Origin of the sequence: Amycolatopsis sulphurea (assembly GCF_002564045.1) — a bacterium.
GTDB lineage: Bacteria > Actinomycetota > Actinomycetes > Mycobacteriales > Pseudonocardiaceae > Amycolatopsis > Amycolatopsis sulphurea.
Window position 1 is genome coordinate 2,755,234 of the sequence record NZ_PDJK01000002.1, and the last position, 56,812, is coordinate 2,812,045.

General features: G+C 69.5%; 51 protein-coding genes, 1 tRNA gene and 1 other RNA gene (2 of these 53 running past the window's edge). 31 read left to right on the top strand and 22 right to left on the bottom strand.

Features of this window, described 5'->3' with window-relative positions:
• Both ATK36_RS18605 and ATK36_RS18610 read right to left on the bottom strand, forming a co-directional pair.
• On the bottom strand, positions 1-215 hold the 5' portion of the coding sequence (locus tag ATK36_RS18605) for a hypothetical protein (protein WP_098512711.1). Its footprint begins 220 nt before the window's first position; only the first 215 of its 435 coding nucleotides appear in the window; its start codon is at positions 213-215; its stop codon lies off the left edge, out of view.
• A gap of 2 nt (positions 216-217) precedes the next feature.
• Entirely contained in the window at positions 218-586 is a 369-nt protein-coding gene (locus ATK36_RS18610; RefSeq protein ID WP_098512712.1) for a helix-turn-helix domain-containing protein, read from the bottom strand.
• A 183-nt stretch (positions 587-769) separates the two neighbouring features.
• Between ATK36_RS18610 and ATK36_RS18615 the strand changes: the two genes are divergently transcribed.
• The 3 genes from ATK36_RS18615 (at position 770) to ATK36_RS18625 (ending at position 3,034) form a co-directional block, all read left to right on the top strand.
• Positions 770-1,120 carry a GntR family transcriptional regulator gene (locus ATK36_RS18615; protein WP_098512713.1) on the top strand — a complete coding sequence of 117 codons (351 nt, stop codon included), beginning with the start codon at positions 770-772 and terminating at the stop codon, positions 1,118-1,120.
• A gap of 206 nt (positions 1,121-1,326) precedes the next feature.
• Positions 1,327-2,556 (top strand): helix-turn-helix domain-containing protein, encoded by a 1,230-nt coding sequence (locus ATK36_RS18620; protein ID WP_211291900.1) that lies wholly within the window; start codon positions 1,327-1,329, stop codon positions 2,554-2,556.
• Positions 2,557-2,560: 4 nt separating this feature from the next.
• Positions 2,561-3,034 (top strand): NUDIX domain-containing protein, encoded by a 474-nt coding sequence (locus ATK36_RS18625; RefSeq protein ID WP_098512714.1) that lies wholly within the window; start codon positions 2,561-2,563, stop codon positions 3,032-3,034.
• Positions 3,035-3,900: 866 nt separating this feature from the next.
• Here the strand turns inward: ATK36_RS18625 and ATK36_RS18630 are convergent.
• Together ATK36_RS18630 and ATK36_RS18635 are read right to left on the bottom strand one after the other, a co-directional pair.
• A complete protein-coding gene (locus ATK36_RS18630) occupies positions 3,901-4,470 on the bottom strand; it encodes a hypothetical protein (RefSeq protein ID WP_098514991.1) in 570 nt (189 codons plus the stop codon).
• 4 nt (positions 4,471-4,474) lie between these two features.
• Positions 4,475-4,756 (bottom strand): hypothetical protein, encoded by a 282-nt coding sequence (locus ATK36_RS18635; RefSeq protein ID WP_098512715.1) that lies wholly within the window; start codon positions 4,754-4,756, stop codon positions 4,475-4,477.
• Between the two features lie 218 nt (positions 4,757-4,974).
• On the opposite strand from ATK36_RS18635, the gene ATK36_RS18640 reads away from it, so the two are divergent.
• Complete coding sequence (locus ATK36_RS18640) at positions 4,975-5,901, top strand: TauD/TfdA dioxygenase family protein (RefSeq protein ID WP_098512716.1); 927 nt, start codon at positions 4,975-4,977, stop codon at positions 5,899-5,901.
• Between the two features lie 869 nt (positions 5,902-6,770).
• On the opposite strand, the gene ATK36_RS18645 is transcribed toward ATK36_RS18640, so the two are convergent.
• Positions 6,771-7,838 (bottom strand): CapA family protein, encoded by a 1,068-nt coding sequence (locus tag ATK36_RS18645; protein ID WP_098512717.1) that lies wholly within the window; start codon positions 7,836-7,838, stop codon positions 6,771-6,773.
• Between the two features lie 125 nt (positions 7,839-7,963).
• On the opposite strand from ATK36_RS18645, the gene ATK36_RS18650 reads away from it, so the two are divergent.
• Complete coding sequence (locus ATK36_RS18650) at positions 7,964-10,471, top strand: endonuclease/exonuclease/phosphatase family protein (protein ID WP_342752036.1); 2,508 nt, start codon at positions 7,964-7,966, stop codon at positions 10,469-10,471.
• Positions 10,472-10,551: 80 nt separating this feature from the next.
• On the opposite strand, the gene ATK36_RS18655 is transcribed toward ATK36_RS18650, so the two are convergent.
• The 8 genes from ATK36_RS18655 to ATK36_RS18690 all read right to left on the bottom strand — a co-directional run bounded on the left by ATK36_RS18655 (position 10,552) and on the right by ATK36_RS18690 (position 17,305).
• Positions 10,552-10,923 (bottom strand): hypothetical protein, encoded by a 372-nt coding sequence (locus tag ATK36_RS18655; protein ID WP_098512718.1) that lies wholly within the window; start codon positions 10,921-10,923, stop codon positions 10,552-10,554.
• On the bottom strand, positions 10,920-13,670 hold the full coding sequence (locus ATK36_RS18660) for an FtsK/SpoIIIE domain-containing protein (RefSeq protein ID WP_098512719.1): 2,751 nt from the start codon (positions 13,668-13,670) through the stop codon (positions 10,920-10,922). Before ATK36_RS18660 ends, ATK36_RS18655 begins: the two co-directional genes overlap by 4 nt.
• A 15-nt stretch (positions 13,671-13,685) precedes the next feature.
• Complete coding sequence (locus ATK36_RS18665; protein WP_098512720.1) at positions 13,686-13,934, bottom strand: hypothetical protein; 249 nt, start codon at positions 13,932-13,934, stop codon at positions 13,686-13,688.
• A 4-nt stretch (positions 13,935-13,938) separates the two neighbouring features.
• Positions 13,939-14,199: a hypothetical protein gene (locus ATK36_RS18670; protein ID WP_098512721.1), complete on the bottom strand. Its 261-nt coding sequence runs from the start codon at positions 14,197-14,199 to the stop codon at positions 13,939-13,941.
• 499 nt (positions 14,200-14,698) lie between these two features.
• Entirely contained in the window at positions 14,699-15,382 is a 684-nt protein-coding gene (locus ATK36_RS18675; protein WP_141544483.1) for a hypothetical protein, read from the bottom strand.
• 36 nt (positions 15,383-15,418) lie between these two features.
• A complete protein-coding gene (locus ATK36_RS18680; protein ID WP_141544484.1) occupies positions 15,419-15,748 on the bottom strand; it encodes a hypothetical protein in 330 nt (109 codons plus the stop codon).
• Positions 15,741-16,706, bottom strand: coding sequence for a DUF3558 domain-containing protein (locus ATK36_RS18685; RefSeq protein WP_245914885.1), 966 nt, complete (start codon positions 16,704-16,706; stop codon positions 15,741-15,743). Before ATK36_RS18685 ends, ATK36_RS18680 begins: the two co-directional genes overlap by 8 nt.
• Positions 16,707-17,104: 398 nt before the next feature.
• Positions 17,105-17,305: a hypothetical protein gene (locus tag ATK36_RS18690; protein WP_098512724.1), complete on the bottom strand. Its 201-nt coding sequence runs from the start codon at positions 17,303-17,305 to the stop codon at positions 17,105-17,107.
• A gap of 787 nt (positions 17,306-18,092) precedes the next feature.
• Between ATK36_RS18690 and ATK36_RS18695 the strand changes: the two genes are divergently transcribed.
• From ATK36_RS18695 to ATK36_RS31565, 6 genes are all read left to right on the top strand, one after another.
• Complete coding sequence (locus tag ATK36_RS18695) at positions 18,093-18,440, top strand: hypothetical protein (RefSeq protein WP_098512725.1); 348 nt, start codon at positions 18,093-18,095, stop codon at positions 18,438-18,440.
• A 267-nt stretch (positions 18,441-18,707) separates the two neighbouring features.
• Positions 18,708-19,673: a DUF3558 domain-containing protein gene (locus ATK36_RS18700; RefSeq protein ID WP_245914885.1), complete on the top strand. Its 966-nt coding sequence runs from the start codon at positions 18,708-18,710 to the stop codon at positions 19,671-19,673.
• A 67-nt stretch (positions 19,674-19,740) separates the two neighbouring features.
• Positions 19,741-21,072 carry a hypothetical protein gene (locus ATK36_RS18705; RefSeq protein WP_245914887.1) on the top strand — a complete coding sequence of 444 codons (1,332 nt, stop codon included), beginning with the start codon at positions 19,741-19,743 and terminating at the stop codon, positions 21,070-21,072.
• A 9-nt stretch (positions 21,073-21,081) separates the two neighbouring features.
• Positions 21,082-22,002: an ESX secretion-associated protein EspG gene (locus tag ATK36_RS18710; RefSeq protein WP_098512726.1), complete on the top strand. Its 921-nt coding sequence runs from the start codon at positions 21,082-21,084 to the stop codon at positions 22,000-22,002.
• An 11-nt stretch (positions 22,003-22,013) separates the two neighbouring features.
• Complete coding sequence (locus tag ATK36_RS18715) at positions 22,014-22,313, top strand: hypothetical protein (RefSeq protein WP_141544485.1); 300 nt, start codon at positions 22,014-22,016, stop codon at positions 22,311-22,313.
• Positions 22,314-22,403: 90 nt separating this feature from the next.
• Positions 22,404-22,859: a hypothetical protein gene (locus ATK36_RS31565; RefSeq protein ID WP_141544486.1), complete on the top strand. Its 456-nt coding sequence runs from the start codon at positions 22,404-22,406 to the stop codon at positions 22,857-22,859.
• Positions 22,860-22,951: 92 nt separating this feature from the next.
• Here ATK36_RS31565 and ATK36_RS18725 read toward each other — a convergent pair.
• Positions 22,952-23,036, bottom strand: a tRNA-Ser gene (locus ATK36_RS18725).
• Positions 23,037-23,792: 756 nt separating this feature from the next.
• The gene (locus tag ATK36_RS18730) at positions 23,793-24,548 is read right to left on the bottom strand and encodes a PP2C family protein-serine/threonine phosphatase (protein ID WP_098512729.1); all 756 of its coding nucleotides are present in this window, start codon (positions 24,546-24,548) and stop codon (positions 23,793-23,795) included.
• A gap of 78 nt (positions 24,549-24,626) precedes the next feature.
• Between ATK36_RS18730 and ATK36_RS18735 the strand changes: the two genes are divergently transcribed.
• Positions 24,627-26,372: an N-6 DNA methylase gene (locus tag ATK36_RS18735; protein ID WP_098512730.1), complete on the top strand. Its 1,746-nt coding sequence runs from the start codon at positions 24,627-24,629 to the stop codon at positions 26,370-26,372.
• A gap of 30 nt (positions 26,373-26,402) precedes the next feature.
• Entirely contained in the window at positions 26,403-27,293 is an 891-nt protein-coding gene (locus tag ATK36_RS18740; RefSeq protein WP_098512731.1) for a serine/threonine-protein kinase, read from the top strand.
• Here ATK36_RS18740 and ATK36_RS18745 read toward each other — a convergent pair.
• Complete coding sequence (locus tag ATK36_RS18745; RefSeq protein WP_098512732.1) at positions 27,290-27,808, bottom strand: hypothetical protein; 519 nt, start codon at positions 27,806-27,808, stop codon at positions 27,290-27,292. The two genes, ATK36_RS18740 and ATK36_RS18745, sit on opposite strands and share 4 nt — an antisense overlap.
• A 215-nt stretch (positions 27,809-28,023) precedes the next feature.
• Here ATK36_RS18745 and ATK36_RS32330 point away from each other — a divergent pair, with 215 nt between their 5' ends.
• Positions 28,024-28,641, top strand: coding sequence for a L,D-transpeptidase (locus tag ATK36_RS32330; RefSeq protein ID WP_170069800.1), 618 nt, complete (start codon positions 28,024-28,026; stop codon positions 28,639-28,641).
• Positions 28,642-28,731: 90 nt separating this feature from the next.
• A complete protein-coding gene (locus tag ATK36_RS18755; RefSeq protein ID WP_098512733.1) occupies positions 28,732-31,545 on the top strand; it encodes a PQQ-dependent sugar dehydrogenase in 2,814 nt (937 codons plus the stop codon).
• A 164-nt stretch (positions 31,546-31,709) separates the two neighbouring features.
• On the opposite strand, the gene ATK36_RS18760 is transcribed toward ATK36_RS18755, so the two are convergent.
• Positions 31,710-33,227: a 3-hydroxyacyl-CoA dehydrogenase gene (locus ATK36_RS18760; RefSeq protein WP_098512734.1), complete on the bottom strand. Its 1,518-nt coding sequence runs from the start codon at positions 33,225-33,227 to the stop codon at positions 31,710-31,712.
• 351 nt (positions 33,228-33,578) lie between these two features.
• Positions 33,579-34,166: a hypothetical protein gene (locus tag ATK36_RS18765; protein WP_098512735.1), complete on the bottom strand. Its 588-nt coding sequence runs from the start codon at positions 34,164-34,166 to the stop codon at positions 33,579-33,581.
• A 157-nt stretch (positions 34,167-34,323) separates the two neighbouring features.
• Between ATK36_RS18765 and ATK36_RS18770 the strand changes: the two genes are divergently transcribed.
• Positions 34,324-35,073, top strand: coding sequence for a response regulator transcription factor (locus ATK36_RS18770; RefSeq protein ID WP_098512736.1), 750 nt, complete (start codon positions 34,324-34,326; stop codon positions 35,071-35,073).
• Entirely contained in the window at positions 35,051-36,607 is a 1,557-nt protein-coding gene (locus ATK36_RS18775) for a sensor histidine kinase (RefSeq protein ID WP_098512737.1), read from the top strand. Before ATK36_RS18770 ends, ATK36_RS18775 begins: the two co-directional genes overlap by 23 nt.
• Here ATK36_RS18775 and ATK36_RS18780 read toward each other — a convergent pair.
• Positions 36,598-37,503 carry a serine/threonine dehydratase gene (locus ATK36_RS18780; RefSeq protein WP_098514995.1) on the bottom strand — a complete coding sequence of 302 codons (906 nt, stop codon included), beginning with the start codon at positions 37,501-37,503 and terminating at the stop codon, positions 36,598-36,600. The genes ATK36_RS18775 and ATK36_RS18780 overlap by 10 nt on opposite strands.
• A gap of 232 nt (positions 37,504-37,735) precedes the next feature.
• Between ATK36_RS18780 and ATK36_RS18785 the strand changes: the two genes are divergently transcribed.
• From ATK36_RS18785 to ffs, 3 genes are all read left to right on the top strand, one after another.
• The gene (locus tag ATK36_RS18785) at positions 37,736-40,288 is read left to right on the top strand and encodes a sensor histidine kinase (protein ID WP_098512738.1); all 2,553 of its coding nucleotides are present in this window, start codon (positions 37,736-37,738) and stop codon (positions 40,286-40,288) included.
• A complete protein-coding gene (locus ATK36_RS18790; protein ID WP_098512739.1) occupies positions 40,285-40,701 on the top strand; it encodes a roadblock/LC7 domain-containing protein in 417 nt (138 codons plus the stop codon). Before ATK36_RS18785 ends, ATK36_RS18790 begins: the two co-directional genes overlap by 4 nt.
• Before the next feature lie 468 nt (positions 40,702-41,169).
• An RNA gene (ffs, locus tag ATK36_RS18800) (signal recognition particle sRNA small type) lies at positions 41,170-41,266 on the top strand.
• Between the two features lie 10 nt (positions 41,267-41,276).
• Here ffs and ATK36_RS18805 read toward each other — a convergent pair.
• A complete protein-coding gene (locus ATK36_RS18805; protein WP_211291901.1) occupies positions 41,277-42,086 on the bottom strand; it encodes a spermidine synthase in 810 nt (269 codons plus the stop codon).
• A 134-nt stretch (positions 42,087-42,220) separates the two neighbouring features.
• On the opposite strand from ATK36_RS18805, the gene ATK36_RS18810 reads away from it, so the two are divergent.
• Positions 42,221-44,329: a DNA polymerase III subunit gamma and tau gene (locus ATK36_RS18810; protein ID WP_098512741.1), complete on the top strand. Its 2,109-nt coding sequence runs from the start codon at positions 42,221-42,223 to the stop codon at positions 44,327-44,329.
• A 90-nt stretch (positions 44,330-44,419) separates the two neighbouring features.
• Here the strand turns inward: ATK36_RS18810 and ATK36_RS18815 are convergent, their stop codons facing one another.
• Positions 44,420-45,262: an N-acetylmuramoyl-L-alanine amidase gene (locus ATK36_RS18815; protein WP_245914890.1), complete on the bottom strand. Its 843-nt coding sequence runs from the start codon at positions 45,260-45,262 to the stop codon at positions 44,420-44,422.
• 97 nt (positions 45,263-45,359) lie between these two features.
• Between ATK36_RS18815 and ATK36_RS18820 the strand changes: the two genes are divergently transcribed.
• Positions 45,360-45,722, top strand: coding sequence for a YbaB/EbfC family nucleoid-associated protein (locus ATK36_RS18820; protein ID WP_098512743.1), 363 nt, complete (start codon positions 45,360-45,362; stop codon positions 45,720-45,722).
• Positions 45,723-45,725: 3 nt separating this feature from the next.
• Positions 45,726-46,322, top strand: a complete 597-nt coding sequence (recR, locus tag ATK36_RS18825) for a recombination mediator RecR (protein ID WP_098512744.1) — start codon at positions 45,726-45,728, stop codon at positions 46,320-46,322.
• A 57-nt stretch (positions 46,323-46,379) separates the two neighbouring features.
• On the opposite strand, the gene ATK36_RS18830 is transcribed toward recR, so the two are convergent.
• Positions 46,380-47,477 carry a UDP-N-acetylglucosamine 2-epimerase gene (locus ATK36_RS18830; RefSeq protein ID WP_098512745.1) on the bottom strand — a complete coding sequence of 366 codons (1,098 nt, stop codon included), beginning with the start codon at positions 47,475-47,477 and terminating at the stop codon, positions 46,380-46,382.
• An 83-nt stretch (positions 47,478-47,560) separates the two neighbouring features.
• On the opposite strand from ATK36_RS18830, the gene ATK36_RS18835 reads away from it, so the two are divergent.
• The 8 genes from ATK36_RS18835 to ATK36_RS18875 all read left to right on the top strand — a co-directional run.
• Positions 47,561-48,586, top strand: coding sequence for a glycosyltransferase family 2 protein (locus tag ATK36_RS18835; protein ID WP_098512746.1), 1,026 nt, complete (start codon positions 47,561-47,563; stop codon positions 48,584-48,586).
• Entirely contained in the window at positions 48,583-49,893 is a 1,311-nt protein-coding gene (locus ATK36_RS18840) for a polysaccharide biosynthesis protein (RefSeq protein WP_098512747.1), read from the top strand. The genes ATK36_RS18835 and ATK36_RS18840 overlap by 4 nt, the downstream gene beginning before the upstream one ends.
• A 72-nt stretch (positions 49,894-49,965) precedes the next feature.
• A complete protein-coding gene (locus tag ATK36_RS18845; RefSeq protein ID WP_098512748.1) occupies positions 49,966-51,936 on the top strand; it encodes a DUF6541 family protein in 1,971 nt (656 codons plus the stop codon).
• 60 nt (positions 51,937-51,996) lie between these two features.
• The gene (locus tag ATK36_RS18850) at positions 51,997-52,701 is read left to right on the top strand and encodes a glycosyltransferase family 2 protein (protein WP_098514996.1); all 705 of its coding nucleotides are present in this window, start codon (positions 51,997-51,999) and stop codon (positions 52,699-52,701) included.
• A 12-nt stretch (positions 52,702-52,713) separates the two neighbouring features.
• Positions 52,714-53,151 (top strand): DUF2304 domain-containing protein, encoded by a 438-nt coding sequence (locus tag ATK36_RS18855; RefSeq protein ID WP_098512749.1) that lies wholly within the window; start codon positions 52,714-52,716, stop codon positions 53,149-53,151.
• 29 nt (positions 53,152-53,180) lie between these two features.
• Positions 53,181-53,696, top strand: a complete 516-nt coding sequence (locus ATK36_RS18860; protein WP_425427409.1) for a uridine kinase family protein — start codon at positions 53,181-53,183, stop codon at positions 53,694-53,696.
• Between the two features lie 331 nt (positions 53,697-54,027).
• Positions 54,028-54,174 carry a hypothetical protein gene (locus tag ATK36_RS32335; RefSeq protein ID WP_170069801.1) on the top strand — a complete coding sequence of 49 codons (147 nt, stop codon included), beginning with the start codon at positions 54,028-54,030 and terminating at the stop codon, positions 54,172-54,174.
• A 1,328-nt stretch (positions 54,175-55,502) separates the two neighbouring features.
• Positions 55,503-56,812, top strand: the 5' portion of a protein-coding gene (locus tag ATK36_RS18875) for an ABC transporter substrate-binding protein (protein WP_170069802.1). 367 nt of this gene lie beyond the right edge of the window; the window shows 1,310 of its 1,677 coding nt (coding positions 1-1,310); the start codon lies at positions 55,503-55,505; its stop codon lies off the right edge, out of view.

The following is a 56,812-nucleotide window of genomic DNA, read 5'->3' on the forward strand; positions in this document are numbered from 1 at the left end:
CGCAGGTACGCGGTGTCGGTGAGGGTGTCGGCCAGCTCGTCCTGGCTCATGTAGGTGGTGCCGTCCCACATCGCCGCGACCAGATCCTCGGCCGAGACCGGCACCACCATGCCCAGGTTCATCAGGATCGGGGTCTCGTTCTGCTCACGGTGGGTCGGAACGAACTCCGTGGCCACACCACCGACCAGCGCACGCCCCATCTGCGACTCCGCCATGATCACGCCACCCCCGCCACACCAGCAGCGGCCGAGTCCCCGGCGGCCGGGCTCGCCTCGGCTTCGTCGCTGGCACCAAGCCAGGCATTGAGCGAGGACTCCGCCACATCGTCGCCTGTCTCGGACTCGGGGTTGTCGGCCTGTTCGGCCGACGCGTCGCCGTGGAAGAACTCGGCGGCGGCGGCGTCCATGCAGTCGCTGAGCCAGATGTTGACCGAGAAACCCGGGATGCGCAGCGCACCCCGGCCCGAACCGATCTTCAGCGCTTCCAGCTGCCCGGCCTCGATGGCCCGGTAGACCGTGGAGCGCGAGACGTCCAGCAGCTCTGCCAGTGCCTTCACGCGGAAGACCGCGTTACCCTCAACCTGCATCGTGACTCTCCCAATGGTTTCGGTGTAGGCCCCGGCCGGTGTTCCAGCACCGCCGGGGCCGCTTGCGTTGTGTGCGCTCTTTGCGACACCAGAGACGTTAGGCAACGTGGACAACGTAGCCAATAGTTCTTGACTGTTATCACCTAGATGGAGTAGTTGACTAAGTCGCGTACCCTGTCTGACATGGACAAACTCGATCCGGCCGACTCCCGAGCCCCTTACCTGCAAGTGGCCGGCCGACTTCGGGAGGCGCTCCGGGCGGAGACCTACCGGCAGGGGGACAAGCTTCCGCCGCACCAGGCGATCGCCGATGAGTTCGGCGTGTCGGTGGGGACTGTGAAGCGTGCCTACACCCTCCTGCAGGACGAACAGCTGATCGTCACGCGCCAAGGGCAGGGCACCTTTGTGCGCGCGTCCGGTGCTGCTGTGCCCCCGGCAGAGGCTTCGCCCGGTGGTGCACTCAACGGTGTGGACCTCGCAGACCTTGAGCGGAGACTCACCGCGGTCGAGCGCAAGCTGGGGCTTGCGCCCTGACGAGCGTTCCGGCGAGTTGTCGCATGGGTTGCCGGTGGCCAGAATTGCCGACGGTGCCGCATAGTCGGTCCCGGCGCGCTGGTGTCGCTGGCGTCTCATGGAAGTAGCTTCGGCCCGGTTGGGAGCATGAACCCGGAAAAACCTTCCGGGGCCAACCCGGAAGAACTTTCCGGGTTGCTGGCGCAGCTGCGCGGGAGGGTGGGGACATGCGAGGAATCAGCGAGAACCTGACCATCGGAGAACGCGTCGCGTGGTACCGGCGCCGTCGCGGCATGTCGCAAGAGGCACTTGCCGGGCTGGTTGGCCGCACGAGCGACTGGCTGGGCAAGGCGGAGAACAACCGGATCGAGCTGGACCGCCTGTCCGTGATCCGCAGCCTCGCGGACGCGCTGGACGTCGCGCTAGGGGACCTCATCGGTGAGTCGACCTTGCTGGACTGGACGCCGGACAGTGGCACGGCGACTGTGCCAGCGCTTCGGGCCGCGCTCATGGACTACCGCCAGCTCACGCCGATTCTGAGCGCTCCGACGTCGGACGCAGAACCGCCGGCAATCGACGAGCTTGCCCGTGAGCTGCGCTCCGTGTTCGACGCTTACCAGGGCTCGCGCTTCGGGTATGCCGCTGGCCGGGCACCGCTTCTGCTCGCCGACGCGCTGCTCGCTGCGCGCCAGTACGAGGGGGATGACCGCCTCCGGGCGCACGAGCTGCTGGCCTTGAGCTACCAGGCCGCGGCGTCGGTCCTGACGAAGATCGGCGAGGCTGACCTCGCGTGGATGGCGGCTGAGCGCGGCTTGGCGGCGGCCCAGCAGTCGGAGAACTACGCAATTACCGGATCGCTATTCCGGTCGGTGGCTTTCGCGCTTTTGTCGACCGGTCGCCATGAACCGGCTATGTCTCTCACGGAATCTGCCGCCGCGTATTTGCAGCCGCACCTGAACGGCGGGGACGCCGACGTGATTTCGTCGTACGGAACCCTGCTTTTGGCAGGGTCAATGGCGGCTGCGCGCGCTGAGGACAGGGCGACGACGCGCGGCTACCTGGCTGAGGCTGACGAGGCGGCCCAACGTCTTGGTGTTGACGGAAATCACCTCTGGACGGCATTTGGGCCAACGAATGTCGCAATTCACCGCGTGAATACGGCAATGGAACTCGGGGACGTACAGATAGCGCTCGACATTGGCCCGGAGCTGGACACCGCAGCGCTGCCGGTCGAACGGCGAGTACGGCACATGCTGGACGTTGCCCGCGCTTTCCACGTCTCGGGGCGTCACGACGCGGCTGTTGCTACGGTGCTGAACGCTGAGCGGATGGCGCCGGACCAGGTCCGGCATCACTACCTGAGCAGGCAGCTGGTCATCACGTGGGTCCGCAACACCCACGGGAAGCCCGGCTTCGAGTTGCACCAGCTCGCCAGGCGGATGCACGTCGTAGGCTGACCCTGTGACGGACGACCCAACGGACAAGTTCGCAACGCCCCGGATTGCTGCCGGGGCGTTGTTCGTAGACGGAAACCGCGTTCTGCTGGTCCGGAAGACGTACGGGAACCGCTGGGACATCCCCGGCGGCTACGTCGACCGAGAGGAGTCGCCGGCGGCAGCCTGCGCGCGCGAGGTGCGAGAGGAGATCGGCCTGGTCCGGTCGGCCCGGCGGCTGCTGGTGCACGACTGGGCGCCCAACGGCTCGGAGGGCGACAAGATCCTGTACGTCTTCGGGTGCGGTGAGCTCGGGGCTGACGAGGGCGCCATCGTCCTCGACGGCGTCGAACTCGACCACTGGGAGTGGGTCCAGGTCGACAAGCTGGCCGACTACCTGATCCCGCGCCTCGCCCGCCGGCTGAACCACGCGTACCAGGCCCACGTGACAGGCGCGACTCTCTACCTTGAGCACGGCGAGCCAGTGCTGGCGGAGGGGTAGAGCTGCTCGGTTGCTGGCCCCGCGGCAGGGGGTCTCAGATGGGGTCTCAGTTCGCGCCCGTTCGGCGGGGCCGCTGGTGTTGCACAGGTCCCGTCGACCTGCGGAAATGTACCCGTCCGGACCGCTTCGGACAGGTAGGCTCGGAACTCGAAATCGTGTGACGGGTAAAACCGTCCGTGGGTTCAAATCCCACCGCCACCGCTCGCGAGTGAGCGAGCCATGTCGACGGAAAGCGTCGACGTGGCTCGCTCGCCGTGTTTCTGGGGGTGCAACCCCCAGGCCCCGCCCGGAGGGCTTCGCCCCCGGACCCCCGGATGGTGGTCACTTTGGGGTGGAACCCCCGGGCCCCGCCCCCGGACCCGGGTGGTGGTCACTTTGGCGGGGATGCGCGGCGGGGGTTTGGCGGGAGGCGTTGACGTGGCTCGCTCGTCGTGTTTCTGGGGGTGCAACCCGCCCGGACCCCCAGGTGGTGGTCACTTTGGCGGGGGCGCGCGGCGGGGGTTCGATCGTTTTGGGGCTATTCCGGCAGATTCTCGCTTCTGCGACGGTCGAATGTGGTGTTGCGCTCCGCCCGGCGCCGGGCCTGCGGATGGATACGCTGGGGCGCATGACCGGAGAGCACCCGAAGCCGAGCGGAAGCGGCTCCTGCGCTGAGGTCTGTACATGCGTGGTGCGCGAGAACAAGCCGCAGGGCGGCTGGGCTGAACCAGGTCCGGCAACAAGGTCCGTACGCGCCTGTTGACGGTGTGCCGCCGACGTGGAACCGGACACGTGCGCGCCCTGCCGAAGGACAGCGCGCGTACAAGAAGGTCACCCCGCCCACGCGGAAACCGTTCTGGCCACACAACAACCGCGGGCCGGGACAGTCAGCCCGGAAGGACCGGGGTAGTGAACGGGTCCAGGTACGACGTCGCCTCGGTAATCGTCGCCACGCCCCTGGACACCCCCTCGGTGATGGCTGTACAGGCGGTACGGACGACGTACGCAGCTTCAGCGGTGTGCTCGCCGGCCAGGATGCCGTCGGTGGCGGGGGCGGCGGTTTGCGCGGTCCGGACCACCTGTGCCGCGGCCTGCCGGGCGAGGCGGTCCAGCAAGTCGGCCAGGTCGAGGCCGACCGCGGCGGTGCGGGCGGCGACTTCCGCAGCCTGGCGGTAATGCACGTCGAGTTCATCAGCGCGGGCGCGGAAGTGCGCGGCAGGCTCGCCGCCCCAGCGGCGTTCCGCGAGATGGGCGCCACGCTCGAATTCCAAGCGGGCGGTGACCAGAACGTCGCGTCCGGTCGACAGGGTGCAGGCGGAATCGCGGATCGCCTGCGGGGAGCAGTCGATCTGGCGCAGGGCCGCGACCGGGTCGGGGGCGCCGACCCGAGCGGCGGCGGCACGCAGCGGGGACAGCGCTGCGGCGGCGGCATCGAGGTCTGGGTGGAGAAACAGCATGGCGTCAGCCGGGCAGCGTGGCCGGGCGTGCACGACCGTACGCGGCCATCCGGAGTTCGCCTGCCAGGTCCGACGTCGCGTCGCCGAGTACGCGGGCGTCCACGTCGCGGGCGGCGAGCGCGGCTTCCCAGCGGGCGGCGATTTCCCGCGCCGGGGACGAGATGCCCCACGGGGTCGGCTCCAGCCGGCCCTGTGCGAACCGCCCGGCGGCGCGGTCCGCGTCCGCGGCTGCCCGGTCCAGCGCGTCCGCGGCGTTCCGCAGTCGCTCACTGGTGGAACCTGACATGAACCCTCCGCACTCCCGGAACTCGCGTGTAGGGATCTAACCCCATCGGCGGTGTTTCGTCACTCGGCCGGGCGTGGGACAAATTCCACAAAGTGGTCGTGCTTGACCGGTTGACCGACCACGGCGACCCTCGCAGCAAGCCGCGCTTGTTCGCCGCCGCCGGGGTGTGGGCGCGTTCTTCCGCTCAACCAAGCCGAACTCACTGGCAGGAGAGACTGTTGTCGATCGAACTGCCGGCCCGTCCGCGGTCGGCGAGCACCCCGTCCGACGGCATCCTGGAAGGCCCCCGGGTGCTGCGTCGGCTGCCCGAGGGGGTGCCGGAACGGCCGTATGAGTTGTTCGCACTGCGTCCCCTCGGCCGGGTGATCGGCGCGGAAATCGCCGGGGTCGACCTCGGCGAGTCACTGACCCCGCGGCTGCGCGCGGAGCTGAACCGGGCGTTGCTGGAATGGAAGGTGCTGTTCTTCCGGGAACAGCGGATCAGCCCGCAGCAGCAGCGCGCGTTCGCCCGGAACTGGGGTGCGCTGGAGACGAACCCGTTCATCCCGCAGGGCGATTCGGCCGACGTGGTCCGGTTTTCGCGCAGCGCGGCGATGCCCGGATTCGAGAACATCTGGCACACCGACGTCACCTGGCGGCCGGAACCCGCGCTGGGCTCGGTGCTGCGGCTGATCGAGGTCCCGCCCGCCGGCGGCGACACGATGTGGGCGGACATGGCCGCGGCCTACGACAATCTGCCCCGGCACGTCCGCGAACGGATCGACGGCGCCACCGCCGTGCATGACTTCGTCCCCGGGTTCGCCCGGTTCACCGACCCGGACCTGCTGGCCCGCTGGCAGGACCAGTTCCCGCCGGTCGAGCACCCGGTGGTGCGCACGCATCCGGAGACCGGGCGGCGCACGCTGTTCGTGAACCAGGCGTTCACCACGCATCTGACGGGCTTCGACCCACAGGAGAGCGACCGGCTGCTGCGGTACCTGTTCCTGCAGGCGCACACCCCGGAGTTCCAGGTCCGGTTCCGCTGGACCCGTGATTCCGTCGCGTTCTGGGACAACCGCGCCACCCAGCACTACGCGGTGAACGACTATCACCCACACGCCCGGATCGCGGAACGCGTCGCGATCGTCGGCGACCGGCCGTACTGAGCACCTTGCCCGCGTCGGCTGAGGCTGGAGGACGCGGACTCGCCTGAGGTGACGGAGTGTGCGGGGGCGCGGGCTTGCCCGGGGCGAGAGGGGCGTTCGCGGTTTCCGAGTGGGGTAGGTCGTGGGCGCGCCGTTCACCGGTTGCGGCGAGTGCGGTTGTCGGTGCGGTGGGCAACGGAGGGTAAGCGCCGTTCGGCACTGTCCGGAGCGAGGGCGCCGTTCACGGTTCCGTGTGGGCGAAACCGGGCGTCGAGCGCTGGAGCGGGATGCCGTTCGCTGGTTGCGAGGAGGAGTGCAGCTGCCGGTTCGGGAGGAGACGGGCTCGTGGGAGCCGTTCGGCAGTGTCCGGAGCGAAAGGGCTGTTCATCACCCCGTGTGGGCGAGTCCAGGACATCGAGCACCCGAGCGCAAGCGTCGCTCACCGGTTGCGAGAAGCGCCTCCCGACGCGATGGGCACCGATGGGCAACAGACCGTGAACCCTCGCATCGCTCCGGGCGAGGCCCAGCTACCATCCGCCGAACCGCGAAGCCACCGGGGTAACCGCTCGTGAGCGGCGAGCCCGCGGACGCCGGCCACCTCCCCGTGGCGTCGCACCGCCGTCTCGCCGCTCACGAGACTTCCCCGGGGCGAATCCGTAGTGCCCCGCGCGTGGGTGGTGCGGCACCGCTCCCACGCCCGCGGCATCCCCCGGACTGCATCGCGAAATCCGCACTTCGGCTCCGATCGACCCCCACCTGATCGGGCCGCCTCCCCCGTGCTTCGCGGTGCGGAGCGCCCGGGGTGGCTCGAAAGTGGTCTGAGCCACTTCGGTCGCTCTCCGGTAAGGTACTCCGGCTGTCTGCTCCTGTAGATAGGGCTTGATGTGCATTTAAGGCAGATCGGCCGTCCGGGTGACAGGCAGGCGGGCCGCGGACGGCTGCTCCGCGCCGAGCCCTTCGACTGCGCCGATTCCGTCGCCGATCGTGATCCGGGTGCCCCTGCGGGCGGACAGCGTGCCGAGCCGGTGCAGCGCGGCCGAGGCCTCGTCGCCGGTCAGCGGCGAGCACTCGTTGTGCTCGTCGCGGCGGATCGGGATGAGTTCGAGCCGCGGACGTTCGTCGAGAGCGAAACCGGCGAGCAGGCCGTCGAGGTGCCTGCCGCGCATCGCCGGCCAGTCGAACACGAGGTTGCCCAAGCCGTAGAGGATCGGCCGGCCGCGGTACACCTCGACCGCCTGGACGGTGTGCGATCCGTGGCCAGCTATCAGGTCGGCGCCCGCGTCGATGATCGCGTGCGCGTAGCTGACCTGGTACTCGGCCAGGTGGTCGCCGGGCAACCCCCAGTGCATCGACACGATGACGTGGTCGGCGGTGGTCCGCGCGCGGCGTACGTCGCTGACGAGGCGCGTCAGATCCTCCGGCACCGGTGTGGTTCGGACGATTGGTGGGCGGCCGGGGATGTCGAGTACGCGGGGGTCGGGCTGGTACGCGGTGTACGCGCCGGCTGCGGCGACGCCGGGCGAGTTCTCCAGTGCTTCCTGGCCTACCGGCCAGCACAACGACGTGTACGCGAGGAACGCGATGCGTTGTCCGAACCGTTCGACTACGGCGGGCGCGTGTGCCTCGGCGAAGTTCGCTCCCGCGCCACAGTGCGCGATACCCGCGCGGTCCAGCACGGCCAGGCTCGCCAATGCGGCGCGTGGCGGATAGGTGACGTCATTCGCCACCGAAACCACGTCGATTCCGGCCGCAGTCAGCGCAGTGATCATTTCCGGGGGAGAATGCCGCCAGTTCGGCTTGTGCGGAATATCCACCCCCGAAGATCCGGAAAGCGGGCCTTCGAGGTTCACAAACCGCAGGTCGGCGTCGTTCAACAGCGAGGAAAGCGGGGTGAGGGCGGTTTCCGGCTCGGTTCTGCCCTGCAGATTCACGTCGCCGCCGAGCACGACTGTGATCATCGAGTCAACCTCCAATAGGGGGGAAATAAGTCGAGCTTGTTACGAATTGTTGCCCTTTCGTCTTCCTGCCCTTCGCTTGTCCGCGGGACGATGCCTCGACTGTTCGCGCCCAGAGGGGACTCACGGTGACCATATCCCGTCGTCGTACCGGGAGAATTACTCCCAGCCGAAGAGCACTGACCAGCGCCGCCGCGCTGACCACCGCGGTGGTGGCCGGCGGCCTCGTCGCTCCCGCCGCGTTCGCCGCACCCAGCGCCGACGCGGTCATCGCCGAGGTTTACGGCGGTGGCGGCAATGCCGGTGCCACGCTGACGAACGACTTCGTCGAACTCGCGAACCGTGGGAGCGCACCGTTCGCGCTCGACGGCTTCAGCGTGCAGTACCTGCCCGGCTCGGCCAGTGCGTCGAGCACTTGGCAGGTCACGAAACTCGGCGGCGCGGTCGCGGCAGGCAGCCGCTACCTCGTCGCCGAGGCGAAGGGCAGCGGCGGGACCGTCGCACTGCCGACCCCCGACGCGACCGGGACCATCGCGATGTCCGCGACCACCGGCACCGTCGCCCTCGTCTCCGGAACCGATGCCCTCACCTGCAAGACCGCTGCCGACTGTGCGGCAGATCCGCGGGTCAAGGATCTGGCCGGTTTCGGTGGTGCGGTAGTCCGCGAAGGCGCTTCCGCCGCCGCACCGTCGAACACCACGTCGATCGCGCGCGCCGCTTCGCTGGCCGACACCGACGACAATGGTGCCGATTTCACCGTCGGTGACCCGACGCCCACGAACTCGAAGGGCGAAACGACCGGCACAGGGCCGGAGGAACCGCCGACGGCCGCGAAGATCCACGACATCCAAGGCACCACACGGATTTCCCAGTTCAAGGACGAGAAGGTCGGCGACGTCACTGGTGTCGTGACCGCGGTGCGCACCTTCGGTTCGTCGCGTGGTTTCTGGTTCACCGACCCGAAGCCGGACAGCGATCCGCGTACCAGCGAGGGTTTGTTCGTGTTCACCGGCTCCACCACGCCGTCGGTCGCGGTCGGTGACGCCGTTACCGCGCAGGGCACGGTGAAGGAGTACTACCCGGACGCGCCGTCGACCTCGAACTACCAGTCGCTCACCGAGCTTTCCAGTGCACAGTGGACGGTCGAATCGCACGACAACCCGCTGCCGTCGCCCACCGTGATCACCGCGGACCAGGTGCCGGACGTGCTCGCGCCGAACGCCGGCGGCAACATCGAATCGCTGCAGCTGGAGCCGTCGAAGTACGCGCTGGACTTCTGGGAGTCGCACGAGAGCGAGATCGTCAGCGTCACGGACGCGCGGGTGGTCGGCCCGAGCAACTCCTACAACGAGTTGTACGTGACCACGAAGCCGAAGCAGAACCCGAGTTCGCGCGGCGGCACCGTGTACCTCGGCTACGACAAGATCAACACCGGTGTGCTGAAGGTGCAGTCGCTGATTCCGTTCGACCAGCAGCCGTTCCCGAAGGTCAACACCGGCGACGTCCTCACCGGCACCACCTCCGGCCCGGTGGAGTACAGCAGTTTCGGCGGCCACACGCTGCTCGCTTCGCAGCTCGGTGCGGCGAAGGACAACCACCTGCAGAAGGAGACCACGCGCCGACAGCGGCCGGGTGAGCTCGCCGTGGCGACCTACAACGTGGAGAACCTGTCCCCGGCCGATTCGGACACCAAGTACGCGCAGCTCGCGCAGGGCATTGTGGACAGTCTGGCCGCCCCGGACATCGTTACCCTGGAAGAGATACAGGACAACACCGGGCCGGCGAACGACGGCGTGGTCGCCGCGGACGTCACTCTGCGGAAGTTCACCGAGGCGATCGCCGCCGCGGGCGGGCCGCGTTACCAGTGGCGGGAAATCGACCCGGTGAACGACCAGGACGGCGGCCAGCCCGGCGGGAACATCCGGGTGTGCTTCCTGTTCAACCCGTCCCGAGTGTCCTTCGTGGACCGTCCGGGCGGCGGCCCGACCACCGCGGCCGGTGTGCGGACCGTCCACGGCAAGGCGCACCTGACCCAGTCGCCCGGCCGGGTCGACCCGGGCAACGAGGCGTGGACCGACAGCCGCAAGCCGCTGGCCGGTGAGTTCGTCTTCCGCGGCCGCACCGTGTTCGTGCTCGCCAACCACTTCAACTCCAAGGGCGGCGACCAGCCGACGCACGGCCGTTACCAGCCGCCGACGCGTAGTTCCGAAGTGCAGCGGCTGAAGCAGGCGACTGTTGTGCAGGGCTTCATCAAGCAGCTGCTCACGGCCGACCCGCGGGCCAACGTCGTGGTCGCGGGCGACCTGAACGACTACCAGTTCTCGCCCGCGCTGGCGAAGCTGACGGCTGGCGGGACGCTCAAGGACCTGATCGCCACGTTGCCGCCCGCCGAGCGGTACAGCTACGTGTTCGAGGGTCAATCGCAGGTGCTGGACCACATCCTGACCTCCGCGGCGCCGCGCGGCGTGGACTACGACGTGGTGCACATCAACGCGGAGTTCGCCGATCAGGCCAGCGACCACGATCCGCAGGTGGTGCGGTTCCGGCCGTCGAACGGAAACCCGTTCGCGGACCAGGCCAACGACTTCGCGGACGCCCTGGACCAGATGGCCGGACGGGTCGCGCCACGTAGCTGATCCGCGGGTGCGCCGAGTTCCGAAGCTGTGAAGGGCACCTTCACGGACTCAGAGTCCGTGAAGGTGCCCTTCACAGATCTTCAGCGCTTCGCGCGCCAGCCGAGCGCCAGCACCGCCTGCACGAGTTCCTGATAGCTCGGCTTCACTTCCTCCAGGTATCGATCCAGGTACTGCGGCCGAGCCGTCGTCACCGGCTGCGGATCGTCGAGAGATTCGATGAAGTTGAGCCGGGTGACGTTGTGCAGCGCCATTTTCCACCAGCGCGCGGCACGCTCACGGGCCTTCTCCTCGCGATCGACGGCCTCGGCGACCGCGGTGTGCGCATCGGCCAGCCGGCGTTCGATCTCGTCCGCGCGGGCCAGCTCCCAGGCGCGCAGGTTCTCCGCCGAACCGCGGGCGAGCCCGACGATCTCCTTGTACCGCATGGCCGGGCTGACGTTTTCCTCGCTCATGCTGGTCCTCCTGCCGGCAGCTCGGCGTCCGGGCGCTGGAACGGGATGATGACCTCCGGTGCCCCGTGCGTGGTGCGGTCGAAGAACAACGCCCGCCCGGGGCGGGGCGACCAGTGCACGACCTGGCCCGCGGCGAACGGCGTCAGCTCGTTGCCCTGCACGTCGAGCGCGGCCCAGGTGCCGATGTCGTCGGTGCCGTTGAAACCGAGCGTGTCCTTGAGCCGGGCGATGCTGCGCCACCAGCCGATGGTGTGCACGCCGTGGCCGGGCCCGTTCTTCAACAGCGTGCGAAGGTGGTCGAGCGCGCTCTTCGGCTGCCCGATCTCCTTTGCCTCCAACGAAGGCAGCGCGGCGTCCACCCCGTAGAGCAGCAGGATCCGGGTCGGCCCCTCGCCGAGTGACTCGGCCATCGCGGTCAGTTCCGCGGGCAGGTTCTCCGACAGCGTGGCCCGGTGCCCCTCGTTGACGAGCCGGTCCTTGAGGTCCAGTACCGCCGGGGCACACGCTTCGATCGGGCAGCTGAACAGGAATTCCACTTCGTCCACGGCGAACTGGCGGGCCAGCGAGCGAGCCGACGAGTCCATAATGGATAGTGCCTCGGCGGTCGCGCCGCCGAGGACCGCGACGTTGCGCCCCGGCGCGCGGGGCAGATCGACCCCGCACGCGGCCTCGGTGACGTCGATGGACTGACCGAGCAGTGCCTTCGGCCGCGAGCCCGGCTTCAGTTCGGTGTAGGCCGGGAACTGTTCCAGCACCGGCGAATGCGCGCCGTCGAACAGCCGCGGCCGGGTGAACCGTCCGGAGTAGAGCTCCCACAGCTTGTGCTGCAGGTCCACGAACACGTTGCGGCTACTGGCATCGGGCACGTGGACGAGCTGATTACCGTGGGAGATGCCGGAATCGTGGTTGATCACCGCATGCCACTTCGGCGCCGATACCGCGGCGTTGTTCGTCTCCGAGAGCACCCGGCGCGCCTTCGGCATGGCGATCCGCAGGGTGCACTGCTCGAACACGGCAGGCTTGCCCCAGAACGCCTCGATGCCCGCGACGTCCTGGCTCGCCAGCACCAGGTGGATACCCTGCGAACGACCTCGCCGCGCGATGTCCTCCAGCAGCTGGGTGGCCTGCGCGGTGACCTGGTCGCGGCCGGCGAACAGGTACTGGAACTCGTCGACCACCGCGACGATCCGCGGCCAGTGCCCGCCCGGATCCTGCTCGCGCAGGTCCGCCAGGTTGGTGACCTCGTGCTCCTTCGCCGCGGTCGACCGGCGGCGCAGCTCGTCGGCGAGGAATCGCAGCAGCGCCAGCCCGAATTCGCGGTCGGTGTTCACGTTGACCCCGACCAGCTTCGCGTGCGGCAGCCAGCTGGCGTCCTTGCGGCCGGGGGCGAGGCCGGCGAAGGACACGCCCTCCTTGAAGTCGAGCAGGTACAGCGCCAGCTCGTCCGGTGTGTACCGGGCGGCGAGGCTGCCCAGCAGCGCGTAGAGGAAATTCGTCTTGCCCGAACCACTCGGCCCGCCGATCAGCGCGTGCGGACTGGCGTCGCCGATCACCACCTCGACGGCCTCGCCCTCGTAGAACCCGACCGGCGCCCGCAGCTCCCGCGCGGAACTGTCCTTGCCCAGCTCGGCCGGCAGCAGGTCGGCGAACGAACGTGGCCCGCCCTGCTTGGCGATCAGCGCCTCGGCGATCCGGCCCGCGGCGCGGATCACCTGGCCCGAAGGCAGCGGCGGATCGAGGTCGACCGCCAGGTCCGTGCCGGTCATGCTGCTGATCGCGCGCCGTTCGTCGAGCAGGCTGAGCGTCTCCACGGACGCGCTCACCGTGGTCGGCACGTCCACCAGGATCAGGCAGATCCCGGCCGCCAGCGCGCCGCTGGCCACCCGCTTGAGATCACGCGCTCGCTCCGGCTCCAGGGTTTCGCCGTTGCCGTAGAGCACGGCGATCCGGTACGGCTCCAGCCGCTGCCCGGTGGCCTTGCGCAGCTCGCGCAGCGACGTGTGCCCGGCCTGCATACCGGTGGCGTGGATGCGCCGGATGTGCCCGGCCAGCTCGTCGAGCAGATCCTCCAGCCGGGTCGGGTCGTACAGCGACAGCGCGCTGGTGCGGCTGAGCGGGTACAGGTCGGGCAGGATCGCGGTCAGCTGCCCGACGTCCCACAGGTGGATCTTCACCGCGCCGGGTTCGAACGTGGACAGCACGCGCATCAGCAGCGACTGCACGATCCCGTCGATCACCGGGCGGGTCTTCGGCGCGGAGGTGATGGCCAGATGCGATTCGTCCAGCAGCGGGAGCGCGACGTCGAAGGTGCGGGAGGTGTCGCGCCCGGCCGTGGTCGCCGAGCCGACCCGCCACAACGCGGGCGCGCTGATCCCCCGGTTGTGACCCACCCGGCCGAGCCAGTCGCCCGGCGGCCGGCCCGCCGGACCGGGGGCGTGCGTGGTGACCAGCTCGCGCAGCGTGCCGGGACCGGCGCTCCAGTCGGTGTAGAACGCGCCGCGCACCCCGCCGAGCGAGGCGAACACCTCGTGCGCGGCGGGGTGGCGGGCCCATTCCGTCTGCTGTTGTGCGTCGGCCTGGTTCATGCCGATGCGTACGATCTCCTGCTCCAGCGTCAGCCGGGCCACCTCGGTCTCCGCGGCTTCGCGGGCGCCGGCGGCGGCACCGAGCACCAGTCCGATCTGGTGCCGGACCCGATCGAGCGCGGTCTGCACGCGGTTGCGCTGTTCGGCTGCCTTACTGGTCATCGGCGTTGCTCGTTCCTACAGACGGGACCGGTAACCGCCCACCAGATCGTCGGCGGCGGCCAGTCGGGTGAGCACGTGATCGAGTCCCTCGTCGGCCTGCGCCAGTTGCACCGGCAGCCATGGATCGGCCTTGGCCTGCGCGTCGACGAGCGCGCGCCGGGCGTCGACGAGCAGGGCCCGCGCCTGTTCGGCGTGCGCCCGCCCGTCGCCGAGGCCCGCCAGCGCGGCGGTGAGCAACTGGTGGATTTCGGCGAGTCCCGGCATCGGGTTACAGCCGCGCCGAATAGGAGTCGGCGGACGAGATCCCGGCCTGGATGGTGCTCTGCATGCCGGTGATCCCTTGCAGCGCTTCGGCGAGCAGGCCGTGCGCCTGGTTGACTTCGTGCTGGCTGCTGCCCTGTGTTGCCTGGTTGAGCGACAGCTGGGCCTCTTCGAGAGCCTGCGCCGCCTGCTGGAGGGCGGCTATGCTCGCGGACGCCTTTTCGTTCGCGAGCGCGATACCAGCGCGGATCTCTTCCACTCCGGCCATGGGGGCGGTACTCCTCCGGTGCGTTGTGGGCTGGGAACGACCACCGACAAACTTAGCGTGATCAGGTGTCTTCGGTAAGTAAGTGAGAACGGGAGAATCGACGAGGCCCCGGACGCGGTCGGGGAGTCCGGGGCCTCACAGGCGGCCGCGCACCGGACCCCCTGCCCGCGTCCCAGCCTGGTGACCTGCGGGTTCTCGGGGGCACGCGCGCTGCGTCGCGGCCAGGTCAAACCGGTATTCGGGACACCGAGAAACCTCTCCGAACGGGTACGAACGAGTCTGCGGCGAAGCCTAGCGGGTACGGCCGTTCGGCTGACCCGAGCCCCTGCCGCTGGGGCCGGGTGCCCGGCCGCGCAGTGCCGGGGCGGTTGTCGCGGCCCGGCGGGGATCTCGTTGCGGGCACGGGGGTTCTGGCTGGTCCGGTGCGTGCGGCCCGGGGGTGGCCGACCGGGCGGGGACTGTCCGTTGTGGACTCACGGTGAGTGCACGGGCTTCGCGGTCAGTGCCTCGGCCGGGTGATTTTCGCGGCGCGGCCGGCGAGGGTGTTCGCCTCGCCGATGGTGCGCACGGTCGCCGGGTGGCTGACGGCGGCGGCCATGCTCGCGGTCTTGTTCGGGAGGGCTGCACGGGCCCGCAGGCCGGGCAGCTTTCTGCTGATCAGCGGCAGCTTGTCCATGACGCTGAACACCAGATGGTCTGTGCCGCCCCGGATACCTGAATGGTCACCCGGTAGGTTCAGGTAAGTCAGCCAAGACCTGAGTCTGATCGACGAGGGTGGCCCGGAGCTTTTGCTCGTGCACGAGGTCTCGCGTACCGGAACGTCCGGCCACAGCCGCGCCAGAACGGCGATGAGCGTTCGGCGCGTCACCGTGCGAACCCCCCCACCCTGAGCGCCCGCGTTCGTCACATCGGACGTGGCCTGCTCGTCCGACGCCTCGGCGATCCCCAGCGCTTTCTCCAGGCGTTTCACCAGCTCATCGGCATACGCGTACATCTGCTTGGTCCGCTCCGCGCGCGACGAACGTGCCTTTCGGCTCGCCCTGGTTGACCAGGAGCTTGTTGTATGGCCAGCTTGTCGAACAGGCCGATCATCTTGGTCTGCAAATCGGCGAGCCGTCGCGCGCACAGGGAGTGTTGGCGGTAGCGGCGGCGCGGCCGGCATCGGCTGCAGGCTTTGCTTCATCGCATCGAACCCGTGCCGAGATCAGTGAGGCTCTGGCTATTGCCGGTGTAGGGCCGTGGTCGCGTCGGCGAACGGCTTGATCCGTGCCAACCCCGTGCTCAACTGCTGCACCCACGCGCCGGCCTGATCGTGGTCACTCGCCATGCTGGTGGCCTGCTGAGCACCCTGATGCCAGCTCTGCGCGCCCTGGCTGGCCAGGATCTTCGCCACCAGCTCCGGAGCCGGGACCGCATTGTCCCCGAGGTCGCCGTGATAGAGGTCGCCGAACCAGTGCCCCACATCGCCGGCCCGGTCCCTGGCGTCTTCCAGCGCCCGCCGACGGCTTTCGCCGCGTCGCCGAGCACATCGAAGAACGACATCACGCACCCGCCTTACGCTTCAGGTTCGTGACCACCATGTCCGCCACCCGCGCCGACAACTCACACGGATCAGCCCCACCAGCCCTCTTCGCATCGCTGGGAGTCAGCGACACATCGAATGACAGATCATCTGCGACGCCTACGCTCACCCCGCAGAAACCGGTCTGAGTGCCCGCGTTGAACGTCGAAGCCGCGACAGCGGGAAACGCTTGAATGGGCGGCAGCTCTCGCCACACCTTGGACTGCGGTTTCGTGTTCTGGTACACCCCGCTTAGCCCCTGGTGGGTCTGCGTCGTATAGCCGACCGATAGGCCGGCGCCAGAGTCGATGTTGGCCCACCTGCACTCCGGACCGATTCCGGGGAGCGTGTCCGGTTTGCCCTGCGGGGCCGTGCCGAAGATCTGTGTGAGCTGGTCCGAGGCGAGCGCTTCCTGGCAGGGTTGCCCGGACAATACCGACGCGGGGAGCGGATGCTCAACTTTTGGCGCCCCGCTGTGCGGCAATGTCGCGGCAGCGGCCGACGATGACGCTGACACCGGCGCGGAGCTGGCCGGAGCAGCATTCGGGTCGCCGGAACATCCTGCGGCCGACACTACCGCAGCCACGCCCAGAACGGCCGTGAGCGTTCGGCGCGTCATCACGCGAACCCCCCGTTCCGGCTCGGCCGCGTTCACGTCGCTCGATGCCTGCCCGTCCGACGCCTCGGTGATCCCCAACGCCTTTTCCAGCCGATTCACCAGCTCATCGGCATAGGCGAACTCCTCGTCGACCTGCTCTTTGCCCGTGACGAACGTGCCCTTCGGCTCACCCTGATTGACCAGCAGCTTGGTGTAACCGTTACTGCCAGGCTCGTCCGCCGGAGACGTGATCTGAGTCAGCCGGTGCGCTTTGGGCCGCATCAAGTCGAAGTGTTCGCGGACGGTTTTGGCCAGCTTGAGCATCGACAACGCGTCGTCACGGCTCATCGTGAACCCCGGACCACCCGGCGAACCACCCCCACCTGATGCACCGCCACCCACCGCGGCACCTCCCGCGCCGAAAGCGTCGTTGATAGTGAACGCCAGCCCGTCAAGCCACCCCGGCCCCTGCGCAGATTGAGACACTGCCCCTACCCCTCCCGATGATCTACGCCCACCCAGCGGACAGTTGGTCCAGTCCATACGCACTTGCCGACCAGCACCGTAGCGGACCAGTCACACAGAGGTGGCAGTCTCACCGGAAAAGGACGACCGTCACTCGGGAGACGGGGCCCGGGGCATCAGCGCGACCTGGCGTGGCCTCGTACTCGACCCACGCACGAGAATTGTCCGGACCGCCAGGCGCCAGCATCTCGTCATACGCTAGCCCCTGCGCAGCCAGCACATCAGCCGCCTGCCCCATCGTCCGCCGCAGCCACACCGCGCATATCGGCCGGGCGCGGCTCCCCATGCTCAGCCAGCTTGTCGAACAGGCCGATCATCTTGGTCTGCAAATCGGCGGTCCGTCGCGCCCACAGCGCATGCTGACGGTAGTAGCCGCCGTACTCCAGCTCCGCACCATCGCCGGCACCACTCCATCCATCCACGCTAACGCTCCGAGCGCGGCGGCCAGGAAGCCCTCGTCGACGAGGTTCAGCGTGCCGTCGTTGAGCGGAGCCGTGAACACCACGATCTGATGGCCACCGATCAGGCCCGGAAGCTCGGCCACACTGTGGACCCTTCGACGCGGCTTGCTTGCCGCCAGCGTCGACCGTGCCCCGAACGCTTCGAACAGCTCCGCTGCGGCGTTGCCGATGGCTCCGCGCGGATGACCAGGCTCTTCCCGTGATGGGTGGCCGCGTCGAACCGGCTGCGGGGTTGCGCGTGGTTGTCTCGGAAGCGAACCAAGATCGGCCATCGCCGGTGTTGGGCGGGGACCGCGGAGATGATCCGCTCGGACACGGGTGCGGCGTGCTCGCCCCGGGCCACCTGCCAGAGTGACCCCCGCAGGAGCCGCGGCATCCGGCCCGGTGTCGCTCGGTCCGGCGGCACGAATATCTCGTGTGGCTCGCCGCCGGTCGTCAAGCTGTGCGACGGCTTGCCGTGGACCGGGATCAACTGAGACTAAGAATGCGACCAAGACGGGAACCGCCGGTCGGCTCGAAGCCAAGCCGACCGGCGGTTCCGCTGATTAACGCTGCGGAGAATACAGGATTCGAATCTGCGAGGGCGTGAACCCAATACGCTTTCCAAGTCTGCTCACGGGTGTTCACCGGGGTCTCGGGTTGTGCAGGCGCAGGTCAGCGTGTTGTGCGCCGGTCCGGGAATGCCTGTGGACGGGGGTGAATGAGACTAGGACTGAGACAAGGGCGGCGGGGACGCTAACGTGGAGGAATGGACGGACCGAGCGATGGCGGCGACGGCGCGGAGCCGAGTAGCGGAGACTACTACCGTCGGCACGCGTTGAGCGCGCGCCGGATCGCCGAGGTACAGCCCGATTTCATCCGCTTGCTCGACAAGTTGGCCGAGTACGGGGAACTTCCCCCGGCTGGTCTGCGCGAAGGGGCGGTGTGGTTGCACCAGACGATGGGGCAGGCGGCTGATGTGCTGGCTGCGCAGGGGCTGGCGTATGACGAGATGCTGGCGGCTGGTGGTCCGGATGATTCCCGGGCGTGGGTCGAATACGAGGCGATGACGCGCCGGCATGCGGAGTTGATGCCGAGGGAGCGGCCTCACGAGTGACGGTGGTCCTTTTCCGGTGAAACTGCCGCCCCTGTGTGGCTGGTCCGCTACGGTATTCGTCGGCAAGCGGATACATGCGGGACAAATTGCCCGTTGGGTGGGCGTAGATCATCGGGAGGGGTAGGGGCAGTGTCTCAATCTGCGCAGGGGCCGGGGTGGCTTGACGGGCTGGCGTTCACTATCAACGACGCTTTCGGCGCGGGAGGTGCCGCGGTGTGTGGCGGTGCATCAGGTGGGGGTGGTTCGCCGGGTGGTCCGGGGTTCACGATGAGCCGTGACGACGCGTTGTCGATGCTCAAGCTGGCCAAAACCGTCCGCGAACACTTCGACTTGATGCGGCCCAAAGCGCACCGGCTGACTCAGATCACGTCTCCGGCGGACGAGCCTGGCAGTAACGGTTACACCAAGCTGCTGGTCAATCAGGGTGAGCCGAAGGGCACGTTCGTCACGGGCAAAGAGCAGGTCGACGAGGAGTTCGCCTATGCCGATGAGCTGGTGAATCGGCTGGAAAAGGCGTTGGGGATCACCGAGGCGTCGGACGGGCAGGCATCGAGCGACGTGAACGCGGCCGAGCCGGAACGGGGGGTTCGCGTGATGACGCGCCGAACGCTCACGGCCGTTCTGGGCGTGGCTGCGGTAGTGTCGGCCGCAGGATGTTCCGGCGACCCGAATGCTGCTCCGGCCAGCTCCGCGCCGGTGTCAGCGTCATCGTCGGCCGCTGCCGCGACATTGCCGCACAGCGGGGCGCCAAAAGTTGAGCATCCGCTCCCCGCGTCGGTATTGTCCGGGCAACCCTGCCAGGAAGCGCTCGCCTCGGACCAGCTCACACAGATCTTCGGCACGGCCCCGCAGGGCAAACCGGACACGCTCCCCGGAATCGGTCCGGAGTGCAGGTGGGCCAACATCGACTCTGGCGCCGGCCTATCGGTCGGCTATACGACGCAGACCCACCAGGGGCTAAGCGGGGTGTACCAGAACACGAAACCGCAGTCCAAGGTGTGGCGAGAGCTGCCGCCCATTCAAGCGTTTCCCGCTGTCGCGGCTTCGACGTTCAACGCGGGCACTCAGACCGGTTTCTGCGGGGTGAGCGTAGGCGTCGCAGATGATCTGTCATTCGATGTGTCGCTGACTCCCAGCGATGCGAAGAGGGCTGGTGGGGCTGATCCGTGTGAGTTGTCGGCGCGGGTGGCGGACATGGTGGTCACGAACCTGAAGCGTAAGGCGGGTGCGTGATGTCGTTCTTCGATGTGCTCGGCGACGCGGCGAAAGCCGTCGGCGAGGCGCTGGAGGACGCCGGGGAGTGGATCGAGGACCGGGCGAGGACGTCGGGAACTGGTTCGGTGACCTCTACCACGGCAACCTCGGCGACAACGCTGTTCCGGCTCCGGAGCTGGTGGCGAAGATCCTGGCCAGCCAGGGCGCGCAGAGCTGGCATCAGAGCGCGCAGCGGGCCACTCAGCTCGCGGGGAAACACGATGAGGCAGCAGCGTTGGTGCAGCAGTTGAGCGCGGGGCTCGAGTCGGCGTGGACCGGCGGCGGGGCCGACGCGGCGCAGGCACGGATCAAGCCATTCGCCGACGCGACCACCGCGGCCGCCACGACCTACACCGGCAACGGCCAGAACCTGACCGATCTCGCGCACGGGTTCGACAGCATGAAGCAGAGCCTGCAGCCGATGCCGGGTACTCCGCCGCACAAGAACTTCTGGGACGAAGCGACGTGGTGGAACACCGACACCGAAGACCAGATCAACCAGTACAACAAGACTGTCCAGGAGAACCTGGACAAGTACCAGGGCTACACCCAGCACGCCCAGAACAGCGGGCAAACCCTCGCCACCGACTACGGCACGGTGACGGCGTTCGACGGTGATGTGACCCTGTCCAAGCCGGACACGAAAACGACCGGCGGCCCGGACGACGGACACGGACCCGACAGCCGTTCCCGGTCCGGATTCGGGCCGTCGCACACCGGCGGAGGGCCGACGAGCACCTTCACCCCGAACCACCCCGGCAGCGCGCCTCTCCCGTCCGGTCCCGGCAGCGCGCCGCCCCCGGACGGCCCGGGCGCCCCCTTCGTGGGCTACCGGCCGCCGGACTACCCAGGCAGCACCGGGCCGGGCGACACGACCACCACGTCCGGATGGACGCCACCGTCGATCGACCGGCCGGGTGGACCCGGGTGGACGCCACCGACGATGCCAGACGCCAACAGCAGCTGGAACAACACCGGAGGCGGCTCGTCGGCGGGATTCAGCGGCGGATTCGGCCCGATCGGCGGATCAGCAGGCGGGTTCGGCCCGACCGGCGGCACGGGTGGTTCGGCCGGCGGCATGGGCGGCCGGGCCGGAGGTAGTGCCGGTGTGGGTTCGGGTGCGGTCGCCGGGGAGGGAGCCGGAGCGCGCGGCGCGGCGAACGCGGCGGCGGCCCGGGGCGCGGCCGGGGCCAAAGGATCGTCCGGAATGGGCGGCATGGGCGCCGGCGGCAAGGGCAAAGGTGAGGAGGACAAGGAACACCAACGGAAATACTTGCTGGACGACGATTCCGCGTTCGACATCACCGACGACGAGGACGGCCGCCTCCGCGACCCGCGCACCGGACTCCCGCCCACACCCCCGACCATCGGCGGCTGAGACACCACGATGACGATCCTCGATCGGCCGGTGCGCATCCCGCGCCCGGCATTCTTCATCGCCTGGGACCACGCCGAAGGCGGCAAGCTGCCCGCGGTCGTCGCCCCGGACGACGCCTACGCCACCACGGACTTCTCCCGAGAGCTGGAACAACGCACAATGTCCCGGTTCGAGGCGCTGCGACTGGCCACACCGGACGGACGGCTGACCCCGCAGTTCCGGGCCACGCTGGAACTGCTCGCCGCGCCCGAACGGGAACTGTACGCCTGGACCGCACTGGTCAACCGGCCCGAGGACAACGGCGCCGTGCTCGTCGCCTCCGCAGGACGCGACGCGGTCCGACTGATCACCGACCACCGCTCCATCCAGCTCGACCCCATCCCGGCACACGAACTCGCCGCAAGCCTGGCCGACACCCTGCCCAACTACCCGCCCGCCAGGATCGGCCACCTGCGGATGCCGATGACCTACCTCGACGGCCGCACTGCAGACCCGCTATCAGAAGCATCCGGCCACGCCGACCAGATCCGTCACCTCTCGCGCGCCGAACGCGCCGGCGTGCACAAGCTCTACGCCGCCGTCCGGTCCACCGGCGACCGCATCCGCAGCACCCCCCGCTCACCGTCTACGACCTCACCCGGGCCGGCCGCATCTTCTCGTTCACCAGCACCGACAACAACGGCGGCGAAGAAGTCACCATGTGGCCCGGCAGCCGTGCCACCCTCATCGATGCCCTCACCGTCACCCTCAACGGACTCGCCTGAGGACCTCGGCAGTCAACAAATTCTGAACCGGCCACCCGTGACGTTCTGCGGCTTGCGCCCGGCCTTAAGCAGGAGCCATGGCCGCTGGGCAAGCCTGGCGCGACCACAGATCTGTTCAAGGCCTAGCCGTTCGGCACCGCCCAGCGCGGCCGCTGGGCGGACGTGACGCTCATGTTCGTGTCCGTGATCATCGGGGCGGTGCCTCGGATGGGCATGACCGTGTCGCTGCAGGAGCTGCGCAAGGAACTGCACCGCCGCACCAAGGTGATCCGCGGCCTGCCGGAGTCGGTGTGCCCGGACAACAAGGTCACCCCGGAACTGGCTGCACGCAAGGACTTGCGGCTCGCGCCGATCGTGGTCGGGGTGGACGAGAGCCAGGTGTGGTTCGAGCACAAGGAACACGAGTTCGAGGAGATCTGCACCGACCTGGTCAAGCGCGGCCCCGCGCTGGGCGTCATCCTGATCCTGGCCACCTAGCGCCCGGACGCGAAGTCGCTGCCCATCAGCATTTCCGCCAGCGCCATCCTGCGCTACTGCCTGAAAGTCCAGGGACAGACTGAAAACGACATGGTCCTCGGCGCCAGCCAGTACAAGAACGGCGTCCGGGCAACGATGTTCACCCGCTCCGACCGCGGCATCGGCTACCTGGCCGGGGAGGGCGACGACGCCAAGATCGTGCGCAGCGTCTACCAGGACGCCACCGAAGCCAAGAAATCGTCGCCGGAGCCCGCGTCCGCCGGGAGGCGATCGGCAACATCACCGGCTACGCCGCAGGGGAGGAAGTCGACGTCGAGGCCGCCCGCCTGGACCCGCTCGCCGACACGCTGGCGGTGTTCGAGCGCGGCGAGGACAAGCTGTGGTCGGACGTCATCGTTGGCCGCCTCGCAGACCTCCGGCCGAGTCAGTATGGCGGCTGGACGGCGCAGAACCTCGCGAGGCGTCGCGCACCGGGTCAACGGACTGCTGTGGGCACGGCCGGCCAAGCCGAAGGCGGGTGGGCAGAACGAGCCGAACGCGGCCTAACCGGTACCAGCTGAGACCAAAAATGAGACCAAGACGGGAAACGCCGGTCGCCCCAAGCTTCGGGCGACCGGCGTTTCCGCTGGTTACTGCAGCGGAGGATACAGGATTCGAACCTGCGAGGGCGTGAACCCAACACGCTTTCCAAGCGTGCGCCTTAGGCCGCTCGGCCAATCCTCCGTGGGGAAGAATACCGGACGGGCACGGGCGCTCGGCAGGTGGTCCTGCCCTGCCGAAACGGTACTCGGGCCGCGGTGGTGACGACCCGCGCCGACGCAGGACGGCTGGCTGCTGCCGAAGGGTCGCCGGCATGGCCGACGATGGGGGCTGCCGGTGCTCGGCGGCCACGGGCCGACGACGGGGGCTGCCGGTGCTCGGTGGCGTGGCCGACGACGGGCTGCCGGTGCCCCGGACGTGGTGCCAGTGCCGTCGAGTTGCCGAGACACCAGCACCCGCTGTGCCGAGACGCCAGCACCCGCTGTGCCGAGACGCCAGCACCCGCTGTGCCGAGACGTCAGCGCCCGTCGAGTTGCCGAGACACCAGCACCCGCTGTGCCGAGACGCCAGCACCCGCTGTGCCGAGACGTCAGCGCCCGTCGAGTTGCCGAGACACCAGCACCCGCTGTGCCGAGACGCCAGCACCCGCAGTGCCGTCATTTGCCCGCCGAGTTGCCTGCCCCGGCGATACCGCTGCCACCGCGCCCCATCCCGGCCGGAGCCAGGGTCCCGGCAAAGCTGGTCGAGGGCCGTGATCAGCAGGGAGAGCCGTGGCTGCCCGACCGGTTTCGGGTCCGTGAAGGGGCCCTTCACGGACTCAGAGTCCGTGAAGGGCCCCCTCACAGCCCTCCGCCCACCTGCGCAGGGCCCTCCACGCCGACGTTGCCGACCCCCTGCCGGCCGGAGCCGTCAGCGCCCGCGTTCTCCGGTCAGGCCCGCTCAGTCAAAGGCCTGGACCACGTCGGCGACCACGATGGTGATGTTGTCCGGTCCGCCGCCGTCGTTGGCGAGGGTGATCAGGTTGGCGACGGTCTCCTCTGGGGTGCCGCTGGCCAGTACGTCCCGGATGGCCGGTTCGGGGGCGCCTGCGGTGAGGCCGTCGGAGCAGAGCAGGTAGCGGTCGCCGGGTTCCGGGGTGAACTCCCAGGCGTCCGGTTCCGCGCAGCCGGTGCTTTGCAGGGCCTTCATCAGCAGCGAGCGGCGCGGGTGGTCGACGGCGTCCTCTTCGGTGATCCGGCCGTCTTCGACCAGGGCCTGTACGAGGGTGTGGTCGCGGGTGATGCGGCGCAGTTCGCCGGCGCGCAGGACATAGCCGCGCGAGTCGCCGACGTGTGCGGCGGCGAAGTGGGTGCCGTCGAACAGCAGCACGGTGAGTGTGGTGCCCATGCCGTGGGTTGCCGGGTTCTGCTCGGCCACCTCGGCAAGGCGCGCGCCGACGCGCTGTACGGCGCCGGCGAGGAGGGCGCTCAGGTCCTGCGCGGCGAGGTCGAGTGCGCGCAGCTCCGCGTCCAGCGAAGCCAGCACTTCGACCGCGGTCGCGCTGGCCACTTCCCCGTGCGGCTGGCCACCGATACCGTCGGCCACGGCCAGCAGCCGCCCGGTGGCGTACACGGAGTCCTCGTTGTTGCTGCGTCGTCGCCCGGGGTGCGAGCCCGCGGCTTGGCGCAGGATGAACCGGGTCTGCTCGGTGGCCATGGGTCCCATAAAACCATTGGTTGACTGAGTTAACAAGAAAAATTCTGGAAACCGCTGTCATCGGCTATCGTGCTGGCCATGGCAGACGACGCGGCGGTGAGTGCGGCCGACATAGCGCGCCTGGCAGGCGTGCGCCGGGCCGCCGTCAGCAACTGGCGACGGCGCTACGACGATTTTCCTCGTCCGGTCGGTGGCACTGCATCCAGCCCACGGTTTTCGCTCCCGGAGGTGCAGGACTGGCTCCGCCGCCGCGGCCGTCCGTTCGAGCTGGCGCTGATCGACCAGGCCTGGCAGCGGCTGCGTGCACTCGGCGACGACCTGGGGCTCGGCGCCCGCGTCGCGGCGGCCGGCGCGTATCTGGCCGATCCCGCCGAACAGCCTGACGACCCGGAGTTGCTCACCATGCTCGGCAGGCTGGCCGTGCGCGAAGGCGCGGCCTCGACGTTCGAGCAGCTCTGCGAACGCTACTTCGAGGCACACGCGCGCCGGCTTTCCCCGACCCCGCCGGAGTACGCCGAGCTGATGGCCCGCCTCGCCGGCCCGGATCCCGCCTCCGTGCTGGACCCGGCCTGCGGGTTCGGTTCGCTGCTGCTCGCCAGTGGCGCGACCCGCGCGCGGGGGCAGGACATCGACCCGGACACCGCGCGCATCGCCGGTCTCCGCCTGCGGCTATGCGGCGTGGCGGCGGAGGTGCACGCCGCCGATTCGCTGCTCGAAGACGCCTTCGCCGGGCGACAGGTGGACGTCGTGCTTTGCGATCCGCCGTTCAACGAGCGCCGGTGGGGCCAGGAAGACCTGGTCGGCGACGAGCGGTGGAAATACGGCCTGCCACCTCGGGGCGAGCCGGAGCTGGCGTGGGTCCAGCACTGCCTCGCGCACGCCCGGCCCGGCGGACTGGTGGCGATCCTGATGCCCGGCGCGGCCGCCGGCCGCCGCAGCGGGAAGCGGATCCGGGCCAACCTCCTGCGCGCCGGTGCCCTACGGGCCGTGCTCACGCTCGCACCCGGCGCCGACCTCTGGGTGCTCGTGCGGCCCGAGCCCGGGCAACGCCCGCCGGCCACGGTGCTGCTCGCGGAAACGCCTGCCGCCCAAGCCGATCAGCGGTGGCGTACCTACCTCGCCGATCCCGAGGCGAACGGGGTGCCGGTCATCGAGCTGCTCGACGACGACGTCGACCTGTCGCCGGCGCAACGGGTCCGCCGGGACGATCCGGCGGAGGCCTTCCTTTCGGCATCCCGGCGTTTCGAACAGATCGGGCTTGAGCTGCCACGGCTGGCGCCGGCCGCGGACGAGCCTGCGCACACCACGGTCGGCGAGCTGGTGAAGGCGGGCGTGCTGCGGATACGGCACGCTCCTTCGCGGGTCTCCGATGGTGACGAACCGGTGCTGACCACCGACGACGTGTTCCTGGGCAGCAAACCGACCGGACGGGCCGGGCCCGACGAAGGCGCCGTGTTCGCCCGCGACGGAGATGTCGTCGCCTCGATCACCGGAGCCGTGGTCGTCCACAGTGGACAGCCGGTGCGGCTGGGGCCTGCCCTGTCCCGTTACCGGGCCGACCCGGAGCGGCTGGATCCCGAGTTCCTCGCCGGCTGCCTGCGTGCCGCGGATTTCCCCGTGTACAGCGCGTCCACGCGGATCGACGCGCGCCGGTTGAAGGTGCCGCGGTACCCGCTCGGCACACAGCGTGCGTACGGTGCTGCTTTCCGGGCCCTCGCCGACTTCGACCGGTCGATGCGGCAGACGGCGGAAATCGGCCGCGACCTGGTGCGGTTAGGCTTTGCAGCGCTCGCCGAAGGACGGCTGAAGCCCGGTGGCGGGTGAGCGTGGTGACCCCGTGAGGGGGCTTGGCGGATGCTCATCGCGGATCGTTATGAGGTCGAAGACCTGCCGCTGGGCCGCGGCGGGATGGGCGCGGTGCACCGCGGGCACGACCGGCATCTCGGCCGTCGCGTCGCGATCAAGCTGTTGAGGCTGCCAGGCGGCGACGAAGAACTCGAAGAACGCTTCGCGCGCGAAGCGCGAATTCTCGCCACGCTCGACCATCCTGGCGCACCCACGCTGTACGACTTCGGTACGCATGACGACCGGCTGTTTCAGGTCATGCAGTTCGTCGAAGGCGTCACGGTGGCTGACCTGCTGGCCGAGCACGGTCCGCTACCGGTGCCGTGGGCGGCGGCAATCGCCGCACAGGCGGCCGCGGTGCTCGCAGCGGCACACGCACGGGCTGTGTGCCATCGTGACCTCAAGCCGGTCAACCTCATGCTCTGCCCGGACGGCAGTGTGAAGGTGATGGACTTCGGGCTGGCGGTGTTGCGTGAAGCCGACGTCGCTCGCTTCACGCGCGCCGGACAGCTGTTGGGTACGCCGTCGTACATGGCGCCGGAGCAGATCCAACGTGGACACGTGGGTCCGCGAAGCGATCTGTACGCGTTGGGTTGCGTATTGCACGAGATGCTCACCGGCCGTCCGGTCTTCACCGGGCCGACGGCGTACGCCGTGTTCGAGAAGCAAGTAAAGGAGTCACCGTCCGCAGTGGTCGGTGCCAGTCGGGAACTCAACGCACTGCTGGCCGAGACCCTGGCGAAGGATCCCGCGGTCCGTCCACATGGTGCTGAAGCGTTGTACGCGCGGCTCACACCGTTCGCGCGGGAACTGCCGCCGTTGCCTGGATTCCTGCAATCGGCGGCAGTGCCGAGCCCCGTCCGGATGTATGCCCGCGTAGTGGGTCGATTACCGGGTTAGCGGCGGGACCCGAGCGTCCGAGGGGCGTCCGCGACGAGGGGAAGTCCGCGCTGCTGGATGCGGTAGTAGGTGAGCGCGTTCTGGGCGCCGATGCTGACGCCGAGCGTGAGCATGATCGACGCCGACGACAGTGCCCCGCTGACTCCGAACGAACCGCCGATGAACGCGAAGGCGACTCGAGCGCCGATGGTCGCGAGCCAGAGCACGAGGGTGGCCCAGGAGCCCTTCTGGAACGTGGTGTCGCCGCTCGCGGTGAGCTTGGTCGAGGCGCTGCGAAGCAGGCCGAGGACGGCGAGTACGACGATGTCCATGCCCAGCAGCACCAGTTCGTCCGTGTCCGCTGCACGCAGTGAGTCGAGGGAGGTGAACACGCCGACCGCGACGAGAATGATCGGTATGGTGATGAGGCTCTTGCGAGTGAGCGTGGTGCCCCGCAGTTGCTTGTAGACGACGCGGTAGATGACGAGCACCCCTAGGGCGACGTAGAGCACCACGTACAGCGGGTTGACGTGCATCGAGACTCCTTTGTGGATCGGACTGGCTCAGCCTCGTGTACCCGGGCCGGGCTCGCATCGGCGCCCGGGCGGGCAGTGGGTGGTAATCCGGGTCAACCCGTGGGTGGAGGCCGTATCGTGACCATTGCCTGGCAACCCTGCCGGGGGAACCTCCGTCTAAACGGGTGATCGGGCACGTGATGAAGCGCGGCCCGCCCGGACTTGGGAGTAGTGGAGTGAAAAGGCTTCTCGCTGGTGCGGTGGTGATGGCCGCCGGGTTCGCGCTCGCCGCGTGCTCGGGTGGCGCGCCCGGCTCGTCCGGAAACGGTGCGGCGGCCGCGGGCGCGAGTGTCCCGGGGACCTCCGCCACCACGGCTCCGCCGAGCAGCACCACGGCTCCGCCGAGCAGCACCACATCGACGAGCACCCCGACAAACACCTCGGCCAAACCGAAACCCCAGCCGAAGGCCCAGCCGGTCAGCATCGCGAACGTGCCCTGCGCGAACGCCGCCGCGGCCTCGGGCACCAGCGCGTGCGTGGACATCTCCGCGCACCAGGCGTGGCTGTTGCAGGACGGCAAGATCAGCTACGGCCCGGTGCCGATGCTCCCTGGCCGCAAGGGAAACCCGACCCCGGTCGGCACATTCCACGTGCTGTCCAAGGAGAAGCTGCACCTCAGCCGGGAATTTGACAACGCGCCAATGCCTAACTCGGTGTTCTTCTATCCGGGCGACGCTTTCCACACCGGCAGCCTGCGGACCTACTCGCACGGTTGCGTGCACCTGTCCGCGACCGCTTCGCTGCGGTTTTTCACCGCCCTCCGGACGGGTGACGTTGTCCAGGTCGTAGCCTGATAACGGATCACGTTCGGGTAAACACCTGCTGAAACAGGCAACGATCCGGCCTTTTCGCGCGATCATTTATCGCCCAGAAAGGGGGCCCGAATGGCCTGGAGAAGATTCTGTTCCGTGCTCGTGGCCGCGGTGGCCGCGGCGTTCCTCCCCGTCGTCACCGCCGCGCCCGCGTCGGCTGTCGACGCACCGGCGCTGCCGAGCGGCTTCGTGCTCAGAGACATGCCGACCGGTTTGGGGAATTACCAGTTCACCGATTTCGCCTGGCTGCCTGACGACAGCGTGCTCGCGCTCGGCAAGTCCGGTGCGGTCAACTGGGTCCCGGCGGACGGAAACGGTCCGGTACGGATCGCGAACTTCCAGGTCGAGTCCCAGGGCGACGTCGGCCTCACCAGCGTCGCGCTGGCCCAGGACTACGAAAGCTCGCACGAGATCTACCTCAACCGGTCGGTCAGCCAGGGCTCGGGCAAGTACGTCCAGCGCGCCTCCCGGTTCACGGTGACCTTCGACGGTGCGGGGCACCCGAACGGTCTCACCGGGGAGAAGGTGCTCCTCGAACTGCCCGGCAGCGCGTACTACATCCACGGCATCGACACCGTTTACCCCGCTCCGGACGGCACGCTCTGGTACAGCATCGGCGACAACGGGGACGCGGGGAAGACGAACCCGGTCGCGTTCGTCGCGCAGGACCTGAACTCGCCGTTCGGCAAGATCCTGCACATGACCCAGGACGGCAAGGGCGTGCCGGGGAACCCGTACTACGACGCGTCGGCGCCGGACAGCAACCGCAGCAGGGTGTTCGCCAGCGGGTTCCGCAACCCGTTCCGGTTCACCCTCGACCCCAGGAGCGGGCTGCCGGTGGTCGGTGACGTCGGGTGGTACACGTGGGAGGAACTCGACGTGGTGCAGCCCGGCGCGAACGGCGCCTGGCCGTGCTTCGAGGGCAACCACCCCACACCCGGCTATTCGGCCGACGCGCGGTGCGCCTCCGCGGTGAACACGCCGCCGTTGTGGGAGTACCAGCACGGCACGGGTCCCGCGCAGGGCAACAGCGTGACCGCCGGAATCGTCTACGCCGGGAGCAGCTACCCCGCCGAGTACCAAGGTGCCTTCTTCTTCGGCGACTACGCGGGCCGGAAGATCTGGACCGCGCGGTACGACGAGCAGGGCAAGCTCGCCCGGGCGCCGAGCAGCCCCGCGCCGTTGCAGAACATCGGCGGGGTGACCCGGATTTCCTCGGCGCCGAACGGGGACATCGTGTTCAGCGATCTCAACTCGGGTCTGCTGCGCCGGTTGACCTACTCGACCGGGAACTCCGCGCCGGTCGCTTCGGCGACGTCCACAACGGACCCGGACACCCGGACGGTCTCCTTCGACGCCAGTGCTTCCACCGACAACGACGGTGATGCACTCAGCTACTCCTGGGACTTCGGTGACGGCAGCGCCGGCACCGGGGTGAAGGCGAGTCACCAGTACGGCGAAGGGACCTCGTTCACCGCCACGCTCACCGTCACCGATCCACTCGGCGCGAAGGGGACCACCACGGTCGCCGTGGTGCCGGCCAATCACTCACCGGAGCTGACGCTGTCCACACCGGACAAGGAGTTCGCGGTCGGTGAGCAGGTCACCTTGTCCGCCCAGGCGACCGATGCCGAGGACGGCGTGCTGCCGGTCACCTGGACCTCGTTCATCCGGCACTGCCCGGAGGTCGGCTCGTGCCACGTGCATCCGGCGGAGGGCGGGACGGGGCGGGAGTTCACCGTGCCGTTCACCGATCACACGGACTCGCGGATGGAGTTCACCGCGACCGTGACCGACAGCGCCGGCGTGCGGGCGTCACAGTCCTATGTGGCGATGCCGAGACGGCACCGGCTCACCTTGAACAGCACTCAGCCGGCTGCGCTGAGCATTCCCAGCGAGGGCGGCGTCAGCAGCGCGATGGTCACCGAAGGTGCGACCTTCGACGTGACCGCGGCGCCGCTGGGCACCGACGGCGCGTCGAAGTTCGCGGGCTGGCAGGACGGACCGTCCACCGCTTCGTGGGCGATCAAGGTCGGCGCGGGCGACACCACGCTCACCGCGAACTACAGCACCCCGATCGACCAGCGCTATGACAACGAACCGGCGTTGCGTACCAAGCTTGGTGCACCGAGCGGGCCAGAGGTCGTGGACGGTCCGCTGCATTACCGGCCGTACGCGAGCGGAAGATTGTACTGGTCCGGGCAGACCGGAGCGCACCAGATAGGCGGCGACATTCTCGCCACCTATCTCGCGGCCGGCGGGCATCGGACCTTCGGCCCGCCGACCACTGATGAAACCGCGACGCCGGACGGTGTCGGCAGGTTCAACCACCTGCTCGGCACCCCGGCTTCGCAGACCGCGTCGATCTACTGGGCCCCGTCGACCGGGGCCCATTCGATCCACGGCCTGATCCGGCAGAAGTGGGCTGCGCTCGGTTGGGAGCGCAGCCTGGGGTATCCGACCACCGACGAGTCGGGTACCCCCGATGGTGTCGGCCGGTACAACCACTTCAGTGGCGGGCACTCGATCTATTTCACCCCGGCGAGCGGGGCGCATCAGATCGGCGGTGAGATCCGGCAGAAATGGGCTGCGCTCGGCTGGGAACGCAGTATCGGTTATCCGACGACGGACGAATCGGTGACGCCCAACGGGATCGGCCGGTACAACCATTTCACCGGCAATGCGTCGCTCTACTGGAGTGCGAGCACCAGGGCGCATCTGGTGAAGGGCGAGATTCGGAAACGCTGGGCCGCGCTGGGCTGGGAGAAGTCCTACCTGGGCCTGCCGACGTCGGATGAATACGCGATCAGCGGCGGTTTCCGGAGCGATTTCCAGGGCGGCTACATTACTTATCTGGGTGGACAAGCAGTAGATCACCGCTGGTGATCGCATCATGGCTTTACTGGGGTGAGGTGAGTCCCGATCCGATATCGGGACGGCACTGGGGGACTACACTGGGGATGAGTGGTCAACTTTTTTGCGGACAGCCGATGGTGCAGCCGGGGAATTTCTTGCCTGCTTCGCGGCTGCCGGCACCGAACCCGCCCGGCTCAGCGCAGATCGGCCGGGCGGGTTCCGGTGGCGGTCAGCGGCAGCCCGAGCGCGACCCGTTCGGTGAGCCAGCCGCTCGGCCGGTACCGCGGGTCGCCGGTGGCCTGCCGGAGGCCGGTGAGGATACGCAAAACCTTTTCCGCGCCGAGGGTTTCGCCCCACTCCAGGGGGCCACGGGGGTAGCCGAGGCCGAGGCGGACGGCGGTGTCGATGTCGGCGGGGCCGGCCAGTTCCTGGTCTGCCAGGTAGCACGCGGTGTTGACGATCGAGGCGAGTAGCCGCTGGGCGATCGGGGCCGGGCCGTCCCGCACGACCGTGACGGGAATTCCGGTGGCGGCCAGCGCGCCCCACGCGGCTTTGCCGAAGACCGGGTCCAGTCCGGGGTGGACGGACAGGGTGAACCGCTTGTCGTAGCTCAGTGCGTCCACTCCGGACACTCGGTCCGAGGGCAGCTCCGCCTGCCGTGCGGCCTCCACAGTGGACTCTCCGCGCAACGGGACCAGTAGCGCGGCGTCCGGGTAGGCCTCCGGCACGATCTGGACGCCGGCCGAGGAGAGCATCCGGGCGAGGCGTTCGTCGGCGGTGTAGACGGGAATGCCCGGCAACGGTGGGGCGGGCGGCTCGGGCGGCACTTCCTGTTTGCCGTCGGGATAACGGTAGAAGCCCTCGCCGGTCTTGCGGCCGTACAGCCCGGCGGCCACCCGCGGGCGGGTCAGCCAGGAGGGGCGCAGCCTTGGCTCGGCGTGGAAGCCGCTCCAGATGCTTTCCAGTACCGCGTGCGAAACGTCCAGTCCGGTCAGGTCGAGCAGTTCGAACGGGCCGAGCCGCAGCCCCAGCACGTCCCGCGCGATGCGGTCCACCTCGGCGGGCTCGGCCAGTGCCTCGGACAGGATCTGCAGTGCCTCGGTGGTCAGCCCGCGCCCGGCGTGGTTGACCAGGAACCCGGGCGCGTCCTTGGCCAGCACCGGTTCGTGGCCCCAGCGCCGGACGAGTCCGAGCGCCTCGGCGGGCAGCCACGGCGCGGTGCGCGCCCCGGGCACCACCTCGACCAGCCGCATCAACGGCACCGGGTTGAAGAAGTGCAGGCCGATCAGCCGCGCCGGATCCGCCAGTCCGGCGGCGATCTCGGTGACCGACAGCGAACTGGTGTTGGTGGCGAAGATCGTTTCCGCGCCGCAGACCCGTTCGAGCCCGGCGAACAGCCCGCGCTTGATCTCCAGGTCCTCCCGCACCGCTTCCAGCACGAGATCCACCCCCTCCGCGGGGGCCAGCGGATCAGCGACCGGGACCAGCCGCTCCTTCGCCGCACGGGCCTGTTCCCCGGTCAGCTTTCCCTTCGCGGCGAGCCGGTCGAGCATCCCGCCGACGTAGCCGATCGCCTCGCCCACCGCGCCTTCGGCCGCGTCCGCGAGCTCCACGACCGTGCCGCCCGCCGCGGCGAGCTGCACGATGCCCCGGCCCATCACCCCGGTGCCGATCACCCGGATCCTGCCAACCCGCCCGGCCCATCCCGTCACGGCGAACCACCTCCACCGGCAACCTACCTTGCGCTACAGCCCGGCGAAGTCGGCTAGCCGGCCGATCAGATGCTCGAAGCAGGCCGCCGCCGGATCGAAACGTCCGCGAACCGCAGACCATGTAGGTCTGTGAAGGGACCCTTCACGGACTCTGAGTCTGTGAAGGGTCCCTTCACAGACTTCGGGACAGGTCTGGCGCACACCACGAGGTGGTCGCGCCTCGAATAGCTCCGCATCGTGCGTTGCCGGGCGTGATCGACGGCTCTCTCTGCTGATCACGGGCCCGACCAACTTTGCCGGGCCCTGGACTCCGCGCGTGCCGCGTCGAGGCAGGCCGGACCGTTGTCCGGATCAGCCGCCGAAGCGGCGATTGCCCTGGCCCGGCTGACTGCTCCGGCCATCCCGGCCCGGACCGAAGCTCTGCTCCTGGCCGAAGGAGATCGCGGTCGCCGTGCTGCCTTCGACCTTGGCGATCACGGTGCTGCTCCGGCCGTCCTGCGGAGTGCCGGATTTCTCCGTGTCCGAGTTCAGGGTGTAGGTCTGCTTGTAGCCATCCTTGCTGGTCAGCGTGACGGAAGTGGCATTCAGCTCGGAGACGGTCCCGGTCTGCATCCGCTCGGTGACGTAGCTGCCGTCCTGCCCGGCCACCACGAAGTCGCCGTGCAGTGCGCCGCGGATCGCGCTCATCCCGCCCGCTCCGCCGAAACCGCCGGGACCCATCATCCCGCCGGGGCCGCCCTGTCCGCCCGGTCCGCGCTGCTGCGCGGAGGCGTCGTTCGAGCTCGTGCCCGCCCAGATCGCGATCCCCCCGCCGGCCGCGATCACCACCGCGACGCCGGCCGCGATCGCGGTCTTGCGGCCCGACCACGTTTTGCCAGGAGGGGTACCGGGAGCAGGTGGTTCGCCCCACGTGGCGCCCTGTGCTGGATCGGTCGTCATGCTTTCCTCCGGGTCGTCCGCGCGGTCGGAATTCAGCGTTGCCGGGACCGCTGTGGGGACGCTGTGCCCAGCGTGGGTGGGTCCTGTGCAACCGGTACACAGGAAACGCACAGGCGCCGCACAGCTCGACCTGACTACCGCGGCCGAGGATGGCACCATGAGCAGTGTGAATGCCACGCCTGCCGGTCCTGGCAAAGCCGATCTGCGCCGTGCGGACGGCAGTCCGGTCCGGGTACTGGTGGTCGACGACGAATCGACCCTGGCCGAACTCGTCTCCATGGCCCTGCGCATGGAGCGCTGGGACGTGCGCAGCGCCGGTACCGGCGCCGAGGCGGTGCGGGTGGCCCGCGACTTCCGCCCGGACGCGGTCGTGCTGGACGTGATGCTGCCCGATTTCGACGGCCTCGAAGTGTTGCGCCGGATGCGGGCCGAGGTGCCGTACCTGCCGGTGCTGTTCCTCACGGCGAAGGACGCGGTGGAGGACCGCATCGCCGGGCTGACCGCGGGCGGCGACGACTACGTGACCAAGCCCTTCAGCCTGGAAGAGGTCGCGTTGCGGCTGCGCGCGCTGCTGCGCCGGGCGAACGGGGTGTCCGGCGCGGTCGGCTCCCAGCTCGTGGTCGGCGATCTGACCCTGGACGAGGACAGCCGGGAAGTGCATCGCGGGGGTGACCTCGTGCCGCTCACCGCGACCGAGTTCGAACTGCTCCGCTACCTGATGCGCAATCCGCGGCGGGTGCTGTCGAAGGCGCAGATCCTCGACCGCGTGTGGAGCTACGACTTCGGCGGCCAGGCGAATATCGTCGAGCTGTACATTTCCTATCTGCGCAAGAAGATCGACGCCGATCGGGAACCGATGATCCACACCATGCGTGGCGCGGGGTATGTCCTCAAGCCCGCAGGCTGAACCGCGGCGGACCCGCCGTCCGTGGTCCCTGCGCCGCCGGCTGATCATGCAGCTGGCGGCGCTGCTCGCGCTGGTCTGCGTGGTGGTCGGCGTGGTCACCGAGCTGGCGCTGCAGGATTTCCTGGTCCGCCAGCTGGACAGCCGGCTCGTCGCGGCGAGCGAGCGCGGGGTGCGCGGGGGTATCAAGCCGCCGTGGATCTATGGCGACAATCCGCCCCCGGACCCGTTGCGGGTGCTCGGCCAGGGCGACGGCACGCTCGCGCTGGTGGCCCAGAACGGCAAAGTCGCCGCGGCCGTACTCGACTTCACCAAGAGCCGGCCGCCGCGCGCGCCGGGGAAGCGGCCGCCGCCGGGCACGCCGCCACCACTGGAGAACGTCACCGCCGATCAGCAGCGCGTACTGCTGGGCCTGCCGCCGGACGGTTCGCGCGGCAGTGTGGATCTCGGCGGCAACCTCGGCAGCTACCGGGTGATGTCCAGCTACGCCTCGTCCGGCACGCTGACCGTGATCGGGCTGCCGCTACGCGAGGTGGACGCGACATTGTGGCGCGTCGGTTTCATCTTCGGCGGGGTGGCGCTCGGCGGGCTGGTGGTCGCCGGATTCGCCGGTGCGATCACGATCCGCCGCACGATGGCGCCGCTGGACCGGCTCGCCGCCACCGCGGCCAGGGTGTCGGAGCTGCCGCTGGACCGCGGCGAGGTGGCGCTGTCCGAACGAGTGCCCGAAGTGGACACCGACCCGCGCACCGAGGTGGGCAAGGTGGGTGCCGCGCTGAACCGGATGCTCGGCCACATCGCCGGCGCGCTCGCTGCCCGGCACGCCAGCGAAAGCCGGGTGCGTCAGTTCGTCGCGGACGCCAGCCACGAGCTGCGCACTCCGCTCGCGGCCATCCGCGGGTATGCCGAGCTGGTCCGGCGCAGTGGTGAGCAGGTGCCGCCGGACGTCGCGTTCGCCATGCAGCGGGTGGAGTCCGAATCGGCGCGGATGACCACGCTGGTGGAGGATCTGCTGCTGCTCGCGCGGCTCGACTCGGGCCGTCCGGTGGTGCACGAGCCGGTGGATCTGACCCTGCTGGTGGCCGACGCGGTCGCGGATTCGCACGTGGCCGGACCGCAGCACAAGTGGCTGCTGGAAACCCCCGGCGAACCACTGACCGTGCTCGGCGACGCCCGGCAGCTGCACCAGGTGGTGCTGAACCTGCTGGGCAACGCGCGCACGCACACCCCGCCGGGCACCACGGTGACCACCATGCTGGCGCAGGCCGGCGAGACCGTTCGACTGTCCGTTGTGGACGATGGGCCGGGTATTCCCGGCGAGGTGCTGCCCGAGGTGTTCGAGCGGTTCGCGCGCGCGGACACCTCACGGTCGCGGGAGGCGGGCAGTACCGGGCTCGGGCTGGCCATCGTCGCCGCCGTGGTGGCCGCGCATTCCGGGCAGGTGATGGTGAGCAGCGTGCCGGGAAAGACCGAATTCGTGGTGATTTTCCCGTTCTTGCGCGAGGACGCCGGCACGCAGCCGCAAGCTCACGCGTAGCTGACCGCGGTATTCGCGCCGCACAGCACCAGGCACGGGAGTTCCGCCGGAACCCGGCCGACCAGCCAGGCGGCCAGCGGTGCCGCGGCCGCCGGCTCCACTACCAGCCGGAACTCGTGCCACAGGCGGTCGCGGGCGGCGATCATCTCCGCGTCCGTCACCAGCACTGACGTGACCGATCGCGAGCTGAGGATCTCGAACGGGAGGGTGCCGATGCGGGTCGCCCCCAGCGCGGAGGCCGCCACCGAGTCGATCGTGACGTCCACCGGCTCGCCCGCTTCCAGCGCGGCGTGCAGGGCTTGGCACTGCTGCGGTTCCACCGCGAAGACCGCCCGCCCGTCCGCGGCGAGCATGGTGCCGGAGGCAAGCCCGCCACCGCCGACAGCGACCACGATCGCGTCGACGTCGGGGGCGTCCGCGACGATCTCGGCCGTCACGGTGCCCTGCCCGGCGATCACGTCGGGATCGTCGTACGCATGCAGGTAACGCGTGCCCGGCTGCTTGGCGACGGCACGCGCAGCAGCGGCTGCTTCGGCGTACGTTGCGCCATGCCGCACGAGCTTCGCGCCGGTCGCTTCGATTCCGGTGGCCTTGGCTTCGGGCACGGTCTCGGGCACGTAGACCACGGCCGGCAGGCCCAGCGCCTGCGCCGCGGTGGCCACGCCGAGGCCGTGGTTGCCGCCGGACGCGGTCACCACCTGGTCCGGGCGGGGGCCGGCGAGCAACGCGTTCACCGCGCCGCGGAGCTTGAACGAGCCGGACCGCTGCAGGTGCTCGAGCTTCAGGACCAGCGGGCGGCCGTCGATTTCGGTGCGTAACAGCGGAGTCCGCCGTACGTGTGGCCGGATACGTTCCGCGGCGGCCTGGACATCGGCGGGAGCAGGCGTGCTGGACATACCGATCATTATCCTCGCAGGCTGTGCCCCGGCGGCATCACCAGGTGGAAATTCGCGGTGTGAACTGGGTGTGTTCCGGCGTTGTCGGGACCTTGCGGACCTCGCTAAGCTCGGTGCCGACGGTGGGTGGCGGATCTTGCGCGGACCGCGACGGGTCTTACCAATAGTAGTGAACTCCGCTCGGCTTCCCCCTCTTCGGTGCACTCCTCCCGGGAACGGAAAGGTGACGTGAATGACCCGGTCGCACGGACCCGGCGCACGGTGGTCCGGTCGGCTCGGTGTTCGTGGTCTCGGTGTTCGCGGCAGGGTGCTCCTGCTGATCGCCGCTCCGCTCGTGCTGGTGGTGCTGGTGGCCGTGCCGCTCGTGCTCGGGCAGCTCTCGGCGGCCGGTGCCGCGGCAAGCACGGAGGATTCCGTCGCGCAGGCGCGGCGGGTGGGCCACCTCGCTCAGCAGTTGCAGCGGGAAGGCCTGATCACCGTGGCTTTCCTGGCCGATTCCTCGGCGACGACCCAGGAACTCGGCCAGCAGCAGCGAGCGGTCGACGCGGAGCTGGGCAACGTGCGGGGCGAGGCGACTCCCGCGGTGGCGACCGCGCTCGGGCGCGTTGCTTCGCTGACTCGGTTGCGGCAGAACGTGGTGCACCGCGGCGTGGCGATCACGGACGTCGCCGGCAGCTATCAGGCCGTGCTCACGGGGCTCGTCGACGCGCTCGGGCTCGTCTCGCACACCACATCGGACGGTGCGGGTGCGCGGGAGTTGGCTGCGGTGGACTCGTTGCTGCGTGCGAACGAACAGCGGGCGATCCGGCTGATCGCGCTCATCGCCGCCACCGTCTCACCTGGACAGTCCCTTGTCGACAGTTCCGGTCAGCGTGCCGCGGTCTATGCCGAGCTGTTCGCGCAGCAGGCCGAGCCGGACGACGCGGCCGCGATCGCCGCTGTCGAGTCGGACGCGCCGGCCCGCCGGGCCGCTCAGCTCTCCGGGAGGGCGGGGTTCACCCCCGAGGTGGTCAGTACTGCCGCCCAGCTCATCGGGCAGCGCGATACGGCGCAGAACAAGGTTCTCGACGCGATCGCCGGCCGCGCGGACGACCGATCGTCGGAAGCGACCGGCGAGGCCTGGCTGGCCACCGGCGGCTCGATCGTCCTTTTTGGACTCGTGGTGGCGCTCACCGTGGTGGTCGGCCGGTCGATCACCGGCCCGCTGCGCCGGTTGCGCACCCGGGCCGAAGCGACCGTGGTCCGCGCGGAGGCCGAGCTGGCCGAGGCCGCGGCGCTGCCGGGCGGGATGGCCGTTGAGTTTGAGACGGAACAGCCGGTTCGCGGGTCGGGTGAGGCGGCGGCGGTTTCGGTGTCTGGGGCGGGTGAGGCGTTCGCGGAAGCTGAGCCGGCAGCGGCACTTCCGGGATCGCCCGCCAGCCCCGGCGTGGTCAAGGTCGCCGCCGAAGCCGAATCGGTTGCCACGCCATCGCCACGTCCACCCGGCGAGGTGCGCACGGAAGCGGCGCCGTCAACGCCCGGATCGGCCGTTGACCTCGGTGGGGAAGAGGCCGAGGTGGCCGAGGCGTTCGACCGGCTCCGCGTTTCCGCCGTGGCGGAGGTGTCCCGGCAGGCCGCGGGCCGCCGGGCCGGGGCACAGCTGCTCGCCGGCGCCGCCCGGCGCACCCGGAACCTGGCCGGTCGTCAGCAGGAGCTGGTCGAGGAACTCCGTCGTAGCGCCACCGAACCGGTGCTGGTCGCCGACCTCGGCCGGCTCGGGCGTACGGCCGCCCGGCTGCGCCGGACCGCCGAAGATCTGTTCGTGGTGTCCGGCGAGCCGGACGAGTCCCGGGTCGGCGGGCCGATCGAGCTGGCCACCGCACTGCACTCGGCGGCCGCGGAGATCGACGACGAGTCCCGGGTGCGGATCGCCGAACCCGCCGAGCTGCTGCTCGCCCCGGAGCTGGGCATGGACCTGGTGCTGTTGTTCGCCGAACTGATGGAGAACGCGGCCGCGTGCTCCCCGCCGGAATCGCCGGTGGACGTGCACTCCCGCTTCCTCTCCGGTGGCGATCTGCTGGTCGGCATCACCGACCACGGCCCCGGGCTGCCCGCAGGACGGCTCGCCGAGGAAAACCGGTGCCTGGCCGCGCCGGACGAGCGCGCTCCGGCGCCGCAGCTGGGGCTCGCCGTGGTCGCCCAGCTGGCCCTGCGGCACGCGCTGACCGTGCAGCTGCACCCGTCCGTGGCCGGGCCTGGCCTCACCGCGCGGGTCACCGTCCCGGCCGCGCTGTTCACCCGCGACGTGGACTTCCGGCACGAACCCGAACCGGTCGGGTTGTTCGAACCGGGCCAGATGCCGGATCCGGTGCCGGACCTGCTGCCCGCCCCCGCGATCGCCGCGCTCGGCGGACCCGCCGGGAACGGGTTCGGCTGGTTCGCCGATCCGGAACCGGCCTGGCCGGAAGCCGAGAGCGAGCCGGTGTATGCCTGGCCGGAGGCCGAGCCCGACTGGCCCGCCGAGGAACCGGACGACGGATTCGGCGCCCCCGCCGAGGACTGCACCGATCGGATGCCGACGCAGCGATTCGCCCCGGTCGCCCCGCAGCAGCGCGACGGCGTGCCGCGCCGGGTGCCCGGCGCCCAGCTGGCGCCGGAACTCCGGCTGCCGCAGCGCACCCGTCCGCCCCAGCGCCGCGGGCTGCGCGACCCCGCCGCGGAGCGCGCCACCTTCGACGCGTTCTCCGACGGGGTGGCCAAGGCCAAGCAGACCACCGTGATCGCCGCCGAGCAAGGAGGACAATGAGCCCGCCGACCGCGCAGAGTTTCGCCTGGCTGATCGACCGTTTCGCACTGCACACCGCGGGCGCGCTCGCGGCGATCGCGGTGTCCGCCGACGGCCTGCTGATCGCCGGTTCGCAGGGGCTGGACAGGGCGGACGCGGACCGGCTGGCCGCCACCTGCTCGGCGATGCTGGCGCTCGCGCAGGGCGTGTCCGACAGTCATCCGCTCGGTGATCCGGACAAGGTGGTGGTCGAGCTGGCCCGCGGCTACCTGGTGGTCTGCACCATCAGCATCGGCTGCTCGCTCGGTGTGCTGGCGAACAAGCAGGCTAGCCTCGGCACGATCGCCTACGAGATGGCGATGTTCGCCAACCGGGCGTCCGAAGTGCTCACCCCTGCGCTGGTCGAGGAGCTCAAGAACACCGTTGGCGCGTGAACAATCCCGGCGGGCCGCACGTCCGGTGAAGATCGTGCTCGTCGGCCCGCCCGGGGCGGGCAAGACCACGGCGATCCGCGTGGTTTCGGAGATCGCCCCGCTGCACACTCCTGCGCTCGACTTCGGCCGGGTGACGCTCGATGAGTACACCCGGGCGTACCTGTTCGGTACCCCGGGCAGACGGCCGGACTTCGTGCCCAAGGCGGACTGCTTACTGGTCGTGCTCGATCCCCGTCGCCCGCACGAGGCGTATCCGGTGCTCGACTACGTCGAACGCACGCGGTTGCCGTTCGTAGTGGGCCTGAACCGGTTCGACGGCGTACTCGAACGGTCCGTCGGCGACGTGCGCTGGGCGTTGGCTGTACGCGAGCAGGTGCGGCTATGCGTCTTCGACGCGCGCGAAGCCGCTTCAGTGCGCGCCGTGCTGCGGGTGGGCATAGGCCTCCGGCGGCCGCCCGCTACACTGCATGTGGGATCCCGCGCGGCGTCCATCCTGTGAACCTCCCCAGGGCCGGAAGGCAGCAAGGATAAGCAGGCTCTGACGGGTGTGCGGGATCCCCCTTTTCTTTCAGGGGTCAGAACAGTCCGAGTAAGTCCTCCGGTGGCGATGGCGCGGCCACTGCCGCGGCGTCGGTGATCGGCTCCGCGTTTCCCCGCAGTTTGTGCAGCTCTGTGCCGTGTACGCAGCGTGCGGGATAAGCCGACGACCCCGCGCGCCGGGCTAGCTCGGTGGTCGGCAGCTCAGTCCGCGAAGCGGCGAGCACGAGGTTGCCGAATCGCCGTCCGCGCAGCACGCCCGGTTCGGCCAGCAGCAGCACGTACGGGAACACCTCGGCGAGCGTCGCGAGGAACCGGCGGGCGAAGGGGAGGCCCGCCCCGTCCGTGATGTTGGCGAGCAGCGAGCCGCTCGGTCGCAGCACCCGTGCGACGTCGGTGACGAACTCGACGGTCGCCAGCCCGCTGGCAAGGGTCGCGCGTTCGAAGGCATCGAGGACGACCAGATCCGCGGAGGCGTCACGTCGGCTGCGTACGCCGATGCGGCCGTCTTCGATGCGTACGCGCAGCTTCGGCACGCTTCGCAGGTCGAGCTGCTCGCGGACCAGCTCGATCAGGGGCTCGTCGGCGTCGAACACCAGCTGCCGCGAACCCGGGCGCGTGGCCGCGACGTACCGCGGCAGCGAGCAGCCCGCGCCGCCCACATGGAGCGCGTCGAGCGAACCAGACGGCATGAAGTCGACAAGATCGCCGAGGCGGCGTACGTAGTCGAATTCGAGATTCGTCGGGTCGTCGAGGTCCACGTACGACTGCGCGACGCCGCCTACGGACAGCAGCCACGCGTTTGCGCGGTCGTCGTCGCGAAGCAGCTCCGCAGTGCCGAACCGCACCGGGTGTTGCCCTGGACGGGGACCACTCGACGGCCGTGCGCGGCCGGAACGGGCGTGGCTCAACCGGCGTCCTTTCCCTGGATCACGGACAGAGCCTACGACGGCCGCGGTGTACGTCACGGTAGTCTCGGCCCGTGGCTCTAGCGCTGTACCGGAAGTACCGTCCGGCGACCTTCGCCGAGGTTGTCGGCCAGGAGCATGTGACCGACCCGCTGCGCGTTGCGCTGGCTGCCGGGCGCATCAACCATGCGTACCTGTTCTCCGGGCCACGCGGCTGCGGCAAGACATCCAGCGCGCGCATCATGGCGCGCTCGCTGAACTGCGTCGAAGGTCCGACGCCCGACCCGTGCGGCAAGTGCAACTCATGCCTCGCGCTGGCGCCCGAAGGGCCGGGCAGCGTCGACGTGACCGAACTCGACGCGGCCAGCCACGGTGGCGTCGACGACGCTCGCGAGCTGCGTGACAAGGCGTTCTACGCGCCGGCCGAATCGCGCTATCGGGTGTTCATCATCGACGAAGCGCACATGGTCACCACGCAGGGTTTCAACGCCCTGCTGAAGATCGTCGAAGAGCCGCCAGAGCACCTGATCTTCATCTTCGCCACGACCGAGCCGGACAAGGTGCTCACCACCATCCGCTCGCGTACGCACCACTACCCCTTCCGGCTGATCCCGCCGAGTTCGATGCGCGAACTGCTGGAGCGCAATGTCGCAGCCGAAGGCGCCACAGTGGAGCCCGCTGTGTACCCCCTGGTGATCCGTGCCGGTGGCGGTTCTGCGCGCGACACCCAGTCGGTGCTGGACCAGCTGCTGGCCGGGTCCGGTCCGGATGGCGTCACGTACGGGCGCGCCGTCGCGTTGCTCGGCGTCACCGACGTCGCGCTCATCGACGACATGGTCGACGCGCTGTCCGCCGAGGACTCCGCGACCGTGTTCGCCACCGTGGAGAAGCTCGCCGAGGCGGGCCATGACCCACGGCGGTTCGCCACCGACCTGCTCGACCGGCTGCGTGATCTCGTGCTGATGCGCTCGGTGCCGGAGGCCGGCGAGCGCGGGCTGGTGTCCGCCCCGGCCGAGGAACTGGCCCGGATGAGCGCGCAGGCCGAGCGGATCGGGCTGGGCACGCTGTCCCGCTACGCCGACATCGTCCACAATGGACTTCTGGAGATGCGGGGCGCCACCTCGCCCCGGCTGGTGCTCGAACTGCTTTGCGCGCGCATGCTGCTGCCCTCGGTGACCGAGGCGGAGAAAGCGTTGCTGGCCAGGATCGAACGGCTCGAACGCCGCGCGGTGGTCGCCACCGGTGGCGGCGAGGCGGGCGTCGAACCGCCGGTGCGCGCGTTCCAGCGGCCCTCGCAGCGGACCGCGGCGCCCGAGGCCCCGGCGGAGGCCCGTCCGGCGCGACCCGAGCCCGCCCCGGAGCGGCCTGCCCCCGCCGCGGAGCGACCCGCACCTACTCCAGAGCGGCCTGCACCGGCTGCGGAACGGCCCGCGCCCGCCGCGGAGCAGCGGCCGCCCGCCGAGCCCGCGAGCCCCGCACCGGCAGCGGCGGCCCGACCTGCTCAATCAGCTCCGTCACGTCCGGCGGAACCACCGCGTCCGGCCGAATCGGCGTCCCCGGCGGAGGAAAGCGCACCCGCGGCCGGTGAGGTCGACGAGGCGGGCATCCGCGCCATCTGGCCGCAACTGCTGGCCGCGCTGCGCAAGTTCACCGGCGGCCGCAGCCTGGAGGCAATGCTCACCCAGGCGACCGTGGCCGAGGTGAGCGGTTCGACCGTCACGCTCACGCACAAATCCGAGCCACTCTCCCGGCGGCTGAACGACCACGACAACGCCCGCAAGATCGCCGCCGCGCTCGCCGACGTGCTGCCCGGCGAATGGCAGGTCCGCTGCGTGCACGGGGCTGTGCCCGCCGCCCAGCCGCGGGCCGCCGCGCCCCGGCCGCAGCAGCAGGCACCGGCCCCGGAACGGTCCTTCACCCGGCCGTCGTCCGCGGCCCCGCCGGCGCCCGCGCCCGCCGCGGCACCCCCGCCGCCCGCGCCCGCGGCCCCTGTCCCGCCGGCCAAACCCCGGGTCACGACGACCGAGCCGGACATCCCGCTGCCGCCCGAACCGTCGGACGAGGACGACGACCTCTACTCCGAGGACTCCAGCCCGGTGCCTCCGCCCCCGCCGGAGGCGGACCCGGAGGTGCTGGCCCGCAAGCTGCTTTCCGATCACCTCGGCGCGCGCCCACTGGACTGAGTCGGACGCCTCGCCGCGCCAAGTCCGTGAAGGGGCCCTTCACGGACTCAGAGTCCGTGAAGGGCCCCTTCACAGCAAACCGGCAGCCCGCTACGAAGCGCCGAGATAGGACTCGATCGCCTGGGTGATCGCCTCGGCGTACTTGCCGCGTCCGGATGCCGAGGACATCTGCGCGGCTTCCTCGGCGTTGCGCATGTTCCCGCATTCGACCAGCACCGCCGGGCGGGTGGACAGGTTGAGCCCGGCCAGATCCGAGCGTGCGGAAAGCCCGGCGGAACCGATATAGGTCGAGGTGGCGAACCCGGCGCCCTGCAGCGTGTCGCGCACCGTGCGGGCCAGCTTCAACGACGGCTCGCCCTGCGCGGCGTTCAACGGCGGTGCGGAATAGGCCACGTGGAAGCCGTGCGCGCTCGCCGAGGTCGAGCCGTCCGCGTGAATCGAGACCACCGCGTCGGCCTCGGCTTCGTTGCCGATCTCCGCCCGCTTGTCCACGCAGGGTCCGGCGCCGGTGTCGTCGGAACGCGTGTAGACCACCTTGATTCCCTTGGCGGCCAGCGCTTTTCCGACTTCCTGCGCGACCGCGAAGGTGAACGCGTGCTCGGGGTAACCGGCGTTGGTCGAGGTGCCGGTGGTGTTGCACGGCTTGGTCTGACCCCGCCCGGCGGGCACTTTCCGGTTGATCTCCTGGGGATTCCACGCGTTGCCGCCGTTGTGCCCCGGATCGAGCACGACCACCTTCCCGGCACTCGCCGGCGGGGCTGCCGGCTGCGAGGAGGTGGTCGTGACCGGCGGCGGAGCCGGAGCCGAGCTCTGCACGGCCACCGGTGAAGAGGACGGCGCCGCGGGCAGGGCGGCCTCGCTCCCGCCGGAACACGCGGTGAGCAGTGCCAGACCGGTCAGCAACGGGAGCGGGTTCGCACGCACGGCGACCACGGTGCCACAGCGCCCGCATGCCGCCCGGACGGACGCGCCGGACGCGCGGCTACGCTGGGGGAGCAACACCCTACAGGCGGAAGGACCGAGTGCGATCATGGTGCAACCCGGAGGCGGCGGCTTCGACCTGTCGCAGATCATGCAGCAGGCCCAGCAAATGCAGCAGAAGCTGGTGGAGGCGCAGGCGGAACTCGCGAGCACCGAGGTCACCGGCACCGCGGGCGGCGGGCTGGTCACCGCGACGGTGTCCGGCGACAGCCAGCTCAAGGGTCTCGTCATCGACCCGAAGGTGGTCGACCCCGAGGACGTGGAGACCCTGTCCGACCTGGTGGTCGCGGCGGTCCGGGACGCCTCGGCCAACGCGCAGAAGCTCACCGAGCAGAAGCTCGGCCCGCTGGCGGGCGGCCTCGGCGGCGGGGGCGGCATGCCGGATCTCGGCAGCCTCGGGTTCGGCGGCTGAATTGTGTACGAGGGTGTCGTCCAGGATCTGATCGACGAACTCGGGCGGCTGCCCGGGGTCGGTCCCAAGAGTGCCCAGCGGATCGCGTTTCACCTGCTGGCCACCGACCCCGCGGACATCGCCCGGCTGCAGGACGTGCTGGGCAAGGTCAAGGAAGGCGTGCAGTTCTGCGAGATCTGCGGCAATGTCGCCGAACAGCGGACCTGCCGGATCTGCCGCGACGAACGGCGCGATCTCACCGTGATCTGCGTGGTCGAGGAGCCCAAGGACGTGCTGGCGGTGGAGCGCACGCGTGAGTTCAAGGGCCGCTACCACGTGCTCGGCGGCGCGCTGGACCCGTTGTCCGGGATCGGGCCGGAGCAGCTGCGCATGCGTGAGCTGCTGAAGCGGATCGGCGAGGCCGACATCAGCGAGATCATCATCGCCACCGACCCGAACACCGAGGGCGAGGCGACGGCCACCTACCTGGTCCGCATGCTGCGCGATTTCCCCGGCCTGTCGGTCACCCGGCTGGCCTCGGGCCTGCCGATGGGCGGCGACCTGGAATTCGCCGACGAGCTGACCCTCGGCCGCGCGCTGTCCGGCCGGCGCGCGCTGTAACTGCTGTGAAGGGGCCCTTCACGGACTCAGAGTCCGTGAAGGGCCCCTTCACAGCTTTCAGCAATAACCCAGCTGTGCCAGCGAGTCCACGATGATCTCGGACGGGTGGTACTTGTCCATCCAGGACTCCCCGCGCCGATTCCGGTACGTGTCCAGGAAGTTCTGCAGCTTGTCCCCGCGCATCTCGGTGAGCACCACCGTTTCGCCGAGGTGCTGCGGGGTTTCGGTGCGCTCGCGGTGCACCGCGCAGGGCAGGCCGAGGTAGTAGCACTCCGCGGACAGTCCGCCCGAGTCGGTGACCACGTACTCCGCGCGCGCGACCAGCGGCAGGAACTTCAGGTACCGCATCTTCGGCTGCGCGATGAACTTGTCGTCGAACAGGTGGTCCAGGCCCAGCGCGCGGATCTTCTCCCGCTCCGGTGCGCCCGCCATGTACAGGATCGGCATCTGCCTGCTCTGCTCGCGCAGGATCTCCAGCGCCTCACGGTACTTGTCCGCGCGGGAGACCAGCTCGAAGCGGTGCAGCGTGGCGAGCCCGAAGCGCTCCGGCAGGTTCGGCACGTCCAGCGGCTGGTTGATGGCCAGGCGCATCGCGTCGATGGCGGTGTTCGCCTCGGTGTCCACGACGACGCCGCGGGCGTTGCGCAGGTTGTTCACCTCACGCGCGCTCGGCGCGAAGTGCATGTCCACGACCTTGGCCGCGATCTTGCGGTTCAGCTCCTCCGGCAGCGGCGAGAGGATGCTGCCCGACCGCGCGCCCGCCTCGATGTGCCCGACCCGCGCCTTCAGGATCCGCTTTCCGATCAGGGAGCCGTACGGCGTGGTGAACGTGTCGCCGTGCACCAGCACCAGCGGGGGACGGCCGTCCTCGGTGAGCGCGGCCCGCAGTTCGCCGCGGCGGCCCCACGCGGTGCGCAGTACCTGCGCCGCCCAGCCGGGCACCTGCGCGGGGGACTCCAGGTTGTGCGCCTTCTCCTCGGGGACGAGCCACACGTCGGGCGCGGGCAGCTTGAGGTCGGCCAGCACGTCGGCCACCTCGTCCACGTGCTGTGCGGTGAACCAGATCTTCGGCCGCAGGCCGCGCTCGGCGATCCCGTGGTAGACCGGGGCGATCTTGATCAGTTCCGCAGTAGTGCCGAGAATGAAGGAAATCACCGGGGGCCCATTTCTGGTCGGTTGCGGTGAGCGCCAGGATACTGGCCACGTCCGGTTCCCCGGCACAGGGTAGCCTCGCCCTCGTGAGTGCCAACCCGCTCCTCCCGTCGCTCAGCGTCGTGATTCCGGTCCACAACGAGCAGGACTGGATCGAACGCAGCGTCGGCGCACTGGTGACCGCCGCCGAGGCCGCCCGCTGGCCCGCGGAGATCGTGGTGGTCGACGACGGCAGTACCGACGGCACCCCGGAAAAGCTCGCCCGGCTGCAGCGCGCACACGGGATCACCGTGCTCACGCAGGCCAACAGCGGCCGGTTCGAGGCCCGCCGCGCCGGGCTCGCCAAGGCTTCCGGCCGTCAGGTGCTGCTGGTGGACAGCCGGGTGATCGTGGACAAGGACACGCTGGTGTTCCTGCGCGACCAGCTCGTCGGGCATCCCGAGCGCACGGTCTGGAACGGGCACATCAACGTCGCTTCCGAGCGCAACCCCTACGCCGGTTTCATGGCCGGGCTGGTCAAGATCCCGTGGCGGCGCTACTGCGCGAATCCGCGGCTGATGTCGTTCGACATCGAGGAATTCGATGTGTTCCCGAAGGGCACGGGATTCTTTTCCGCACCACGCGAAGTTCTCGAACAGGCCAGTGCCGCATTCGAATCGCTGTTCGAGGATTCCCGCTTCGCCAGCGACGACACCGGCGTGCTGCGCTGGATCGCCGAGCGGCACCGGATCTTCCTCGCCCCGCAGTTGTCCGCGACTTATCACGGGCGCGATTCGTTCCGGAAGTTCGCCGCGCAGTCCTACTTCCGCGGCACCACGTTCGTCGATTCCTACCTCGCCTCGCCCGGCCCGGCCCGCAACGGCCTGTTCGCCGCCTTCGGCGTCGGCCTGCTCGGCCTCGGCCTCGCCGCCCGCCGCCCGCGTGCCGCGGTGGCGCTCGCCGCGACCGGTTCCGCCGTCGCCGGCGCCGCGGTGACCCGGTTCGGCGCCACGAAGTCCGAAGCCCGCGCGGTCGCCCTGCTCGCCCCGGTCTTCGGCGCCGGCTTCGGTGCGGGCGCGGTCCGGGGCCTGGTCTTCGCCCTGCGTGCCCGCGCACGCCGGAACGCCCGATGAGCACGCCGGTGACCGCAGAGTCCTCAGGGTCCGCAGAGTCCGCTTTGGCCCGGGAGACCGGTCGTTCGGCCGGGAAGATCGGCATCTCGCTGCTGATCGCGATCGGGCTGGGCTACGTCTTCTCCTTCCTCACCCCCCGGCTGCTCGGTCCGGTGGACAACGCCGTGTTCGCGTCGTTCTGGGGCATCCTGATGGGCCTGGGCAGTGCGCTCTCCCCGCTGGAGCAGGAGCTGTCGCGGCAGTCCGCGGTCGCCGCGGTGGATGGGAAGAAAGCGGGCAAACCGGCCCTGCGTGCGCTCACCGTCGGCGCGATCGGGGTCGCGGTGGTCGCCGCGATCACGCTCGCTGTGCCAGTGCTCAACGAACGGCTGTACGGCGGGCGTCTCGAACTCGGCATCATCACGCTGTGCGGCGGCCTCGCCTTCGCCTGCCAGTTCGCCACCCGCGGGCTGCTGGTGGGGCACAACGCGATCCGCCCCTACTCCGGTCTCGTGATCGCCGAAGCCGCGGTACGCGCGGTGCTGCTGGGGCTGGTGGTGGTCGCCGGGGTGACCGGGATGACGTCGCTGGCGATCGCCGCGGCGGCCGGATCGTTCGCCTGGCTGCTCTTCCTGCGCCCGGCCCGGCGGCTGGTGGATCCGGCCCTGGACGGCGAGGGCTGGCGCCCGGTCTCCTCCCGCATGCTGCTGCTGCTGCTCGGCGCGGGCCTCACCGCGAGCGTGATCACCGGCTACCCGGCGCTGGTCAACCTGCTCGCCCCGGGCGGCGACGAGACGAAAATGGGCGTGCTCTTCGCGACCCTGCAGGTTTCGCGGGTCCCGTTGCTGCTGCTGTCTCCGTTGCAGGCACTCGCGGTGCCCATGGTCGTCCGGTTGTCCGGCTCGGCAGAGGGAGCCCACCGCCTGCGCCGCCTCCTCGCGCTCGGCACGCTCGGCACGCTCGTGGTCGGGGCGGCCGGGACGGTGGCCGGTCTGTTCCTCGGTCCGTGGCTGGTGCACCTGCTCTTCGGCGCGAAGTACGCCGGCGCCGAGGGCTGGTGGGTCGCGGGCATGGTGTGGGGCGCTGTCCTGCTGACCGCGCTGCAGCTGATGACCGCCGTGCTCGTCGCGCGGACGCAGGCGAATCGCGTGCTGGTCACCTGGGCGGTCGTCGCGGTCACGACGGCGCTGGTCCTGACTCTGGTGCCGGGCGATACCGTGTTGCGCGCGGTGCTCGGGCTCGCCGCCGGTCCGACGGCCGGGCTCGTGGTCGCGCTGGGTTTCGTTCTGCGGAGGCCAGGCAACGTGCCGGCCCGTTCGGGCGTCTGAGTAGGGTGCATCCGGGTCGATCCGCCGAAACGGTCGGTGTGGTGTACCGGTAAGGGTTGGACAGCGAATCCGATGAATGTAGTACTGATCTTGCTCGCCTTCTGGCTGCCTGGCGTCGTCTTCGGCGCCGCGGCCGGTCTTCGCGGCTGGACGCTGGCCGCGTCGGGGCCGGTGCTCAGCTTCGGGATCGTCGCGCTGGGCGTGCCGGTTCTCGGCGGCCTCGGCGTCCGCTGGGAGCTGCTGAACGTGGCACTGTGGACGGTGGTGCTGTCCGCGGTCGCCTTCGCGCTCGCGTTCGTGGTGCGCCGGTTCACCGCGCGCCGGCACGGCGACTGGACCGAGGGAGAGCCCTCCACGGACCGTTCGGTGCGCGGTCAGGTGCTGATCGGGCTCGGCGTGCTCGTCGGGCTCGGCGTGGGCACCGCGACCTTCCTGCGCGGCGTCCACTCGGTCGACCGGGTGCAGCAGGGCTGGGACGCGCCGTTCCACGCCAACCTGGTGCGCTGGATCGCCGAGCACGGGGACGCGCGTCCGTCCACTGTGGGCACCATCGCGAACCTGCCGAACCAGACGGACTACTTCTACCCCGACACCTACCACGCACTGCTCGCGCTCGTGTTCGGCAAGGGCGGCCTCACCATGATGCCGACGCTGAACTTCGCGGCGCTCGCGGTGATCCTCTGCGTGCCGCTCGGCGTCGCCGCGATGTGTCACGCCTGGCGCATGCCCGCCCTCGGGACGGCCGCCGCAGCCGCGGTCTCCACCTGGTTCACCGCATTCCCGTACGACTCGCTGTGGCGCGGTCCGCTGTGGCCGTACGTGGCGGGTGTGGCGATGATCCCGGCGATGCTGGCGATCGCGCGTCACTTGCTGCGGCCGCGGGGAATCGCCGGTCCGGTCGCGATCGGCGTCGGCGTCGCCGGCCTCACCGGCCTGCACACCAGCATCGTTTTCGTCATCGCGGTCTACTTCCTCCTGATTCTGCTCGCGGTGGTGTTCCGCTTCGAGAAGATCGAGTGGCGGCGTAGTGCGCCTTCGCTGATTGCCACCGTTGTGCTCGCGGCCGTGCTCGGCATACCGCTCGTACTGCCCTCGCTCTACAACGCAGGCGGCGTGACCAGCGCGTACTGGGCCTCGGAGGCCACGGTCTCCGGTGGGCTCGGCGAGACCCTCACCTTCTCCCCGATGGCGGCGTTCCCGCAGTGGTGGATTGGCGTACCCGCGCTGATCGGCGTCGTACTGATGGTGCGACAGCGGCGGATGCTGTGGATGTTCGCCGCGTACGTGGTATTTGGCGGGCTCTTCGCGGCGACAGTCTCCCTGGAGACGCCGCTGATTCACACGCTCACCGGCATCTTCTACAACGACCACTGGCGGATAGCGGCGCTCGTACCGCTGTCCGGTGCCGTCGCCTTCGGCGTGTTCACCGAGACGACCGCCGGCTGGCTGGCCCGTAAGGTGCAGCCACGCCTGAAGCTGCAGCCGGTCACGGTCACCCTGCTCGCGGCGGTGCTCATCGGCGTGGTCGTGACCGGGCTGAGCCGTGGCGCCTATCTGGGCCGCAACTCCTCGACTCTCGGCATCAACTACGGCGCGGACGGGCCTGCTGTGTCGAAGGACGAGATCGCCGCCTACGACTGGCTGGCCAAACACACCGAGCCGGGTGAGCGCGTGATGAACGACAAGTCCGACGGTTCGGTGTGGATGTATGCGCTCGCCGGGGTTACGCCGGTCGAGTGGACCTACTACGGTGCCCCGCCGGACACCAAGGCCGGCTTCCTGGGCCTGTGGCTGGACGAGATCGACAAGTACCCGCAGGTCCGCAAGGACCTCACCGAACTGCACGTGCGTTACGTGGTGCAGGGCAAGGGCAGGGTCACCGCGGACGCGAAGCCCTCGATCGGAGTATCCAAGCTCACCGCGGGCCCGGATTTCCAGGTCGCGTTCGAGAACGCCGGGGCCACCATTTACCGGATCAAGGGCCAGGAAGACGTGGTCGCGGCCGGCGCCGCCGCCGGGTCGACCGGCCCTCACGGGCAGTGAGAAGATAGAGTGATCGCCGTGTCCACTACCCCTGTGAGCACCCGGAAAGTCCTCATCGTGATGCCGGCGCTGAATGAACAGGCCAGCGTCGGGTCGGTGCTCGCCGAGGTCAGGCGGGTGCTGCCGGAGATCGACATCCTGGTGGTCGACGACGGTTCGCAGGATCAGACCGCCCGGATCGCCAGAGAGGCGGGCGCCGAAGTGGCCCGCCTGGCGGTGAACCTCGGCGTCGGCGGGGCGATGCGCACCGGCTTCCGCTATGCCGCCGCCCGCGACTACGACGTGGTGATCCAGGTCGACGCGGACGGGCAGCACGATCCGGAAGAGGTCGCCGCACTGCTGTCGGCCCTCGACGCGGGCGCCGACATCGCGATCGGCTCCCGGTTCGCGGGCAAGGGCGCCTATCGGGCGGTCGGCCCGCGCAAGTACGCGATGGTCGCGCTCTCCCTGGTGTTCTCCCGGCTGGCCCGGCACAAGCTCACCGACGTCACCTCCGGGTTCAAGGCGATGGGCCCGCAGGCGATCAAGCTTTTTGCCGCCTACTACCCGGCGGAGTACCTCGGCGACACGGTGGAGGGGCTCGTGCTGGCGATCCGGGCGAAGCTGACCATCTCCGAGGTCCCGGTGCTGATGCGCGAGCGTGCCGGGGGCACACCCAGCCACTCGCCGGTGAAGTCGGCGGTGTATCTCGGCCGAGCCGGGCTGGCACTGCTGCTGGCGCTGATGCGCCGGCGTCCGTCCGTCGATTCCTCCGACGCAGCGTAAGGGGCCCCGCACATGCTCGGCTGGCAGATTCTCAGCATCGTCGTCGCGTGCCTGGTGCTGTTCGTCGTCCTGGAGATGATGCGGCGGCGGAAGCTGCGCGAGAAGTACGCGGGCGTGTGGCTCGTGCTCGCGCTGGGCGTGGTGGTGCTCGCGGTGATCCCGCAGGCCGCGTCGTTCATGGCGAAGATCACGGGCGTGCAGACCCCGTCGAACTTCGTGTTCCTGCTGGCCGGCGTGGTGCTGGCACTGGTCTCGCTGCACCTGTCCACCGAGGTCGGCCACCTTGAGGAAGAGGTGCGGACGTCGGTGGAGGAGATCGCGCTGCTGCGCTGCGAGCTGGAGGACGGCAAACGCGCGCTGGAAGCCCGCATCGCCGAACTCGAAGCCCGCACGTCGGCTCCGGACAACGTCAACGGGCTGCCTGAAGTGAGCCACGCACGCGTTCGCTGATCCGGGCGCTGTTCGCCGCCCCTCCTCGCCTGGGCGACGTCCGGGTCCTCGCCATCGACGGCCCGTCCGGTGCCGGTAAGTCTACTTCCGCACGTGCGGTGCTGGCCGCCCTAGGCGCCCGCACTGCGATGGTGTCCACCGATGCCTTCGCCACCTGGGACGATCCGGTGTCCTGGTGGCCCCGGTTGGAGCAGGGCGTGCTGGCCCCGCTGGCCACCGGCCGCCCCGGCTCGTACCGGGAGACGGATTGGGTCGACGGCTCGCCTCGCCCTGGCCGCCTCGTTCCGGTCGATGTTCCCGAGGTGCTGATCCTGGAAGGCGTCTCAAGCGGCCGGCGCGCTGTCCGCTCCCGCCTGTCGTGCCTGTGCTGGATCGATGGCGGCAGCGAAGCCGCCCGCCTGACCCGCACCGTCACCCGCGACGGCGAACACTCCCGCCTCGACCTCCACCGCTGGCAACTCTTCGAACGCGGCTGGTTCCCGGTAGATGGCACCCGAGCTGCCGCGGACATCCGCCTACCGCATGCCTTGAACACCCCCAGATGATCAAGCAATCCCGAATCGCCTGAGCCGGACACGTGCACTCGACGGCCCAGCTTTCGGGGATGGGCTGGCGATGGGATGCCGGTACATGGTCTTCGCCTCTCGATGGACCCTGTTGAAGCTGGCACATATGGTCTGAACATCTCGATCCCCAAGATCGCGACGCGTTCACATGACCCGAACATCTCGATGAGAGGTGCGAGAGGAGCCCGCGTCTGGTCACTGTCAGTGATTTTTGTGCAGGTGGCCCGCTGGTCGCGGTGATCGCGGGTGACAGCTGAGCGAGGCGGAGGTGAGAATCGCCGGTGAGTCAGCTGATGGAGGTGTCGAGGGTGTGCTGGCAGCTGCTCAGCGCACGAGCGTGCGGGCGCTTGTCGACCATGTGGCCGGCTGGGGCGAGGTCGGTTGGGCATGGTCCGGCGTGCCCAGCGCATATGGTCTGGACATCGCCCTGTCCCGGCCACGAGCGCTGGTGGTCTGAACATTGCTCCGGCTTGAACTCGTTGCGACCGGACATCGCCCAGCCTTCGGTTCGGGTGGTCCGGACACCTCTGGCCCGGAGCTCGGGTGGTCTGGACACACCCTCAGCCCCAGGGTGTCGGCAAAGTCGGTGTGGAGGTCCCTGAAGTGGCCCTTCCCCCACCCGAGTGCACAGGGTCCCGGCAAAGTTGGTCGAGGGCCCGTGATCAGCAGAGTGAGCCGTGGCTGCCCGATCGGTTTCGGGTCCGTGAAGGTGCCCTTGACGGACTCAGAGTCCGTGAAGGGGCCCTTCACAGCCCCCTCCGCAGCTGCGCAGGGCCCTCCACACCGACTTTGCCGACACCCTGGACGCTGAGTCTGTGAAGGGGCCCTTCACAGCCCCCTCCGCAGCTGCGCAGGGCCCTCCACACCGACTCTGCCGACACCCTGGGACGCTGAGTCTGTGAAGGGGCCCTTCACGGACCTGAAACCGGTCCGGCGCACGCCACGAGGTGGTCGCACACACCTCAGCATCGCCCGCTGCCGGGTCCCCGACCAACTTTGCCGGAACCCTGCCGGAGCTCGGGTGGTCTGGACACACCTTCAGCCCCGAGTTCGGCTGGCCGGGGGACCTCTCCTGTCTCGATCTCGTGCAGTCGGGGACCCTCGGGGTTTCGAGTGGTCTGGACATCGCCGGTCGCGACGGGCTCATCGCCGGCGAGGTCCGGATCACCTGACGCCCCATGCGATATGGGAGGCTGGACACCGCCTGGTACTTCTCCCCGCCCACCGCGCCCGGATGCCGCCCGTCGTCCCGGCGGCATAGGACGTGGGCATCGACCAATTCGTGCCAGGCACGGCACGAATGGTCCGAACAATGGCCACATCACCTCCTCGGGCACATGGTCCGGACATCGCCGAGACCACATGGTCCGAACATCTCAGCACCCGGAGCCGACCCCGCCCATGGTCTGAACCTCGTCCCATCGACCGGCACCGGTCCGCAGCCAGGCCACGACCGGACTGTTCCAGACCACCTCGCCCGAGCGTCGGAACCCCGCCGGGATCGTCACGTTGTGTCCGAACCGCCCCCGCCACGACGCGTCCGAAATGATCCATTCGTGCGACCACTCCAGCACTCTTTGTGCCAAACCTGCCGATTTGACTACACGCAGTGGAGATTTGCCAACACAGTGCGGGCATTCCCGGTTGTGTGTAGCGCGATCGTGACCTCACGTACTTAAGCGCGGGCCGACTTCCCGCTAGTGTCGGCGAGCACACCGACCTGTGATCAGCTCGATCGGCGGGTGCGGTGCCTTTCACCACCGAACATCTTCCAAGGGGTGCCACATGCAGCAATTGCGGCTGACCCGAACACGTCGTGCGGCCCTCGCCGGGCTCGCCGGGGTGGTCGCGGTCTCGCTGTCCGCGTGCGCGGAGTCCAAGCGTGACGAGGCCGGGGGTGGCGGCTCCGGCGGCACCATGGTCTTCGGCAACACCGGCAACCCGAAGATGTTCGATCCGACCTTCACCGACGAAGGCGAGACGTACCGCATCACCCGCCAGATGCTGGACACCCTCGTCCAGAACAAGCCGGGCACGGCCGACCTCGAGCCCTCGCTGGCCACCAAGTGGGAGCCCAGCAACGACGGGAAGACCTGGACCTTCACCCTCAAACAGGGGGTCAAGTTCAGCGACGGCACGCCCTTCAACGCGGACGCGGTCTGCTACAACTTCGACCGCTGGTTCAAGATGAGCGGCGCCGCCGCCCAGAGCCAGATGATCTACTACGCCGACGTCTTCGGTGGCTTCGCGAAGAACGAGGGGTCCGCAACCGGCGACCCGGTGTACAAGAACTGCGAAGCGAAGGACCCGAACACCGCGGTGCTCAACCTGAACAAGGCCAAGGGCGCGTTCCCGGCCGCGTTCACGTTGCCCGCACTGTCCATCCAGAGCCCGTCCGCGCTGAAGCAGTTCGGCGCGGACAAGGTCACCCAGTCCGGCGATTCGTTCACCTACAGCGAGTATGCCTACAAGCACGTGACCGGCACCGGCCCGTTCAAGTTCGAGAGCTGGGACCAGGGTAAGGGCGAGATCACGCTGGTGCGCAACGACACCAGCACGATGCCCGCGCCGGCGAAGCTGGACAAGCTGGTCTTCAAGGTGATCCCGGACGAGAACGCCCGCAAGCAGGCGCTCAAGGCCGGCGACATCGACGGCTACGACTTCCCCGCGCCCGCGGACTACGGCCTGCTGCGCAAGGACGGCGACCAGGTGCTGGTCCGCCCCTCGTTCAACGTGCTGTACCTGGGCATCAACCAGTCCGGCAACCCGAAGCTCAAGGATCCCCGGGTGCGCCAGGCGCTGGCCTACGGCATCAACCGCGAGCAGTTCGTGAAGTCCAAGCTGGCCGAGGGTTCCGAGGTGGCCACCGAGTTCGTGCCGAAAGCCATCTCCGGCTACACCGACGACGTGACCAAGTACCCGTACGACCCGGAGAAGGCCAAGGACCTGCTCAAGCAGGCCGGCGCGAGCGACCTGTCGCTGAAGTTCTACTACCCGACCGAGGTCACCCGGCCCTACCTGCCGAACCCGGCGGACACCTTCACCGCGATCTCGCAGGACCTGAAGAACATCGGGATCACCATCCAGCCGGTGGC

Bases quoted from the DNA above. Each gene is read 5' to 3' on its own strand.
- ATK36_RS18765 (WP_098512735.1), bottom strand. From the start codon at position 34,166: ATGACGACCGATCCAGCACAGGGCGCCACGTGGGGCGAACCACCTGCT.
- ATK36_RS18740 (WP_098512731.1), top strand. From the start codon at position 26,403: ATGCTCATCGCGGATCGTTATGAGGTCGAAGACCTGCCGCTGGGCCGC.
- ATK36_RS18755 (WP_098512733.1), top strand. From the start codon at position 28,732: ATGGCCTGGAGAAGATTCTGTTCCGTGCTCGTGGCCGCGGTGGCCGCG.
- ATK36_RS18770 (WP_098512736.1), top strand. From the start codon at position 34,324: ATGAGCAGTGTGAATGCCACGCCTGCCGGTCCTGGCAAAGCCGATCTG.
- ATK36_RS18670 (WP_098512721.1), bottom strand. From the start codon at position 14,199: ATGGCCGGAGTGGAAGAGATCCGCGCTGGTATCGCGCTCGCGAACGAA.
- ATK36_RS18775 (WP_098512737.1), top strand. From the start codon at position 35,051: ATGTCCTCAAGCCCGCAGGCTGAACCGCGGCGGACCCGCCGTCCGTGG.
- ATK36_RS18645 (WP_098512717.1), bottom strand. From the start codon at position 7,838: ATGATCACAGTCGTGCTCGGCGGCGACGTGAATCTGCAGGGCAGAACC.
- ATK36_RS18730 (WP_098512729.1), bottom strand. From the start codon at position 24,548: ATGGCCACCGAGCAGACCCGGTTCATCCTGCGCCAAGCCGCGGGCTCG.
- ATK36_RS18635 (WP_098512715.1), bottom strand. From the start codon at position 4,756: ATGTCAGGTTCCACCAGTGAGCGACTGCGGAACGCCGCGGACGCGCTG.
- ATK36_RS18630 (WP_098514991.1), bottom strand. From the start codon at position 4,470: ATGCTGTTTCTCCACCCAGACCTCGATGCCGCCGCCGCAGCGCTGTCC.
- ATK36_RS18610 (WP_098512712.1), bottom strand. From the start codon at position 586: ATGCAGGTTGAGGGTAACGCGGTCTTCCGCGTGAAGGCACTGGCAGAG.
- ATK36_RS18615 (WP_098512713.1), top strand. From the start codon at position 770: ATGGACAAACTCGATCCGGCCGACTCCCGAGCCCCTTACCTGCAAGTG.
- ATK36_RS18675 (WP_141544483.1), bottom strand. From the start codon at position 15,382: ATGAAGCAAAGCCTGCAGCCGATGCCGGCCGCGCCGCCGCTACCGCCA.
- ATK36_RS18695 (WP_098512725.1), top strand. From the start codon at position 18,093: ATGGACGGACCGAGCGATGGCGGCGACGGCGCGGAGCCGAGTAGCGGA.
- ATK36_RS18700 (WP_245914885.1), top strand. From the start codon at position 18,708: ATGAGCCGTGACGACGCGTTGTCGATGCTCAAGCTGGCCAAAACCGTC.
- ATK36_RS18820 (WP_098512743.1), top strand. From the start codon at position 45,360: ATGGTGCAACCCGGAGGCGGCGGCTTCGACCTGTCGCAGATCATGCAG.
- ATK36_RS18620 (WP_211291900.1), top strand. From the start codon at position 1,327: ATGCGAGGAATCAGCGAGAACCTGACCATCGGAGAACGCGTCGCGTGG.
- ATK36_RS18850 (WP_098514996.1), top strand. From the start codon at position 51,997: ATGCCGGCGCTGAATGAACAGGCCAGCGTCGGGTCGGTGCTCGCCGAG.
- ATK36_RS18685 (WP_245914885.1), bottom strand. From the start codon at position 16,706: ATGAGCCGTGACGACGCGTTGTCGATGCTCAAGCTGGCCAAAACCGTC.
- ATK36_RS18665 (WP_098512720.1), bottom strand. From the start codon at position 13,934: ATGCCGGGACTCGCCGAAATCCACCAGTTGCTCACCGCCGCGCTGGCG.
- ATK36_RS18745 (WP_098512732.1), bottom strand. From the start codon at position 27,808: ATGCACGTCAACCCGCTGTACGTGGTGCTCTACGTCGCCCTAGGGGTG.
- ATK36_RS18785 (WP_098512738.1), top strand. From the start codon at position 37,736: ATGACCCGGTCGCACGGACCCGGCGCACGGTGGTCCGGTCGGCTCGGT.
- ATK36_RS18735 (WP_098512730.1), top strand. From the start codon at position 24,627: ATGGCAGACGACGCGGCGGTGAGTGCGGCCGACATAGCGCGCCTGGCA.
- ATK36_RS18855 (WP_098512749.1), top strand. From the start codon at position 52,714: ATGCTCGGCTGGCAGATTCTCAGCATCGTCGTCGCGTGCCTGGTGCTG.
- ATK36_RS18790 (WP_098512739.1), top strand. From the start codon at position 40,285: ATGAGCCCGCCGACCGCGCAGAGTTTCGCCTGGCTGATCGACCGTTTC.
- ATK36_RS18845 (WP_098512748.1), top strand. From the start codon at position 49,966: ATGAATGTAGTACTGATCTTGCTCGCCTTCTGGCTGCCTGGCGTCGTC.
- ATK36_RS18780 (WP_098514995.1), bottom strand. From the start codon at position 37,503: ATGTCCAGCACGCCTGCTCCCGCCGATGTCCAGGCCGCCGCGGAACGT.
- ATK36_RS18840 (WP_098512747.1), top strand. From the start codon at position 48,583: ATGAGCACGCCGGTGACCGCAGAGTCCTCAGGGTCCGCAGAGTCCGCT.
- ATK36_RS18710 (WP_098512726.1), top strand. From the start codon at position 21,082: ATGACGATCCTCGATCGGCCGGTGCGCATCCCGCGCCCGGCATTCTTC.
- ATK36_RS31565 (WP_141544486.1), top strand. From the start codon at position 22,404: ATGGTCCTCGGCGCCAGCCAGTACAAGAACGGCGTCCGGGCAACGATG.
- ATK36_RS18655 (WP_098512718.1), bottom strand. From the start codon at position 10,923: ATGAGCGAGGAAAACGTCAGCCCGGCCATGCGGTACAAGGAGATCGTC.
- ATK36_RS18660 (WP_098512719.1), bottom strand. From the start codon at position 13,670: ATGACCAGTAAGGCAGCCGAACAGCGCAACCGCGTGCAGACCGCGCTC.